The organism is Vibrio sp. Vb1729 (assembly GCF_033338655.1).
Lineage (GTDB): Bacteria > Pseudomonadota > Gammaproteobacteria > Enterobacterales > Vibrionaceae > Vibrio > Vibrio alginolyticus.
Map to the genome: position 1 here is coordinate 230687 of NZ_JAWOTB010000022.1, position 57671 is coordinate 288357.

The following is a 57671-nucleotide window of genomic DNA, read 5'->3' on the forward strand; positions in this document are numbered from 1 at the left end:
TGGTACAGGTAGCCAGCGCCCCCTGCTGCTGCGACCACTGCTGTAGCCAATAGTAGTTTTTTCACGACCAACTCCGTTGTCATAGTTATGTGTTCCTAAACGAAATGTAACGCTTAGGTTTAAAGCCAATGAATAGTGCTTTATATCAACCGCTATCATAAACAAGTTATCGATGTAATGAATGTCGGTTTGATAAATTATCCAACATTTATAAGGCAAACCGTGAAGTAAGTTGAATTGCGTGCGGATGCTATTGGCAATATTCACAATCCAATTTCTCGGATAACCGCCTTAAAAATCATAATATTCAGTTAAATGAAGCGATTTGGAGTAATTACGACCAAAATCAGCAGAATATTAAATCTTTATTGAGTCTTTTATCTAATATCTGAAAACGCCTCACGACCTGACACTTCTTTCCAATTTGCCTCTGGCGGTCCCTACTCGTTTTCCTTACATTCCTACTAACTCAGTGACGAGACGTATACCAAATACGAGCAATAGAAGACGATGAAAGACCAGTTGACGATCTCTATATCAACTATCAATGGCTCAAGACATTGGTACTTCAGTAAAAGGATGCAACGCAACATAAAAACGTTTTTCGTTTTTTTTGTTGTTGCTCTGGCCGCGACCGTAATCTTAATTCATCACTTGTACACTCGCGTTGATAATGCAGCGTTAAAACAAGCTGAATTGACAGAGCATTCACGCACCATGGGTGAAGAGCTCAGCACACTGAAAACACTTAAATCAGAGCTAGAAAATGACCTTTCAGAACGGGAAGAACGGGTACAACTTGTTTCGGAACGTTTGGGTGAATTAGAGAAAGTGCTTGGGGTTGGAGAACATACCTCGACAAATAACTTGGATGCTAGGCTCGATGCAGCGGCGATAACCTCAAACGTTCGCATGGTGTTATTAAACCAAATACCAAGTGGCTCTCCAGTCGGCAACGTACGACTATCTTCCGGATTCGGTAAGCGTATCCATCCGGTGACAAAAGTTGCCAAGATGCATCGTGGGCTCGATTTTGCCGTAAATATCGGCACCAAAATTTATGCCCCTGCCGATGGGGTAGTGGAAGTCACCCGCCGCAGTAATAAAGGCTCTGGTAACTTCCTCAGGCTGCAACATTCTTTCGGTTTTTCGAGTTCTTATTCGCACTTGAAAGCGTTCAAAGTAAAAAGTGGTCAGTTCGTCAAAAAAGGGCAGCTGATTGCAATTTCCGGCAACAGTGGGCTCTCTTCTGGCCCTCACCTGCATTACGAGGTGCGATTTGTTGGGCGAGCACTGAATCCGAAACCATTTGTCGATTGGAGCCTTAATGATTTCGAAGACATTTTTACTAAGGAGCGAAGAATACGATGGGAATCTTTAATCAAAACAGTGGAACAACGAGTAGCTCAGCAGCTTCAACTCTCATCGCCAAAGGCTGTTCTCTTAGCGGAGAACTCAAAGTAGAAAACGATGTCCAGATTGATGGCATCGTCGATGGTCAAATTAACGTGGAAGGCACTCTCGTTGTCGCAGAAAGCGGGCGAGTAAACGGTGAAATTTACGCTAAACAGCTGATCATTAACGGCATGATGGACGGAAACTGTCACGCAGAACACATTCAAGTGCTTGCCAAGGGACGCGTAAGCGGTAGGATCTGGAGCAATAACCTCAGCATTGAACCTGGTGGCAAATTCTTTGGTGAAGCAGCCGAATTACCTGAAAAGGAAGTGGTAACGTTAAAGGGTAAGGCTCAAGACAGTGCGATCACAAAAGAAAACAACACCAACAATGAAAAGCGACTTGCGCGTAAATCAGCATAAAACGCTTTGATTAAAGTGCTTAAAAAAGACGGCTTTCACGCCGTCTTTTTTATTACTATTGCCACGATTTTCGTCAGAAACTACGTGATTATTCAGCCGGATTTAAAACCATCACCGAGCGTTTTGCTTGTGGACCAAAAGCTGATTTTGCATGCGCTTTCACTTCATCTAACGTCACACTCTTAGCCACTTTCTCAACGTCAAGCAACACATCGACGCCGTAATCATGCACCAAATAACGAGTATATGCCCATGATCTCTGTGCTGGGTTGTCATCCAATCCTTGCATCGCGACTGCCAGTTGTTTCGCGGCCGTATCCACTTCTTTTTGGGTAATATTTGACGCTAAACCATCAAACACTTTGCCCAGTTTACTCTCTAAAAGTGCCACGTCTTCGGGCTCGACTTGAGACTCCAAGAGCCAATCAGAGATGGGTTCGCGATCTTGTGTCATGGTGTAAATGCTCGGGCTGTAATCAAGGCTAGACTCTTCTCGCACAATATCCAAAACACGTGCATTACTAATACGTTGCAAAATATCTTCGATAACCGTGTCTCTTGCCGTACGTTGGTAATCGCTCGTATTAGTCAAACGCATTACATACAACGATGAAGGTTCATGCCCATCCGCAACCACAGTTCGCTCCGGTACTTCCGGGTTAAACGCAACGTGATAATCAATCGAACGACTCGGTTTCATTTCGATAGAGGCCACATACTTACGCAAAAGTGGTGTAATTTCTTCCGGCTCTACGTTTGCAACAATAACCATCTTAAAGCCATCATTGGTTTTGAAAAGTTGCTCATGCACCGCTAGTATCTGCTCGGAAGTCACTTGTTCAACATCATCACTGGACACTATACGATGACGACTCCCCGGCAAATAAGAATTGCCGTTTGCTTTTTGAATCAGTTTGCCCATCGGTGATTCAAAAAAAGCGCCGCTCTGCTGTTTAAACTCTTGCTTCGCTGCCGCCATCTGGCGCTCGTCGACTTTAATCTCCGTCGCTAGGTTGTATAGTCCATTCAAAGCATCAGTTAGGTGCGTATTTGGCGCCGTAATTTGCGCTCCGTGACTGGTCGCATCAAGCATCGCGCCAAGCGCAATGTTGTTTTTGCGTAAGTAGCTATCTAGCTCTGAACCAGAAAATGCCCCTAACCCACTGCGTATTGCCGTTGTTGCTGCGATTTCATAAGCGGCATACAACGTCGGATCAACAGCGGCTTTACCACCTTGGCTCGCATAGTAAATATACGCTCGACCACCCGCTTTAGTATCTTTTTGGAACCACACTTCGACACCGTTTGATAGCGTATAGACTTGAAAACCACCCGCTTCCTGACGCATGCTCGTGATGCTGCCTTCCTGGGTAGGCTTTAAGAATCCATCCACTTTGTCATACATCTCTAACGGTTTTTCGCCAGTTTGAAGATAGGCACTGTTTAGAGCGGCAAATACACCATTGAACTGTTCTGACGTTTCGCTTTTCCCCAAACCAATAAAAAAGCTTGGCTGCTGAGATAACAAAGCCGTCAATTGTGTGTTAATGCTCTCTAAATTCTCGTTGTTGATGAATTCTGCCAAACTCTGGGCATAATTCTCTTTTGATTGGCTGACACTGTCTTGTCCAATTTGAAAAACACGTGCTTCTGCGTAACTGTTTGGCTTACGCTGACTCCAATCTGAATCAATATTTGCAAGTTCACCTTGCCAATTTGACATAACGCTATCTAACTCGGATTGAGTCGCACCATAATCTCTCAACGACGCCAAGGTACGAATGAAAGTCTGGTGCATTTGTTCGCGGCGATCTGGTGCAAACGAAATCCCTGCCGACATCATACGCTGATAGTTAGAGTAATAGGGCTCTGCATAAGCGTATTGAAAAGGTTCAGCGGCATCACTGAGTACACGGATCAAACGCTGTTGAATGAGTTGTGTTGCGACTTCATCACGCCACACTTCATGTTGTTGCTCAATCGTCGTGCCGCCACTTAGACCACGCTCAATCACTAAATGAAGACTGGGTGATTCCATCGTGTTACTTGGCAAGATTCTGTTTTCGTTGTTCACTCGAATATCACGGCGCTTCTCTATTACCGTATCCGAGGTACTTTCCCAGTTCGAGAACTTGCTTTTGATAATCTTGGACAGTGAATCTACGTCGATATTACCAGTCACAATCAACTCGGCATTTTGTGGCTGGTACCACTTGTCGTAAAACGCCTTTAACTTACTCGAGGAAGCGTTTTGAATCGCTTCGCGAGTACCAATTGGGTCATGTTCACCATACATAGTGCCTTCAATCGAGGCTTGGTAAGCATGCATAGAAAAGGACTTATCATCTGGATTAGCACGTCGCCATTCCCCAAGAATCACCCCTTTTTCTTTCTCTACTTGCTCAGGAGCAAACTCAAGTCCGTTACCGATATCTCTCATCCACTTCAGGGCATCTTCTAGCTTCGTATTATTCGCAAGGTCAAGTTGGTAAGACGTTTGCTGATAACTGGTAAAAGCGTTGATATCAGCGCCAAAGCTACCACCAGATTGCTCAAAAAGTTTGACAACGTCGTTACCGGTAAAATGCTCACTACCATTAAACGCCATATGCTCAACAAAGTGAGCGTAACCCTTTTGAGAAGATGTTTCTTGGAATGAGCCGATATTCATCACCAAACGGACCGAGACTTCTTGGTCTTCTGTTGGATAGAGATGGTATTTCATACCGTTCGATAACTGGTCCACGTGCCAGTTGGCGTCAGGTTGAATCGGCGTCGACTGTTGTATCAGAGCACACCCTGACACTAATAACGCGGGGACTAACAATATACTGCGCATAACGATTGCCCATAACAATGATTAAGCTAATCAATATATATCCGGTGCTATAACCTTCACATTTTTAATGGATTATCAGACACGCAAATGTGATAAAGATCACCATTTATTGAAATCAATTCTCATTTACAAAAATCGACAAATCCTTACTTTACAAATACATAAATAATATCGTTCCAAATCCTTTTGCTTATTTGGTGTAAAACTCAAATTCGCGACATGGAGTCAGTATTTATTTTGAGCAATAAAATATAATTATTGAACAGATTCGAATCTGACTTTCTGCTGCATATTCAACAGCGCAGAGAGCACTGATGAGAATAAAAACACAACAACTATTATTCAAAGATCTATTATTCGCTTTATGTTCAAAAATCTATCATTAAAAAACAAACTGGCAATCTCTGCCAGTGCCGCCATCATTCTAGGGGGAGTGCTGGTAGAGGGGCTGTCTTTTCGAGATTCATTAAATAGGCTCGATGTCGAAGTCGCACAGCGACTAGAAAGCACTAGCGCATCTTACAATCAATACGTAAAGGACTGGCTACTCTCTAAAGAGCGCGCACTAACTTCACTCTCTTCTGATTCAGAGAAACGTTCTCTGGTTACGCATTTGAAACAAGTCCGAGACTCTGGCGCGTTCGATAACGTTTTCCTCGCTTACCCGGACGGGTCACAAGACAACGCTAATGGGGTGGTTTTGCCACCAGGTAATAACGATCCTCGTAAGTGGGGCTGGTACACCAATGCAATCGCCAACCCATCGAAAGTCTTTATGGATAACCCGACCGTCGCAGCTGCCACGGGTGCTAACGTCGTGTCGCTCGGTAAAGCCCTGCAATTGCATGGTCAAACCGTCGTTCTGGGTGCTGACGTAGAGATCGGTGATATCCTGAACAGTCTCAACCAAGTGATCCTACCGGGTGAAGGTTATATGTTTATTGCCAATGAACAGGGCAATATTTTCACTCATAACAACGGTAAACTGCTGAATCAACCGGTTAGCAAGCTGGGCCTCAACAACAACGACATTACGTCTGCCGCACGTTCAGGTACAGAGCGTCGCGTCTCTATTAACGGCACCGAATATGTGATTTACGCGCGCCACATAGAGGGTACCAAGCTCACAACAGTGACGGTGTTAGATCAAAACTCGTTGGTTGCCCCACTTTACGATGCTGTTTGGGATCAGATCATCGCAACCACCATCGTCGTCGTTATCTGCGTAGCTTTGTTTAATCTGCTATGTAACATCTTGTTCCGTCCGCTCTACAACGTTTCGAATGCGCTTGCACAAATCGCAAACGGTAGCGGCGACCTAACTCAACGCATCAAAGTAGAAAACCGTGACGAAGTTGGTGAGCTGGCTGAAAACTTCAACCAGTTCGTTGAAAGTTTGCAGCAACTTATTGGTCACATTCGTCACCAAGCGGAAGAGCTGAGCCAACAATCGGAGCTGAGCACGAATCGCGCGAATCAATCGGTTTCCGATCTGAACCATCAGCAACAAGAAATCACGATGGTGGCGACCGCTGTGACTGAAATGGCATCGGCAACGCAAGAGATTGCAGCACATGCAGAGCAGACGGCTAAAGCCGCTCAAGACTCTTCAGCGAGCACACAAAATGGTCATGAGTTAGTGATCAACTCCAAGTCATCCATCAACAATTTGTCTTCTGAAGTCAACCAAGCGAGCGTTGTCATCGGCGAGCTCAACCAGCACGCGCAAGACATCTCAACCGTACTATCAACGATTCGAGACATCGCAGAACAAACCAACTTACTGGCTCTGAATGCGGCGATTGAAGCGGCGCGTGCAGGTGAACAAGGTCGCGGTTTTGCCGTTGTTGCAGACGAGGTTCGCGTGCTATCACAACGCACACACACCTCAACCGAAGAGATTCGCTCGACGATCGAGACCTTGCAGCAAACCACACAACGCGCAGTGGCCATCATGGATACAAGCTCTCAGCTCGCGCAAGGTTCGGTGGAAGATGCAGATCGCGCAGCACTGGCTCTGGATGAAATCAACGCGGCCGTTGCGCTGATCAGCGATATGGCAACGCAAATCGCGACCGCCGCCGAAGAGCAAACGCACGTAACCAATGAAATCACGCAAAACGTCACGTCCATTAAAGATGTGACCGATCACTTGGTAGTTGGTGCCGAAGAATCGATGAATCAATCTGCTGAGCTGAAATCGCAAGCTGAGGATCTCAACTCGAAAGTAGCAACATTTAAACTGGCTTAAACGCCACATTAAGGACGCTCTTAAAAACAACAAACCCCGCTAGCGACTTTGTTACTAGCGGGGTTTGTTTTTATGGATCGACGTTTTTATTGCAGATAGCTTTCGAAAGACGTAAACCTACACCGCCACACACATCGGCGTGCCTGAGATTGGGTCGTTAAATACTCTCGCTTGTAAATCAAACACCGATGCCAACATACCTTCTGTCAGTACCTCTTGCGGTGTTCCCTGCGTGACTAACTGACCTTTTTCCAACACCACCAAATGATCGCAGTAACGGCACGCTTGGTTTAGATCGTGCAGCACTACGACCACTGTTTTGCCTTTGTCGTTCATCTGCCTCATGAGTTTCATCAGCTCAACTTGGTGAGAGAGATCCAAGTAAGTGGTTGGCTCATCAAGCATCACTACGTCGGTATCTTGCGCCATTACCATCGCAATCCACGCCCTTTGCCTTTGACCGCCAGACAGCGATTCAACTGGCTTGTCAGCAAACTCAATCACGCCAGTATCTTGCATTGCTTGCTCGACTAAGGTCTTGTCTTGTTGACTTAACCGGCCCCAATGAGAGAGATAAGGCGAGCGGCCATATTCGACCAGTTTTCTGACGGTAATACCTTCAGGACTGACAAGAATCTGCGGCAGCAAAGACAACGAACGCGCCAAGCGTTTATCACCGTAGTTGCTTAGAGGTTTGTCGTCATACAATACTTGGCCAGAAGCGGGTTTATTGATGCGTACCAAGGTTTTTAATAGTGTCGATTTACCGCAACCATTTGGGCCAACAAGCGCGGTAATTTTACCTTGAGGAATCGACAAAGAGAGATCGGGAATGATGGTCTGTTTGCCGTACGCGACGGATAAGTTCTGCGTTCGTAACATGCTTACCAACCTCTATAACGATACAAAAGAAAAATGAAATATGGTGCGCCAATAACAGATGTCAGCACTCCCACTGGTAGTTCAATTGGTGGCTGTAAGCCTCTCGCTAAACCATCGGCGCAAATCACCAACAAAGCGCCAAGGGTTGCAGCGGCTGGAATCAACAACTTGTGGTTGTGGCCAAACAGCAAACGCGCAAGATGCGGCGCAAGCAGGCCAACAAAGCTGATCGTGCCTGCCACAGACACACTGATACTCGCCAATAGCACGGCAGCAATCAACGCAATAATTTGGATCTGTCTTGGTTTCGTGCCAAGTGTAGTGGCGCTTTCTTCTCCCAGTCCCATAACATCTAGCCGCCAAGCCAGCCAAAACGCCAATGGTAGTAGCAGCAATAAAGCACTCCAAATAAACGGCACTTGTTGCCAGTTTCGTCCCCACAAACTGCCGGTTAGCCATACCATCGCCGTGTTGATTTCAATAGGGTGCACAATCAGAAGAAAATCGATACCGCTGGCTAAAAATGCGCTGACAGCAACACCAATCAGCGCCAAACGTGCTGGTGTTGGTTTCGACCAGTAAGCCAGCACAGCAATAAAGCCAGCAGCAAGCAAGCCTCCCGACATGGCGACCATCGGCAACATTGCCACTGGCGCATTCGGATACAGCACCAAACAAGCGGTAGCCGCCAGTCCTGCTCCGGCGCTTATCCCCATTAAATCTGGTGAGGCAAGTGGATTACGGATGACGCCTTGAACTAAAACGCCTGACAGCCCCAACCCAGCGCCCACGCCAATGGCGAGCAACATTCTCGGTAATCGATATTGGTGAATCACAAAGTCCGAGTCAGAGAAAGAAAACAGCAATGCAAAAACCTGTTGAGCCGACATGTTCGCCGCGCCAACAAACAGCGTGAGAGAAGACGCAATCAGCAACAATCCAACTAATGCAAACAGTTTGGTTTGATTCATCATGATGATTTCCTCATTGCAATCGCGATAAAGCAAGGTGTGCCCAACAGCGCGGTAATCACGCCCACTGGCGTTTCAGCCGGAAAAGCAATCGCTCGTGATAAAGCATCTGACCACGTCACCAATGCCGCGCCACACAAGGCGGAAACCGGAATGAGAATGTGATAGTTGTGACCAACAATTGGGCGTACCAAGTGCGGCACTAACAACCCGACAAAGCCAATTGGCCCAGCAATCGCTACGCTAGTTCCTGCCAACAGCACAACCGCTAAACCACTGATAAATCGCGTAAGACGAATGTTACCACCTAGCCCAACAGCAACTTCGTCCCCCAACGCGAGTAAATTTAAGTTTCGCGCTAAGCCCATGGCGAGCACCAAACCTAAAGTCGCAAAAGGCCACAGTTGCTGCCACTGTTCAGAATCTACCGCGGAGAGTGAACCCGTTAACCAATGCAACACGCTGTAAGCCATGTCATCCGCCAAAATTACCGACGCACGAGTTAACCCTATCAGCAGTGCACTGATGGCAATGCCCGCTAGCACTAAACGCAATGGGTGAGAACGCGCGGAAAAAAAACCGCCCAACAACATGACCGCACCACCACTTAGTAGCGCGCCGAGTACTGCGTTGATGATTGAGTTCAATTGACTAAAGAATGGTACGCCGATGGACGCCAAGGCCATAAAACAAGCCGCACCAGCATTAATGCCGAGAATGGATGGCGACGCCAAAGGGTTACGAGTTAATCCTTGCATCAGCACTCCGGATACCGCAAGCGAAGCGCCAATTAATAACCCAGCATAGGCACGAGGCGCACGCAGCGTCGCGAGGATTTGATGCAGCATATTGCCCTCATCAAACGCAAACCAATAGCTTGTCAGATCATTAACGCTCAAAGAAAAGTTGGACCAGCCAATCATTGAGGCTGCATAGCCTGAGAGCGTACACAACGCCATAGCACAGACAAACAAGCTCGCTTTCCAATGCGATTTGCTAACCGAAGACGCGCTTTCCGAGCTTATCGCCGCACTCATGAGCGCTCCAATAACGCTTCAAGATTGCGGGCAATTTCTTCCGCAGCCAACATGCCGCGATTTAACGACCACAGTTCAGGAGAAACCTCAACAAGTTGCTGTTTTTTCGCAGCAGTTAGCAACTTAAACAATGGATTTTTGCGCCACTCATCCACAATATTTGGTTGAGAGTAAAGTCCAACTAACAACCAATCAGGGTTGGTTTTTAGTAAAAGTTCGAAACTGGTTGGGATATACGCTTTTTGCTCAGATGGAGCCAGCGGGCTTTGGATGCCCAGCATACTCAAAACGCCCCCAGCGTAAGAAACCGGGCTATGCAACCACATCCCTTTGTCAGAAACCACACCAAACTGAATGGTTTCCTGTGTTGCAAAATGCTGTTTGAACTCCGCCATTGTCTGTTTGTGCTGCTCAATTCGTTGTGTCATTTTCGCTTGTTTGCCAATTGCCACGCCGATTTTGTGTGCGGATTCGAGATTTTCTTGATATGTCTCACCACGGCTTTTTAACAGCAAAGTTGGCGCAATTCGCTGCAAATCTTGATAAATCGCGCGATGACGTTCTGCATCAGCAATGATCAAATCCGGCTTGAGCACCGCAATCGCCTCTAAACTCGGTTGCGAGCGCATGCCGACCGATTGCCAAGGACCAACCTTGGCACGAACAGCAGGAATGACTCGTGTGGCATCGTTGTCATCGGCGACGCCTACAGGTGAGACATCGACTGCCGCTAATGCATCGACAAACGAAAATTCTAAAACCACAATACGTTGAGGTATCGCTTCTAGCTCAAAAGTGCCTTGCTCATCTTGCACGCTGCGCGCCTGAGAAAATGCGCTAAATGACATCAAAGCTGAGCTCAACAGCATCAGCAAAACTGTTGAAAAGTGTTTGATCGTAAATTGTTTTTTATTTTTCATCTTGCTTTTTTCCAGTGCTAAGAGTTTTCCATTACCTAAGATCGGCAAAGTCGCCAAGGTAAATTGGCGACTTTTCTTTTCAAACTCGGTGAACGAAACGCTTAAAACTGATAGTTCAGATCCAGTGTGTAAGAGCGTCCCGGAGCTGGGTACCGACCAACTGGGCTTGTATCAATCCCGCGGAAGTAATACTCCTCGTCAAACAAGTTGTTCACCGCAACATTCATGCGTAACTTGCCTTTGTCGTCTTTGTATAAATCCGTCCCCAAGTTGAAGTTCCACACCATGTAAGATGGTACTTTACCCGTTGCGCCAGTTGCATCTTCGGCACTGGTGTTGGCGTTATCGGTATACGAATCACTAAAGTAGAAGCCCGATAGCGTGGTGTCCATGCCGTAAAATGCGTAGGTTGCATCCCAACCAAGCTGATGCTTAGAGGTGTAAGGCAGTTGATTACCTTTATTCGCGCCTTCTTCTTCAAGCGTAGCGTCTAGATAGTTGTAGCTTGCGCCTAAACTCAGTGCAGGTAGTGCTTCAGGCACGTAACGAGCAGAAAGCTCTATGCCTTGGTGAAGTGTTTTTCCGATGTTATCGAAGGTCTGCGTTGAGCTTTGCCATTGCAATTGATCTTCAAAGTCGATGCGATAAAGTGCAGCGTTAAAGCTGGTCGCATCTTGGGTGTAACGCGCGCCGACTTCGTAGTTCCAAGCCAGTTCGCTACCTTCTTCACCCAAACCTCGGATGTAGGCAATTTGTGGCGCACGAAGTGATTTTTGCGCGTTCGCATACGTCACCCACTGGTCAGTTAAGTTGTATGCCACCGTCAAACCTGGCAACCATTCCGTCACGGTGTTGTCTGCCGTTTGTTTTTTACCACGATCGGTAAACGTCATTCGAACCGACTCAACACGCAACCCAGGCGTTACCTTCAATGTATCATTGAACAAACCAATTTCGTTGCTAACGTATCCAGCAAACGCGTCCGTATCTAGATGCCAATCACGCGGAACGCTGGTTGCACCACCGGCGATTGGAGTCTGAGTGAGTTTGTAGTCAATGTCTTCATTAACATAACGGGTACCCACGATCCAGTTTTGAGTAACGGATTTACCTTCGCCAAAGTACATCGCCATTTTTGGCTCTATACCATACACGGTAAATTCACGTGGAGAGGTACGAACGTCCGTCGCTGGCAGAGCCGGATCCGCCCAATGGCCACCCGCGCTGTTAAAGCCCCACTTGAAAAGACGCTCTGACTTATGGCCAAACGTTAGCACTTCTAGCTCGGCACTGTCGGCAAATGGCAAATCGTGGATGTACTTAACACTCCAGCGCGTCGACTTACCTTCATAATCATCGTAAGGACGTTTCGATTGGTGACGATCTTGCTCGTAATCTTGTGGCGAAAGTGCGCCCGGCATTTGCGTTTCAGCATCGTAACGTTGCAGGAATGCTTGAATCTCTTGAGTGTCACTCAGTAGCCACTGTGCTTTGGCTTGGAAGTTCTTCACGTCCGTATCGGAATGTTCACGGAAGCTTTCACCTTTTAGGAAGTTACCTTCCAACTGTAGTGCAAATGTGTCGCTTAACCAGCCGCCCGTGCGTAGGTAAAAATCATTCAGCGGCGCATCACCGCCATCAAAAACGGTAAGGCGGTTACTGATTTCAGTTTGCCACGTGTGTGGAATCGGTTTGGTCACTAAGTTGATCACACCACCGACGTTGTTTGGGCCGTACTGTACTGCGGCACCACCGCGTACAATGTCAATACGATCAAGCATCGACAGTGTTGCTGGGAAGATAGACTGACCAGTGTGACCATATGGCGCAAGTGTTAGCGGTACACCATCCATCAAGAACTGAGCATGACCACTACGGCTTGCTTTCAAACCACGTACGGAAATGTTAGGCAATACGCCCGTTCCGCTTTCATCCTGAACTTTAATACCCGGCACGCGCTGTAGCGCGTTATCAATCGAGCCTGCGGCGGTTTTCTCGATTTGATCGCGGGTAATGACGGTACGAGCACCTGGGTACTCTTTGACGTCTTCAATTTCAGATTTACCAATCACGCTACCAGTGACAACGACGGTTTCCATCGTGGTAGTTTGTTCTTTTTTAGCAGGAGCAGCAACCGCGCTCATGGATGTGGCAGAAGCGATTGCAATCGCAAGCACACTGTAAGTGGTAGACAAACCAGCACGTACACGCACTTTACCATCCAAATTCTGGTAAGACATTAAGATCTCCTTTGCGAGAAATTGAGCCTCGGGCAGAATACATCCCGTAGGCTCTAGGGGCTAAACATCCTCAATATGAGGCAAAAATCGGCTAACAGGCGCTAACTACGCACAAAAAGCCTAGAACTGATATCCGTAGCTGAGCATGAACTCGGCTGGTGCGCCGTAGCCAATCTGGTTTAAGCCAGACGTGCCGTTTGTTGCGCCAAGAATGTATTTCTCATCCAAAATGTTGTAAGCGTTCGCTTGGATTTTGTGACGACCAGTGGTGTACGCCGCCATCAAATCCACCGTTGTGTAATCGCCAAGTGCGACGGCTTCGTCGTTACCTGCGTAACGGTCGCCCACGTACTTCACACCACCGCCTAAACGCCAGTTGTCATCCAATTGGTAAGTGCTCCAAAGAGAGAACAAGTGGTCTGATACATCGTTAGGCTTTTTGCCTGTGGCTTTGTCTTCCGCATCTAAGTAGCTGTAACCAACAGAGATGTCCCACTGTTTGGTGATTTGGCCGCGAGCCTCTAATTCAATGCCTTGGTGACGCACTTCAATTTTATCGATCACATCGCCGTCCACGTTAGTTTGTGGTTGCTCTTGATCAATCTGGAACAGTGCCGCATTCAACATTAATGCGTTATCCAAAAGGTACGCTTTCGCACCCACCTCTTTTAAGTCGGTGTGGAAGAATTCCGCCAATTTTGGATTGATGTAGATACCAGCGTACGGTAACTGCCAAGAGCGCGCTAAACTGGCGTATACGGATGTGTCGGAATTGATGCGGTATACCAAACCAGCACGGTAGCTGACTTTGTCATCATCCAACTTTTCCTTATCTGAGCCCGCTTTTTGTTGTTCGAGCTCCATCGAGTCGTAACGCACGTTACCGATCAAAGAAAGGTCGCCCCACGTATAGACGTCTTGCACATACAAACCTGTCGTGGTGGTGGTATTGTCACGAAATGGCTTAAAGCCCGGATCAGGCGTTGGACCAACGACTGGGTCGTATATATTTTGCGGAGGAAGCGTTTTGTCACTTGCCAACGTTAGGTCGATATCGATCTGGTTGAAATCTGCACCCACCATCAATTGATTGTCCCTGGTTTCCCAAACCAACTCAGATTGTAAAGTGGTCGTAGTACGTGGATCGTAACCAAAGTTGTTGACGGTTTGAGACACTTCATTACCCGTCACTTTGCCCTGACGCGTGCCTTTTTGCTCAAGTTCGATATGGTTGAACGCCGCTCGGTTGTTCCATACCCATTGATCATTCAGACGCCATTCGTAATCCACCGCAATACGGAGACTGTCTGACTCCTGATAGTCGTTTGTGCCGCCAAAGTAAGTGCTTACTGGCAAATCAACTGGCTTGCCATTTTTTGATGGCACACCACGATACGGCACTAGTTCTTGATGGGCGTATTCCACGTCAATATCAATGGTGTGACCGTCCGCTGGTAACACACGAATGGTCGGTGCAATGAAGAAATCGTTTGAATCAACATGATCAACGTACGAGTCGGCTTGACGGTATTCCAAGTTAATACGCCCGTTGACCTTATCTGTAAACGCCATTGAGCTGTCGACCTGACCAACATACTGGTTGTTGCTGCCTACACTACCGTTTACGTGAGTAAAATTCTCACCGTTAGCGCGTTTCGTCACCAAGTTGATGATGCCCCCAGCCGAACCGCGGCCATACAAAGCACCCGCAGCGCCTTTCACAATTTCAACGCGTTCAACGTTCGCTAAGCTGCGGTAAGACTGCAACGTACCGTCATCTCGCAAGCCATCACGGTACATATCGTTGAGTGAATCAAAACCACGGATCATGAACTGATCGCGGCTGCCTTCGCCCAAGGTGTTATTGACCCCGGCTACCCCATCTAGCGCATCCACTAAACGCACCGCGCCTCGGTCTTGCATTTCTGTTTTCGTTACTACGGATACCGCTTGTGGCACATCAAGCCATTCCACATCGGTTTTGGTGCCTGATTGAGGCATGTGTTCAGCATAACCTTCGTACTGATGACCGAAGACTTGAATCGTTTCAGTTGCTGATGAGGTTGAGTTCGTCTCTTCTGAAGCCACTGCGCTTGGTGCTACTAATGAAGAACCAATCGCGACCGCCAAGGGGGTCAGGGTCAATAATTTATTCATTCCATAATTCCGTTTAGTTGTTATAAAGCCAACGGATGGAAATAAGAACAAATATTATTTCTATTTGCAATATTAATTTTATGCTCTATATTTATTTACCCTAAAAACACAACTAACAACAAAAAAAACCAAATATCATAACAATAAATACTAAAACTTCTGCCCTCCGTCTCGAGAGAGGCACATTGGAAGACGACCGTGAGCGACTTTATCAACGTTAGAAGAAAATGTTAGAAAATTAGGAAAGCTCATGAAATCTACGATGATTATCGTAAGTCATGTCGTTAACGATGCAGTCACTCACGGCTTTGTGCCTGCAGCTAAAGCGATGGACCTTCACGTCGTTCTTATCACCGACCACAAGCTAAGCCATTTAGAGCTGGCGAGTCGTGATAGTCACTTTAATCCGGATACCATTCTAGAATGTGATGTCTTCAACCCATTAGAACTCATCGAAACCATCACGGAGCATGAATTAAAGCCAGACGCTATTTTCAGCAATAGTGATCACTTACAAACTTCCACCGCCATCTGCGCGCAATTTTTTGGCCTCCCATCCAAAGATTGGTCTGTCACGTTAAAGGCCAAAAACAAACACTTAACTCGACAGGTGTTAAATGAAAAATCCTTACCCAACACACAAAGCTGTTTGCTGCATCGCCATTCGAATGTGGCATTAGGCATGGCCTTCCCTGTCGTAGCAAAACCCAAAGAAGGCGTGGCAAGTTTAGATGTACAGCGCTGTGACTCCCAAAGCGAGCTCGATGCTTACTCCGAGGCGTTTTGGCAAAAGCACCCAAACACCGCCATTCTGGTGGAGCAGTTTCTTCAAGGACCGTTGGTTACGCTCGAAACTTTAGGAGACGGTAACCAACTTATCGCCGTGGGCGGTTTTGATGTGTCGCTCTCTGAGCCGCCTTACTTTATCGAAACCGCCGCAGACTGGAACGGACCAAACGGCATTGCTCACCGAGAAGCTTGCTTGGCTCAACTTAAAGCGTTCGGCGTTGGTTTTGGAGTTTGCCACAGCGAATTTATCATTACGGAAAATGGCCCGGTTCTGGTGGAAATTAACTACCGCAGTATTGGAGATGGCCGCGAATTCTTGCTCAACAATCTCGCTCACTTCGGTTGGTTTAGCACAATTTTGGGTCTGCATTTGGGCCGAAGATTGGCCGGCGATTACCAAATTCATGGGTCAGCGCACGTGCACTATGTGGTTGCGGAGCACAGTGGTGTGATTGATGGAGATTCAACCTCCTTCATCCAACACGATGACGATATCATCACTCAGCAACAGGTACTAAAAACCGCTGGAGAACACTTCCAACAGAGTTATTCCAATAAGGATTATCTCGCCCGAATTTCGATTGTCTCACCATCAGGGCGAAACCTCGACCAAGCGCTGCAGAACGCGCTTAGCAATTTCGATCTCGCTCCGACTCGTGAGGTGGCAGCATGAATGACAACGCTTTGTATCTAACGCAACGATTGATCGACACTTGCTTACGGGAAGACATGTTTGGCATTTTGTCGAAAGCCAAGTTCAGTAGCGACGCGCCAAAAGGGGGAATTGTTCCTCAAGGCGAGCAAGTCTGGCTGATATTTGCCAACTCTGATTTCACGTTGTATTTACCCGTTGCGCCAACGTATTACATGCAGCACTGGCGCTACGGTCACGCCAATGACGAAGCACCACAAGGTTGGTGGGTGGAGAAAAATGGCCAAGTCGAACATCAACAACATTACAAAGAGTGGATTGCACTACTAACGACACTGGCGCATGAGAGCTCTCACGAGTTGCTGGCGGGATACCTTCAAGAACTGGAATGTGCAGAGAAACACAAAGCGCTGTGTGACCAAGCGTTTCATCATCACGCAGACCACATTTCTCAACCAATATCCGAGCTTGGTTCCTGGCATAAAAAGCTGCTGCTAGCCGACCAGATCGCTTCTTACCTTGACCATCCGTACTATCCAACTGCGCGTGCGAAGTTTGGTCTGAGCGATGAAGACCTTGCTAAGTACGCGCCCGAGTTCGCACAAAGCTTTGCTCTGCATTGGATTGCGATTGAAAAATCACTGGTGACATTAACCAGCGAACAACCTGATTGCTGGCCGACCATGGAGCAAGTTGGGCTTCCTGCTGATTTTGCACTGAGCCACGTTCTGTTCCCTGCACATCCGCTCACCCTGCGATCTTTAGAAGCCTTACCCGAAGGCATGATAGAAGCGCCTTTAACGTATCTAGACGTGACGCCGACGCTTTCCGTTCGTACTGTGGTCGTCAACGAGGCACCGCACATTCACATCAAGGTTCCGCTGATCATGCGATCGCTAGGCACAAAAAATATTCGCTTAATCAAGCCTTCAACACTGTATGACGGCCACTGGTTTGAACGCCTACTCAGCCACCTTGAACAAACGGACGCCGACTTAAACAGTCGCTTGTTCCATTGCAACGAAAAACACGGTGGACACGTCGGCGAGGATAAAACCTTCGCGTACATCGTACGTGAGTACCCACTTACTCATTGCGAAGACAAAGCGTTAGTTCCGGTTGCAGCACTGGCAAGCCCAATGCCTGACGACCGCTTGTTCTTAGAACATTTGGCAGAACATTACTATCAACAAGATACGCTGGCGTGGTTCCAAGATTACGTCGATCTATTATGCCAAGTGCACCTCACCTTGTGGCTTCGTTATGGCATTGCATTGGAGTCCAACCAGCAAAACGCCATCGTTGCATTTGATCAACAGGGCAAAATGACGCTCGCGATGAAAGACAACGACGCGGCGCGAATTTGGCCAGAGCGCTTCCGCTTTGCAACAGACCATGCTGCCGAAAAACACGGCGCAAAAACAATTCCAGTGGATTGCGATGAACTGCTCGACCAACGCATCAAAGTCGACAATGAATTGGCGCTCGGTCAGATGTTTACCACCATCACATTACAATTGGATATCGCAGCGATTGTAGAAGCAATGGCTACAAAGGGCATTGCCTCTTCAGCATCGCTTTACGCCATCGTGGCCAAAAGCATTGCTGAGCAACTCAACCGATTGGAAGGCGAAGGGTTAGAAACAAAACTGGCACGCGAGTTACTGCAAGAGGCGCCTGATTTGTACGCCAAGTACTTGTTGAGCTCTGGCAGTTTGCTCTCGAAAGAAGCCTCCGGCGCGAGTGACATCAATAAGTTCTATGGTTTGTCGGCCCCGAACTTCTTGCTGCTTTCTAGCGAAGAAGCGCAGCGCGCCTACTTAGAAGCCATCAAAAAAAGCGTACGTTAAACGATTATGACCAAACTCATCTACAGTGTGTTGTTGTGCCACTTTATCGCTGCGTTTGCCGCGTTAGGTATGCCGCTATTTCTACCCGTCGTGTTGCCAACATTAGGCGCAAGCATTGATGCGGACTGGGCAGGGGTATTGTTTATCCTACCTACGTTTTGTACTGCGTTGGCGGCGCGATTTTGGGGCAACTTTGCCGATCGCTACGGTCGCCGCCGCTCACTCTTGCGTGCGCAACTTGGCCTTGCAGCAGGTTTTGCGCTGTGCGGCTTGGCAGACAACCTCGCCATGTTTGTGTTTGGTCTTATTGTTCAAGGAACCTTTGGCGGCACCATGGCCGCCTCGAACAGCTACTTATCTAGTCAAATTAAAGAAGCCAAAACACTCGGCAAGTCACTCAATAAAACCCAACTATCTGCTCGCTTGGCGCTGATCGTTGCGCCCATTGGGCTCGGCTGGAGCTTGTCCGAAACCAACCCACTCAACGCGTACCTGTGGTTATGCGTTTTGCCTTTAATTGCTATGGGCATCACGCTAACACTGCCTGCGGATAAACCCGCCGAACGAAACCTCGAAAAGCCAAACTCAGAATCTCAGCAAGAAAAACCGGTTGCACAGAAAAACGCAATGCATGCCATTCGCTGGATCTTCTTTGCTCAGTTCGGGTTTGCGTTTTCCATGGTGGTGACCTTTCCTTATTTCTCGCCGTTTGTGCAGCAATATGGCATCACTAACCACGCATGGATCGGTTTTTTGTACGCACTGCCGCATGGTGTCTATCTGTTGCTGGCAGGCAAAATCCACGTGTTGTCAGATGGGCTGAGTCGCCATCAACCGCTGCGCACGTTGTGGCTCGGGTTTGCATTGCTTGCCGTGAGCTCTGCTTTGCATTTGATTGCGTCCGAAACCGCACTCATTGCTGCGAGAATTATCTTCGGCATCGCGATGGTGTGTTGTTATCACGGATTGCATCAGCATCTTGCGAGCAATCTGGATCGCAAACTCAGTGGCAAAGTATTTTCTCGCTTTGATGCCATGTCCAAATGGGGTGGCGTGGCAGCGGGATTTTGCGCTTCTTTCATTTCTAGCTTGGGGCTACTTGAGGTTCCTTTCCTACTTTCTGCGATAGTCAGCGTAATCACCTTGATCGCGCTGGTTCTCCACTCAAAATTTGGAAATCAACATGTTACAAACTCAATCCTCTCAGACTAGCGAGTTGCGCGCGCATGAGGTGCAGCTCAACCGTGAGAAAGCCCAACTCAACACGATAATGGGTGTTCTTAATTGTTACTTACGTGAATTTGCGCTACCGAATCAACAAGTGGAATGGCACTACCAATCGACATCGCTACCCCAAACGTTAAAACGCAACTATCCCGCTAAACAGCGGATAGCCGTTCATCTTTCTCAACAAAATGGCGTGTTGGTTTTGCCGATTCACTACGCGAGCAAACTGGGCAAAATCAAATTGGCAGAACTGCCGTGGGCGAAAATGCCGGGATCTGGTTGGGCGAAATTGGATGCCACGCAAACTCTTACGCTTTTGCTTAACTATCTCAAGCAGGTGTTGGCGATCCCATTTAACCATGAGCTGATCGAACAACTGGAAAATAGCGTGCTGGTTACCGAGCAGTTTCTCAACGTCGCGCCCAAATCGCATCACAACGAATTTATCGCTTCGGAACAATCTCTGATTTGGGGGCATACTTTCCATCCGACCCCGAAAAGTCGTTCGGGCGTCACCATGGATGATCTCTTGGCGTTTTCTCCAGAAGTCGGCGCGCAAGTCCCGCTGTACTGGTTTGAAGTGGATACGTCCTTACTTGATGTGCTGAGTTCTGACGGAGAAGCTAACCCTGCGCAGCGCATGCTACAACAGCTCGCGCCACAACACACCGCCAGCAATGAGAAGACCCTCTACCCTTGCCATCCTTGGGAAAGCTACACCATTTTGAGCAACCCAAGCGTGAAGCGTGCCATTGAGCAAGGCAAGATCACACCACTGGGTTTAGGTGGTGAAAAGATGCAGCCGACCTCTTCAGTTCGTACCCTCTACCACCCAGATATGGACTGGTTTGCGAAATTCTCCATCAACGTACGATTAACCAATTGCGTGCGCAAAAACGCGTGGTACGAACTCGACAGCGCCGTGCAGCTCACGTCGATTCTCAAACCGATTCGAGAAAACGAACAGCTGCACAACCCCGTATTTAAAGTGATGACAGAGCCTTACGCCACCACGTTGAATCTAGAAAGTGTCGCTGAGCACAACTGGGACGACAACACCAAAGCACGCGAATCGTTTGGGATTTTGTATCGCGAAAATTTCTCGCTGAGCGAAGTCGACATCTTGAAACCAACCCTCGCTGGCGCTCTGTTTGCTTACGATAATAACGGCAACAGTCGCATTGCTCAACGCCTTAAAAACAAAGCGCGTACTACGCAAAATCGCTATTCCGACATCGCGACACTTTGGTTTGAACGCTATTTGCATTGCCTGATCCCGGGCGTATTTAATTACTACTTCAAACACGGGGTGGCGTTTGAGCCGCATTTGCAAAACACCCTGATTGGCTTTGAGCAAGAGATGCCGTGTTGTGTTTGGATTCGTGATTTGGAAGGCACTAAATTACTGCCGGAGTTCTGGCCAGCAGAAACATTAACTGACTTGTCTGAACGCGCACGACAATCGGTTTACTACAGTCGCGAACAAGGCTGGAATCGCATCGGATACTGCACCTTTATCAACAACATCAGCGAAGCGATTTTCTTCATCGCAGAAGGTGATGAGCCACTAGAGCAAACGCTGTGGAATGCGGTGCAAAGTGCCATTGTGCATTGGCAATCAGTGAATGGAAAACAACCGGAACTAGAAACGTTGCTAAATGGCGGTCACTTCCCAAGCAAAAATAATTTCACCACGCGTTTGATGCAAAAAGCCGATAAGGAGTCGGGCTATACCCAAGTCGCCGCGCCTTGGCAGCAACACGAAAAAGGATCGCAACATGTCTAATTCACTCTCTCTACCGACACACGTTTGCCAACAAGTTCACACGCTCGCACGGCAGCAAAGTCAACCCTTGTGCGCGTACGTGTATGACCTAAGCGCCTTAGAAGAACACATCAAACAACTGCGTCACGTTTTGCCGAAAAATGTCGAGCTATTTTACGCAGCTAAAGCCAATCCATCGGGCCCGATTCTCAAAACGCTCGCGCCGTATGTCGATGGTTTTGAAGCGGCATCTGGCGGGGAGTTGGCACACCTCCACCAGCAACAACTCGATAAACCATTGATCTTCGGTGGCCCAGGAAAAATGCCAAGTGAATTGCAACAAGCGATTGAACTTGATGTCGATGCGATTCACGTCGAAAGCCTCACTGAGCTGCAACGCATTGGTGCGCTAACCGAGCGCCTCAACCGCCCTGCTTCGATCTTTTTGCGTATGAACATCGATATTGGCGACATCACGCTCAGCAAGTTGGCAATGGGCGGCAAGCCGACTCCGTTTGGCTTGGACGAGTCCGAACTGAGCAATGCTTTGATGTTGCTGCGCGATTTCCCGCAAGTGTCACTCAAAGGCTTCCATTTTCACTTGATGTCGCATCAGCTTGATGTTGAACGCCACTTAGCGTTAATGCAGCGCTATTTCCAAGTCGTGAAGGCGTGGCAGCAGGAGTTCGAACTCGGTGAGCTGATGATCAACTTGGGCGGCGGCATGGGCATCAACTACCAAAACCCTGAGCAACACTTTCCGTGGATGGAGTTTTGCGACAAGTTGGAATTCCTCATCGCTAAAGAGCAAGTTCAAGATTGGACACTGCGTTTTGAATGCGGACGGTTCATCACAGCGGCATGCGGTTATTACGTGATGGAAGTGCTGGATATTAAGCAAAATCTTGGCGAAAACTTTGTCATCGCGCGCGGAGGAACCCACCATTTCCGCACGCCAGCAGCGCAGAGCCATGATCATCCATTCGTCATCCTGAAAAGCGAGCAACACCATGAGATTTCTCACCCAATTCAGCATGCACAAGCGACCTTTGTCGGCCAGCTTTGTACGCCCAAAGATGTGCTGGCACGCAATCAACACGTCGCCCACGTCGATATTGGTGATTATGTTGTGTTTACCTTAGCGGGCGCGTATGCGTGGAACATCTCCCATCAAAACTTCTTGATGCATGAACCGCCGATCTTCTACTATTTTTAAACGGCATACTTCGCTTCATTCAAGCCCCAATCATTGGGGCTTTTTTATTCCATCTCAGCACAAATTCATTGCCATTAACCGCTTTGCGAAATAGCAATAATGCGTTTTATCAGCTCGTCGGGTTCCATCTTGGGATTGCGGTAAAAACGGAAGATTTCCGAGTTTATCGCTTGCTGAGCAACCGGATTGACCGCCATCGAATCAATCATACTCGGCACAGCGAGGTTGTGTTTAACGCCGTAATGAAAATCTTGATATGACTGGACCTGACACGGATTAAAATCGCTGATGTCGATATCGGTGCGTACCGGAATCGAGCCTTTTACCTTATTGAACTTGGCTTGAAACTCGACGTCTGCCAGCGCGCTTGCGGTTTGCTGAGCAGCCTCGGCAGAAAACGACTTGCTCGACATAAACACCAAGCTGTCCATGTTGTAGAGGAATACACCATCGCTGTCAGGCGTTGGGTAACAACCGACCTCTTGCGGAACCGAGACTTGATTGGCGAGCAGCTCACCCAAAATCCAATCTCCGCCGATTTGAAACAGCGCTTGACCGTCGGCTAGCGCTTGGGTCGCCGTATCCCACTTACTGTCGGGTAATTGGTTGTCTATCAACAAGCTCAGGCGGCGAAATTGCGTCAGCGCTTGGCGCAGGGTGTCGCTGTCGATGCTGTCTCGCTCAAGTTTAACCATTGCATTGGTGTAGAACTCAACGCCGCCGGTGGAGATCACTAAGTTCTCGAAAAGTTGGGCGACTTGCCACGGCTGCTCACCGACCGCGATCGGCACGAAGCCATTTTGCTTAGCAAGCTCCATGGCGGCGAACATCTCTTGCCAGTTTTTCGGCGCGGACAGATTCAGTTGTTTAAGCAGCTTGTGGTTGACCCACAGCCAGTTTAAGCGGTGCAGTGTGAGTGGCAGGGCGATGTAGCCGTTTTGTGTTTTATTGATTTCGATAGACAGCGGGTAGAGCACCTCGTCCCAGCGCTGCTCATCCGCTACCGCGTTGACGTTGTGCAAAATACCGATGGCATCCCACGCCTTAATACTTGGCCCTTCGATTTGCGCGAAGCTCGGTGGGTTGCCCGCCAGCGCGCGTGCTTGCAGTACCGTCATCGCGCTGTCGCCACCACCGCCTAACACCGGACTTTGCAGCAGCTCTATATCGTGCCGTTTTAGCTGAGCTTTAAGTGTTTGCAGCGCTTGCTGCTCGCCGTCAGAAGTCCACCAATGTAAAAACTCTACCCCTTGTGGAGACTCAGCGTGAGCGACGCAAGGGGCGAGCAACAGTGGGAACAAGAATGCCAGTTTGTTCATAGTCAGTCTCTCGGGAAAGTCAGTGTGGCGCAGAGGCCGCCAAACTGAGAATGGCTCAGCAACAAGTTGCCGCCATGAGCCTTTGCAATACTCTGTGAAATGGTTAACCCCAGCCCACTGCCTTCTTTATCGTTGCTAGCGCGGAAGTATGGCTGGCAGAGCTTTTCAAGTAATAAATCGTCAACGCCGTCACCGTGATCTTCAATTTCAATCTGGATCGACTCTGGGCTTTCACTCAGCGTAATGTCCGCTTGATGGCCGTATTTGAGCGCGTTATCGACCAGATTCTGAATGCAGCGCTTAATCGCTAACGGTTTACCAGCAAAGTGGGTGCGGATTTCACCGTGGATGCGAATTGTGTCCGGCGCATCGGCGATATTGGCGGAAATGTGCTGAATCAGTTGGGTGAAATTGATCGGCTCGATTTCCTCGTGGATATCGGTCTCTTTAATGCATTGCAATGCGCCTTTGACCATCAAATCTAGGTCGTTACTCAGGCGGATAAAGCGTTCTCGGTCGGCGTCGTCATCCAGCATTTCCGCCCGTAGTTTTAGGCAAGCAATCGGCGTTTTCAGATCGTGTGAAATGGCACTGAACAGCATCTCGCGGTCTTTAATGTGGCTGTCGATGCGTCGGTTCATTTTGTTAAACGCACGTACCGCCGCTTTCAGTTCGTTACTGCCGCGCTCAGAGACTTCGGGCACGTCTAATCGGCTCGACATCAGGGTTGCGGCTTTTGCCAGCTCTCGAATGGGTTGAATTTCTTTACGAACGATAAACCAGGTACACAGCAACAGCATTAGCGCGGACAGTAATAGCGTGAGCCATTGGCGCAGCTCAAAATAGTTAGTCTCTAGGTTGATGTAAGGCGCGGGTAGCACCGCCGCGAGATAAAACCATTCGTTCTGTGCGACTTCGACCTGCATCACCAGAATAGGCGGATTGAGGTCACCAAACGAAAGCGAATAATGCGCCCACAATAACGGCAGTTCGTCGATAGGTAGCTCGTTGTTGAACACTTTGAGTTTGTCGCGCTGGGTGAACTCCACCTCGATATTAGGAATGCCGCTCAGCTCGCTTTCTAATACCTCGCGAACTTGGTTGATGACCAACGTTTTGCGCTCGCTCTCTGGCAGTGGGTCGACGTCAATCTGGTGATTGTTGAGTGAGACGAAAAAGCGCGTACCACCCATGTTGCGTAGTTGATTGAGCACCAAGTGGCGATATTCCGAAGGGAGGGTTTGAAAGAAGGCGATGGTAGAAGAAGCACTCAGTGCTAAGCTTTTGACTGTGGTGGTCAGGCCTTCTTTGTCGCGTTCGCTGGCGTGTTGATACCAGATAATCCCGGATAATACCTGCGCCAGAATGATCACCAGCAACAGGAACACACTGGTACGAACGACCAGTGATCCCGTCCAGCGTTTAATTCTCATAATGTACATCCGTGGTCAGCATGTAGCCTTTGTTGCGCACCGTTAGGATCAGCGAACGGTCTTTATCTTCAAGGTGATGACGCAAGCGGCTGATCTGCACGTCAATGCCGCGTTCAAACGGGTCGGCATCGCGTCCCCAGATCTCGCGCGCAATGTCATCGCGAGACAATATTGATTGCGCGTGGTTGACGAACAAACCGAGCAGCGACAAATCCGCGCCACTCAGTTGCTTAACCTCGCGGCTAGCAACGTGGGTCAGTTGCCGGGTTACGGTATCTAATAACCAATCGTCAAAACGCACTTTACGCGTCAGTTTGCTATTGGCGGTCGATTGGCTGCGTCTCAGAATCGTTTTGATGCGCGCGAGCAGTTCGCGCGGACTGAATGACTTGGTGATGTAGTCGTCGGCGCCCATTTCTAGCCCTGCGACTCGGTCGGCTTCTTCAGTGACGGCGGTCAGCATGATGATCGGGATATCGGAGTTTTTGCGCAGTTTCTGGCACAGGGTAAAACCGTCTTCACCGGGCATCATAATATCGAGGATGATCAAATCAGGATGGTGATCGTTGAGCAGTTGCCACATCACGCCGCCGTTTTCTGCGCAAAGCACTTCAAACCCTGCGCGACCAAGGTAATCTGACAATGCTTCGCGAAGGTCGAGGTTGTCATCGACGACCAGTATCTGCTTGTTTTCCATCCTACTTTCCCTGTGTCCGTCCCTGTGCCTGCCCCTGAGTTTGGCGCTGGCCAATATGATGCATTCTTAAACGCACATTCACAATCGAGCCGATTGCAATTTTCACTTCTCGGTGTAAGAGATTTGTAAGCGGCCACTTACAAACTGATTGCCTTTTGTAACCTTAGGCGCCGCCTTGCTCGCTATGATCATCCTGACCTTACGTGAAACAACATGACCTGAAGGAATCAGGTCCTACAACACTGGCATTCGTCAGGAGGAAACCATGTTTGCAAGTATATTTGGACAACTACAAAAAATAGGGCGGTCGTTGATGCTGCCTGTGGCGGTGTTACCGGTGGCTGGCTTGATGCTGGGTATTGGTAACGCGGGGTTTGCGTTTATTCCAGACACGGTCAACAAAGTGATGCTCGCCGCCGGTGAAGGCATGTTCGGCAACATGCAGTTGATGTTTGCGGTCGGTGTGGCGCTCGGGTTGTCAAAAGGCAATGACGGTGCCGCTGCGCTCGCAGGCTTAGTTGGCCTAATTATTATGAACGCATCGCTCGGTATTGTGACAGGTCTGCGCGGCTTAGAAACTGATGCTACCATCATGGGCGTTGAGACGCTGCAAACCGGGGTGTTTGGCGGCATCTTTATCGGTGCGGTCGCGGCAATCATGTACAACCGCTTCTACAATATCAAACTGCCGGAGTATTTGGGCTTCTTCGCGGGTAAGCGATTTGTGCCCATTGTCACCGGTTTATCGGCGATCGTCGTTGGTGCGATTCTCGCGTTTGCATGGCCACCTGTCGGACAACTTCTTGATGCATTCTCTCATTGGGCAGCGTACCAAAACCCTGTACTTGCGTGGGCGGTTTACGGCGCGGGCGAACGTTCATTACTCCCTGTTGGTTTGCACCACATCTGGAATGCGCCGTTCTTCTTCGAAGTTGGCAGCTATGTAGACCCAGAAACCGGCAAAGAGTTTACTGGTGAGCTCACTCGCTTCTTCGCGGGCGATAAAACCGCAGGTTATCTGTCTGGTGGCTTTATGTACTCCATGTGGGCGCTCCCAGCAGCGGCACTGGCGATTTACCACTGCGCGTCTCCAGAGCGCAAGAAAATCGTCGGCGGTTTGATGATGTCTGCGGCGTTGACCTCGTGGTTAACTGGTATCACTGAGCCAATCGAATTTACTTTCCTATTCGTCGCGCCAGTGCTGTACGTGATCCATATTTTCCTTACCGGTATTGCGTTTGCGATCACCGCGTTTTTGGAAATCAAACACAGTACGGACTTTGCGCACGGCGCGATCCAGTTCTTCCTTTACTACCCAATGTCGACCAACGCGTGGATGTTCATCATCATCGGTCCAATCTGGGCGACGCTGTACTACGGTTTGTTCCGCTTCCTAATTGTGAAGTTGGATCTAAAAACGCCGGGTCGCGAAACCGACACTGCAGAAGTGAAGATTGCCGGACAGCCTGATGAAATCGCGGTGGATGTAGTAGCGGCATTGGGCGGCAAAGCCAATATCAAGTCAGTCGATGCGTGTATCACTCGTCTGCGCGTATCGGTGAAAAACATTGCTAACGTTGATGTTGCTAAGCTAAAAGCACTTGGCGCGCGAGATGTATTAGTGATTGGCGACAGTTTACAAGCGATTTTCGGTACGCAGTCTGACTCAATTAAGTCAGAAGTGCACAACGTACTCGCCACCTCCTGATCTTACCTCCCCCAATATAGGTAAGATTTGCCAACCTCCTTGTGAGGTTGGCTTTTTCGTTTTCGGAGTAAAAAAAGCGAAGCAAATAACCAGCCCTACTTCGCCGCCGCGTTGGTTAAATTGCCCAGCACGCCGCTGATTTTGTTCAATACCTCGTCGCAGCCTTCAATATGATGGCGCTGTTTTAAATACATCGGATCGTTGTAAGCTAACCACGTTTTGCCTTCAGCATCTTCATACACCAACACTTTTTGGGGTAAATCGAGCGCCACTTCCTGCGCACAGATCATCAGTGGTGTGCCCACTTTAGGGTTTCCAAACACGATAACTTCAGTTGGTCGCAACGTCATATCGACTTTCGTGGCATTCTCTTGGTGGTTAATGCGCGCAAAGACGTTCAACCCTTTTTCTTGCGCGATAGCGACAAATTTATCCGCCGTATCTTTTGCTGAATGCGTGCTCGCAACGGTTACCACGCCCTCACCAGCCAACGCACTCAATGACGTCAACGCCACTACCAACCCGATGATTACTTTTTTCATTTGTCGTCCCTTCCTCTCTCTGAGTCGAAAACTAAATATAGAAAAACCAAGTGTAGGAAAACTATAGAAGTCAAATTCCGCTCTCGCGAATTGCACTCTACCCACTCAAGAGTCGACCGTGTAACACGGATTAATTGATTCAGATTAATAAAGTATTAACTAGCCGAGCATCAAAAGCGTGAAATACGTAACATTTGCCGCCTATTTTAGTAAGAAAGAGAAAAGTAGTGACACGCGATCAATTTGAGTTATTAGCACCCGGTGGTGATTTAGATTCCATCAAAGCCGCCATTGCCGCTGGCGCCGATGCAATTTACTGTGGGCTCGACCGCTTCAATGCTCGTAACCGAGCGACCAACCTCACCTTAGATAACTTAAATGGCGTGTTAACGTTGGCCCATCAGCACAGCTGTAAGATTTTCCTAACGTTGAATGTGCTGATTTTAGAAAGTGAAATTCCAGCGATTGTTCGCTTGCTCAGCCAACTGAACACCACCAAAATCGATGGCGTGATCGTACAAGATCTCGGTCTGGCCTACATTCTCAAACATCACTTTCCCGATTTGGATGTGCACGCTTCAACGCAACTGAACACGCATAACGAAGGCCAAATCCTCTTTCTCAACCAGCTCACCGCAAGCCGAGTAAACTTATCTCGCGAACTTAACATCAGTGAGATAAAACATCTGGCGCAATTTGGTCGCGAGCACAACGTAATGATGGAAGTGTTTGTCCACGGCTCATACTGCATCGGATTCTCCGGAATTTGCTACATCAGTTCAGCTCGCAATGGCGCATCAGGTAACCGTGGACGCTGTAGCCAACCTTGTCGCGAACAGTACGAAACGACCAAAACAGGCAACAACTACCCATTCAATATGAAAGACAACTCCGCCTTTGGGGACTTGAAAGCGCTTGCCGATGCTGGCGTGTATTCCTTAAAAGTGGAAGGACGAATCAAGAAATCGCACTACGTCTATACCGTGGTCGACAATTGGCGTCAGCAAATCGATCGCTTGTGCGAAGGTTTGGAACTCTCTGAAGACACCACAGAGTTATACACGGTGTTCAACCGTGATTTCTCCAACGCATTTTTGCAAGGCGATTTCGGCAAGGCGATGTACATCGACAACCCGCGCGACCACGCTGTAAAGCATTTTTCGAAGGTTTATCAATGCCAGTCTGCTGATGATGTACAAGCGGTGAAAAAGAAACTCTACGACGACAAAACCGCGATCATTGAGAAAGTGGCAGAGCAAACTAAGTCGTTCGATGTCACTTCGACACAAGTATCCGGCAGCAGCTTGAAAGGATCGATTGATGTGCCAACTCTGCCAACATTACCTCAACCAGAACCTCGCCAAGGTGCGCCAAAATTATCGGTTCTGATCTCGTCAGCACAAGAAGCCATGCTGTGCGAATACCGCGACATTGATGTTTACTATCAACTGCCAATGGGATTGTCTGGTGAACTGAACGCGATGATTGAGTTGTTCCAAGCCAATCCAATGCTCAAACCTTGGTTCCCAGCCATTTTGATTGGCGAAGACTATCACGCCGTGCGCGTATTTTTGGAAACCATCCAACCTGAGTTGTTGATCACCAACAACTCAGGCGTCGGCATGATCGCAAAAGAGCTCGGCTTAGGCTGGGTGGCAGGCCCGCAACTGAACACGGTGAACTCATACGCGTTTAAATGCCTCCAAGACGAGTTCGCGGTAAGTGGCTCGTTTGTTTCTAACGAGCTGAATATGAAGCAGATGCGTCACATAAAGCGTCCGAAAAACATGCGCAGCTTCTACAGCATTTATCATCCAAATACCCTACTCACGAGCCGCCAATGTTTGTTCCAACAAACCGAAGGTTGCCGCAAAATTAAGGTTAACAAAGGCTGTTTGAAGCGTTGTGACAAGCGCACATCGATCATCAACCTAAAAGACAACCCGTATGTGGTGCAAAAACAAAAAGGTAGCCACAATTCAATCTACAGCGAGCACAACGTCTTAAACCTGCAAGTGATGCACGATCTGCCGCAATTGTTTACCGATGTGTTGATCGATCTGCGTGATATCCAGACCGAAACGAAAGTCTCAGCAAGCAAACCTGAGTTGATTGACGCGTTCTTAGCTCTACTTGAAGAGTACAGCGAACAAACCGTCCAAACGCTGAATGCCATGATTCAACCAACAGCCAACGCGCAGTATTTGAAGGGGTTGTAGGCGGTACTTGAAAGTTAAACAACGCATCCACTCTCAACATATCTTGAACACACACAGTGCACTGACTACAATAGCGCACTTTTTACGGAATTTAGGTCACAAACATGACAGATACAGCTAAACCAGCTCTACCAGATCGCCTAGCGGGTAACCCACGTAGCCCATTCTTCATCAAAGAATGCTTCGAGCACCAAATCGGTATTCGTATCAACGGCCAAGAGCGTACTGACGTAGAAGAATACTGCATCAGCGAAGGTTGGGTAAAAATTGCTTCTCCTAAAGCAAAAGACCGTTTCGGTAACCCAATGCTAATCAAGCTTAAAGGCGAAGTTGAAGCGTACTACGTGTAAGCTGACCACGCTTAATATCTTTGAAAGCTCGAGTCTGACTCGGGCTTTTTTAATGCCTGTCATATCCCTTCCTCATTTAATCTCTTCCCTCTTCTTTTCAGTACAAAGTAGGGTCTGTTTATCTTTCGAGATTAAGTTTTGTTCGAGGTAAAATCGTTTTAGGCGAGGCAAGGAGTGTGTAGCCTAGCATCCTAAGTAAATACTCCTTAACAAGGCATAGAACGATTTTAGCCGAACCCTTTGGGCAGCGTTTGTTGGTCATTTCTCCTGCGTTATCAGCTTTTTCATGTAGGCTAACTACACATCAAAGCTTCTGCCTTGCACAAATACCCAACAATTCGCTGCAAAAATCAGCTCGAAAGGTCAACAGACCTTAAACTCGATGTAAATCGCTGTTTTTATCTAATTGTTGTCTAAAGTTTCTAGAGAACTAACTGCAATAGTGATTGCCAAAAGAAACGACACCTTTTGAATACAGGGAGAGGAAATGGAAAGCCCACTTGTCACACTCAAACACGCCAGCAAAAGCTTTGTTGATGGCAAAGAGACACATCGCGTGTTGGAAGGCGTCGACTTCACGTTGAACACAGGAGCGAGTGTTGCGCTGACGGGCGCAAGTGGCAGCGGCAAAAGTACTTTGCTCAATGTCATCGCTGGCTTTGAGCCGCTTTCCGATGGTGAGTTGTGGTTAGATGGCGATAACACGGCGGCTTGGAAAGACCCACAATGGAGCCGATTTCGACACCAAAAACTCGGTGTTATCTTCCAGCAATTCAATCTATTAACGCCGCTCAACGTGCAGCAAAACATCGCCTTCCCTCTGCATTTGAATCAAAAGAAATGGAACGACTGGTGCGATTATTTGGTCGAGACTCTAGGCATCAGCCAACTTCTCGACAGACATGTTTCTGCCCTTTCCGGCGGTCAACAGCAACGAGTCGCTATCGCACGTGCATTGGCACACAAACCTAAGCTTCTACTCGCCGATGAACCCACAGGTAACCTTGACCAAAAAGCAGGGTTAGAAGTGATGAAACTGCTCAGTGAAATCACCACCCAAGGCAATACCGCCGTGCTCTTGGTGACCCACAGCCATGAATGCGCTGAATTTATGAAAGCACGGCTGCGATTGGATAACAGTCAGCTACAGAACAGCCATCAAGTAAACAAACATGAGCTTCACCATGAAGCAAACTAAGCCATCAAACACCAGATTCACTCATACTCGACTCGCCCTGAATCTGTTTGCAGCGCACTATCGGCAGGCGCCACTGCAAGCCGCCGCGATTCTGATCGGTATCGTGTTGGCTGTGACCTTATTCGTTGCGGTGCAAGCCATCAACCTCAATGCCAAACGAAGTTATGCGGAATCTACCGAGCAGCTTAGCGCACAAGCTCAGAACTTAATTATTCCACCAGCAGGGCAAAACTATCTGCCCGAGTCTCTTTATTTCACCCTTAGACAAAACGGGCTCAGTGCAGCACTACCTGTAATCGAAGGGCGAGTGAGAGACGAACAAGGGCGTCGCTGGTCAGTGCAAGGTAGTGAGTTGATTGCCGCAATTTCCTCACGTTCGCGCTATTCGTCAGAAAACCAACAAAACGTGTCTTTGTTCGACAGTGCTTTACCTTTACCTGAGCTTTTGGCCGGTAAGCCGATCGTGATGATGAGCCAATCTCAACATCAAAACTTAGGGGAAGTAGAAACCCTAACTCTGGATGACATTCCAACCCAAGTGGTGGTGCTACCAGACGAATGGCAGTTAGGTAGCCGAATGTTGATGGACATTGGCTTTGCCCAGCAACTGCTCAATAAACAAGGGCAGCTCAGTTACATTGCAGTTTTCCATTCGGGTGATAAAGGGGATAAAGACACGCAGGCAAATTGGCAGAAGCTGATTAGCGATCAAGGGCAATGGATTTCCAATAACCAAAGTACAGACCTTGGTTCGCTGACCGACAGCTTTCACCTCAACCTCACCGCAATGAGCTTACTTGCCTTTTTAGTCGGGCTGTTCATTGCCTACAACGGCGTAAAATACAGCTTGCTGAAACGCAATCGGCTGTTAGTGCAGATTCAACAGGCGGGCGTTGCGCCGAGCATTGTGTTCTCTGCGCTGTTAGTTGAACTCACGATTCTGGTTACCATCGGTGCTTCCCTCGGTTTTGTGTTGGGCATACAGCTCAGCCATTGGCTGCACCCGACCGTAGCACTGACTTTAGAACAACTTTACGGCGCAACACTGCTGCCCGGCACTTGGCAGTGGCAATGGTGGGCGCAAGCATTGCTGCTCACGTTAGCCGCCACCCTATTGGCATGTTGGCAGCACTTTAAACAGCGAGTGCGCCAACCGCTTTCCTCTCATGGCGGATTTTATCAAGCACCTGAAGCCTCTAACGAAAACCAATTGTTTTTGATAGGTGCTGCGTTAACGATTCTTGCGCTTGCGGGTTTATGGCTGAGTGAGCACCACCGATTTACCATGGCGTGGCTCGGCGTGCTTGTGGTGTCGATTCCTTTGTATCTACCCAAAACAATCAGCGTATTAGCCAATTGGTGTGAAAAACGCACCAGTTCCGGTTTGATGCAGTATCTGTTTGCTGAGCTGCGCGAGCTGATTTCTCCGCTTTCTCTCGCCATGATGGCACTGCTACTCGCCGTTACTGCCAATATGGGGATGAACACCTTAGTGGGCAGCTTTGAATCCACCCTTAAACAGTGGTTAGAACAAAGGCTGCACGCCGATATTTACGTCAGCCCTGCGCAAGGAGAAATCGCTGATGTAGAGCGCGCATTAGGGCAGTTCGATAAGGTTGAGACCGTCTACAAGCAATACTACGTCGACGATAACCTGCAAGGCTTACCGATTTTGCTTGGCACCAAAGACAAAGACACCTTAGAACAAACCATGGTATTCAAATCGCACTTGGAAAACTTCTGGTCACGCTTTTATCAAGGTAAGTTAGTCGCGATCAGTGAACCTACTGCGGTCAAACTGGGTTTATCACTGGGTAGCGAGCTCACGCTTGATGCTGTTCCAGATAAGAACCTGCTTGTGGGTGCGGTATTCCACGATTACGGCTCACCCAACGGTGAAGTCTTATTAGCACCCAAATTATGGCAAGAGAGTGGCTTTACCGACCTGCCAACAAGCCTTGGTATTAAAGTCTCGGGTGACCCACAAATCGTCTACGAGCAACTGCGCGAGCAATTGAATCTGCACCCAAATCAGCTCTACGATCAGGCGCAAATCAAATCCATCGCGTTGGATATTTTCTCGCAGACCTTCGCCATTACCCGCGCACTCAACGGTGTGACTTTAATGGTCGCGGTGATTGGCTTGTTCAGTGCTTGTTTCATGTTACTCGACGCGCGTAAAGCCGCTATTGCAAGGCTGTATGCACTTGGCGTCAGCCGTCGTAAATTAATGACCATGGTGGTCGGACAGATCGTCGCTTTAGTCAGTTTTACGCTGGTTATTGCCCTACCTTTAGGAGCCATGGTGGGATATGTGCTGACAGATATTGTCACCTTGCGCGCTTTTGGTTGGAGCTTAAATTATCTGTGGAATTGGAGTGATGCGCTGAGCATTGCGGCAATCACCATCTTGGTGGCAGTGATCGCAACCTTGATTCCGCTGTGGCGATTGGTCAGTAAGCCTGTCGTATCCAGTTTGCAAAGCGAGGTGTTGTGATGGTTCGATTGGCAAGCAAGCTTACTCTACTCATAAGCAGCTTATTCCTATTCGGTTGTGAAGATGCCCAACAAAAAAATATGGGCACGCAAAATATGGGCACGTTGCTGGGCAGTGGAGATACACAAAGCGAGAGCAACTTATTCACACCCGTAGAAAAAGGGATTGAACTCACCTTCCCTGCAGACCATCAAGCACACCCAAACTTTCGTCATGAATGGTGGTACTTAACCGCTAACTTAATTGATGAAGATGGCACTCCACTTGGCGTCCAGTGGACACAGTTTCGCTTTGCTGCTGCGCCGCCAACGGGCGAAGATGACGTGAAGAAAACCGAATGGCAAGCTCAACAAATCTACATGGCGCACAGCGCAGTGACGACCGCAGACAAACACTACGCCGATGAAAAATGGTCGCGCGATCAAGCCTCTCTCGCTGGCGTCGACACTTCACCATTTCGGGTTTATCTCGATGATTGGCAGTGGACTTCTTCAACCACCGATCTCTTCCCTGCCACATTGAATGCAAACTCCGAACAGTTTGGCTATTCGCTCACTCTTACCAGCAGCGCACCGTATCAAAAACAAGGAGAGCAAGGGTACAGCACCAAAAGCGCCGATGGTCAGGTGGCTTCGTATTACTACAGCCAACCGTTTATTGATGTCTCCGGTGAAGTCACGATCGACAGCAAAACCCATCAAGTGTCGGGCAAAGGCTGGATAGACCGAGAGTGGAGCTCGCAATTCTTACTCGACTCACAACAAGGCTGGGACTGGTTTGCCCTAAGATTGAGTGACGACACCAGCTTGGTGGTGTTCCAGTTGCGGGATTCCAAAACCGGTCAAGCCAGTTACTCCAGCGCAAGGCTGATGCAGCAAGATGGGGCTGGCATCGCCATTTCTCAAAAAGACATTCAGTTAAAGGCGACCAAGCAAACAGAAATCCAAGGGCGAAAGTATCCAACCCAGTGGCGAGTGTCGATTACGAACCAGCAAATTGAGCTTACGGTTTCTGCACTCAACCCGAACGCAAAAATGCCCCTTTCTGTGCCTTATTGGGAAGGCCCGGTGCGTATTGATGGCTCTCATTCTGGGACGGGTTACATGGAGCTAACAGGGTATTGAAATATTGCGCGGGAGCCCCAATTATTCTGCTAGAACAAATACTGGCAACCAAGTCATACACTGATTGAAAGGAAATATGATGAACCCAATTATCGCCTTGCTGAAAGAGAACAACATCAGCGATGAACAGATCAACGAAATCTTCCAGACTCTGACGCAAAACCCGCTCGCAGCAATGGCAACCATCAGCCAACTAGGTTTGCCACAAGACAAGCTACAAATGCTGATGGCGCAAGTGATGCAAAACCCTGCGCTAATCAAAGAAGCCGTAGACGAGTTGGGATTGGATTTCTCAAAGGTTGAAGAAGCAAAAGAGAAGCTTCAAAGCCAAAACCAAGGCAACTAAGTCTTAGCCATTTAGCGCTGAATATAGAAAAGGCCGTTAACCCGAGCATGTGGGTTAACGGCCTTTTTTGTTGGCTACGTTGTTGTTAGCTACTTTTTTGTCAGCTAATTATTAGCGATTTAAAGACGCGAATTGTTCTGCGGTCATACCGTAGTAAAGCTTGTCGTCAAAGCCTTGCTCTAGTTTGTAGTAGTCTTTCTGACGGCCTTCTTGAGTAAAACCATTTTTCTCTAACGTCTTGTAAGAACCAACATTAGAAGCGTAGCAATCGGCACTGACTTTATGGGCGTTTAGCTCAGTAAAGCCAATCTCGGTCATCATTTGGCAAGCGCGAGTCGCAACGCCTTTGCCCCATGCGTAAGTAGGTAATTGATAACCTACTTCGTAGTTGCCAGTTAAGAACATCACTGCGGTCACCGCACACATTCCCATGTACTGACTTTGCTGGTCACGAATCACGAACGTTGGGCTATCTGGCCAGACACTGTCTCTAATCGCTTGTGCTGTATTTTCAATAATAGGGCCAAAGAAACCTTCATACAGGCTGTTGTCAGCAGGTGCGAAGAACAGATACTGATTGACCTTATCGTCGTTCAACATCTCGAAAATATCTTGTAGATCAGAGCCTTGAATCAGTTGGATCGTCAAAGATTCATTAAATGGGATGGCTTCGCCTTGTTTTAGTTTTTGATATGACATGTGTTACCTCGTTATCTGCTGAAAATAGTAGCCCAGCGAATAAGAGAAAAATTGGATTTTTGCGACAACTTTCAGGCTGAGTAGCAATGTACCACGACTCAAAATCGCCATAGATATCGATGGTTAAGTCGCGCTTTTTCAAGTACTTGCTCGGCGTTTTTCTTAGCTGCTGTTTGAGGGTACGAATCAAATGCGATTGGTCACTGAAGCCAAATTGCTGTGAGAAGCTCGCCCAATCAATCGCCTCTTGTTGCTTGTAGAGGGTCAAAATCATCTGCTCCAGACGTGCCATTTGTTGATACTGCTTAACACTCAACCCCACCACTTGCTTGAAACTGCGCTCAAGTGTTCTGCGAGAACAAGCGCACTGTTTGGCTATCTCATCAATATCCATCGCTAGCTCAGGTGAGCGTAATGCTTGAGCGTCCATCACGGATACCGCTTTTTGTGACGCCAAAAACGGTTTGGTACGGCAAGGTTCGATATCTAACGCATCTAGATGTTGTTTGATGTAGTTCAGCAAACATTGCGGTGAATCTTGCAACTCTAACTGCCATAGACCTTGTTGAAAGCGCTCATCAAACGCCGCGCTGAGCCAATCAAACCATTCGCATTGGTTAATTGCGCTAACTTGAGATACATCACTAAAAAGTGACTCAATGGCATACAAACCCTCTGGGCGAAAGGTGATACCAATACGCTTGATGGGAGCCGTATCTTCCAACAGCAGCAAGTGTTCGTTAGCCGTTAATAAATGGCAGCCTTTGCCAGTAAGCTTTGTGTCTCCCGTGTCGTAGCTGTAGCCTTGCTCTGGTGGCGTAAAGAGTAAATGAGCACGCGGGTTTGGAATAAGGTGCGGCTTGGGGTCAATGACTTCACCCTCTGGCACTTCCAAGTACCAAACTTGATGAATGAGCCATTCGTACTCTGGCAGAGTGTGTTTCCAAGCTATCATGATTGTCCTAGCGGTTAGTAAAGATAATAAGCGCAACGTTTTTGCTTAAACATCTGTTAGTTGAGTGTGACTGATTGACGCGCATCTCGCCACGCATTTCTCACCCTGCTCCCTTGCAAGCTTGTTGGATTGCGGTAGGCTTTGAGCAGAGAAAACAAGCTGAACAGAACAAGGAAATACCCCGATGCGCGTCGACTACCACCAACGACTGGTTCCTGTGATTCGTTATTTAGAACAACACTTTAATGAGCCACTCAACCTGCCAGAAGTGGCCGCGCTGGGGAACCTTTCCCCTTATCACTTTCATCGCACCTTCAAAGCCGTGCAAGGCGAAACACTGGCCGACTTCATTCGACGTTTACGTTTAGAAGCCGCCGCCGATGACTTATTCAAATCCAAGCAACCAGTATTGAACATTGCCCTAGAGTACGGATTTTCTAGCTCACAGAGCTTAGCCAAAGCCTTCAAACAACATTATGGCGTTACACCTACGGCCTTTCGTGACTGCGAAAACTATCAGCAATTTTCTGAATTAGCACGAAACAGCAAGATTGGACACACGTTGCGCAAGAATGGAAACGAAGTAACACCAAGCGATTCATATACTGGCTCTGAACTCACCAAATGGAGCACGACAATGGAAACGCAAAACTTTGAAAAAGCTAAACTGGCTTACATTCGCGTAAACGGCCCTTACGGCCAAGGCTATGAAGAGCCATCAGGTCGCCTGTATCAATGGGCAGGAATGAAAGGTTTGGCAGGCAATACCTGCATCTTCATCTACCATGACAATCCAGAAATCACGCCAGACGAGAAGTGTCGCACTGATATCTGCTTGATGGTGCCAGAAGATACCGAAGTTCCCAAAGGCATTGAGCTGCAAGACTTCCCCGGCGGTCAATATGCGGTGATGCGCCAGCACATTACTGACCCAAGCCAATACTCAAAAGCGTGGGATGATGTCATGAGCAAAGTGATTGAATCCGGTATTGAGAACGACGACCGTCCTTGCTTCGAGCTTTACCACAGCTTCGACCCACAAACGCACCATGCAGACGTTAGCTTCTGCACTGCCATCAAATAAACCAAAAGCCTGCATCGTTGCAGGCTTTTTCATTTCTTACTCTGGTTGCTTAAATTCGTTCTTCCAAACGCTGTTTATCTTTTAATCCAATTACTTAGAACACGAACGAATACCTCAGTATTTTCGTGATCCTACTTCGCGTTTTGGCCACGCGCATTCATTCGCTCGGCTGAGTTGGGATTCATTTCACAGATTATTCATGAAGCGAACCTAGACTGAAAAAATTCTATCGACCCCGTTCGACCTACAACGCTAGGCACAATAAAAACTAGGTACTACAGCACCTCTAGGACATTCCATGAAGAAGAACTTACTTGCCATTGCTCTTGGTAGCGTGATTGCGCTGACTGCTGCCCCATACTCTATCGCGGCTAACGATGCTGCCGTCCAATCTTCCGCCGATTACTCACAAATCGTCACCAAACGTCAGATTGTCGACCAACTGCTGAATGACGCGGTACAAGCATTCAAATCCCCTGCGCGTATCTCGCATGCGGGTTTTACCGCCAAAATGCCGAGCAACATGGAGATTGTTACCGACCGCTTACTAGAAGCCTACAAACTTGAGCCATATCGTACTGACCTGCTGATTTCTGCAGCAAACGCGCAGATCTACAACAAGAATGCAGACCGCGCGATTGAACTGTTCGAACAAGCCCTTTCGGTCGCACCAGACGATGTGGATTTGCACGCTTACTTAGCGGTATGGCAACTCTTTGAGGGCAACCAAGCGGAATCAGCGAAACACATGGCGACGCTCACGAAGCTCAATGCAGGTAAAGCGGCAGACATCCAACGCATCTTCGACACCGTAGACCGCGTACTTGCAACGCCACTAAAAGAGAAAGCCGACAAAGGCAAACTGGATGACAAAGGCGCAATCGTCACATTGGGATACGCGCTGAACCCTGATGGTTCTATGCACCAGATCTTGGTTGAGCGTTTGGAAACCACGCTAGCCATGGCGAAGGCAAACCCAGACGCGTTGATCGTATTGACGGGCGGCGTACCGAAGAACCACAAAACCGAAGGCAAATTAATGGCAGATTGGCTGATTGAAAAAGGCATCAGCAAAGATCGCATCATTGAAGAAAACTACGCCACCAGCACGGTAGGTAACGCCCTATTCAGCAGCTACGCGTTGGCGCGTCATAACATCAAACACGCAACCATCATCAGCTCAGCGAGCCACGTACGTCGTGGTCAAACCTTGTTTGAAATCGCAAGCTGGCAAACTGGCCCACAAGGCATCACTTTTGACACCGTAAGCTACCCAGACAAGCCACTGAAAGACTTAGCCAAAGCCAGCGATAGCGAGCTGCTTGGTATCTACCGCGATGCACTGCGTACTTACGGCATGTGGAGCTACCGATCTTACCCGCTAGAGTCGCGTTAAGTATTCTCGACTCATACCAATCAAAAAAAGCCTGCGTGCTTGCAGGCTTTCTTGTCTTTGTGCAGTGATAAGAACCGCTTAAATTGCTTCGCCGTTTACCGTTACTGCCACATCAATGTTGCCACGAACTGCGTTTGAATATGGGCAAACTTGGTGTGCAATGCGCGTTAGCTCTAGCGCTTGTTCTTTTGGCATGTCTAGCTCTACCGCTAGACTCACTGTTAGTGCAAAGCCACCGTTATCGTTAGGACCGATACCCACTTCCGCTGTCACGGGTGCGCTTTTCAGGTTTACTTTACCTTCACGCGCTACGTGCAAAATCGCGTTAGAAAAACACGCTGAATAACCCGCTGCGAAAAGCTGTTCTGGGTTAGTTGCTGCGCCTGTGCCGCCCATTTCCTTCGGGTATGACAGCTCTAGATCGAGAAGACCGTCATCTGTTTTTACTTGACCATTACGACCAGCCAAAGCGGTAGCTTGAGTTTTGTATAGAGTAGTCATGCGAGTGTCCTTCTTAATTTAAGTTGCGCACAATTTAATTGTTTGCAATCTTATATCGAAGTGAAGATAGTTTGCAACTATATTGTGCACAATTTATTTTATAACTCTCTTTCTCTGTAAGCAGGTAGGCAACACCAATGAGCCAGTGTTACACCGACAACACCATGACCGACGACGATAAACTCTTACTCGAAAACCAAGTTTGCTTCCCGCTCTACAGCGCAGCAAATGCGGTGATCCGAGCTTACCGACCGTTGTTGGATGAGCTTGATCTGACCTATTCGCAATACTTAGTGATGATGGTGCTGTGGGAAAAAGACGGTGCCAGTGTGAAAGAATTGGGGTCACAACTGCATTTGGACTCAGGCACACTCACACCGCTGCTTAAACGCTTAGAAGCAAAAGGCTATGTAGAGCGCGGCCGAAGTGAAACTGATGAACGCGTTCGTGTACTCAATCTAACCGAGCAAGGTCGTGCCCTTAAAGAGCAAGCTAAGTCAGTGCCAAACGCCATGATGTGTAAAATCACCTTAGAGCTAGATGAAATGATCATGCTGAAGAAGTTGTGTGGCAAAGTGCTCGACAATCTGAGCTAACAAAATAAAGCATCCGCTTCCCCACTTCCTATTAGAAAGAGCCTGCCGAGATGCAGGCTCTTTCGATCTTAGCTAGAAGATCTACTCAAAGTAATCATCGGTATTCTCTATTGCTACTCTGCCTTCATCTTCAATAAAACCTATCAAAGCAAACCCACTTACATCAGATTTCCCTATCAAGTGAAATAGGAAATGGCTATCAATAGGATAGCTACAAGCGATTTTCCTTAAACACACTCCGATGAGAATATACTTTCCGAAAGCAACAACAGCTCAGCTTAAAACATTCAAAGGAAAGTAAATTATGATTAATACTCAAATCAAACCATTTGCAGCTACAGCGTACAAAAACGGCGAATTCGTTGAAGTAACAGAACAAGACGTTCTAGGTAAATGGGCAGTATTCTTCTTCTACCCAGCAGACTTTACGTTTGTATGTCCAACAGAACTGGGCGACCTAGCAGACCACTACGAAGAGCTTCAAAAACGTGGCGTAGAAGTTTACTCAGTATCAACTGACACACACTTCACTCATAAAGCATGGCACGACAGCTCAGACACAATCGGTAAGATTCAGTACTACATGCTTGGCGACCAAACAGGCAACATCACAAACAACTTCGGTGTGATGCGTGAAGGTCAAGGTCTTGCAGACCGTGCAACGTTCCTAATCGACCCAGAAGGTACTATCCAAGCAATGGAAATCACTGCTGAAGGTATCGGTCGTGACGCAGAAGACCTACTACGCAAAGTGAAAGCAGCTCAATACGTAGCAGCGCACCCAGGCGAAGTTTGCCCAGCTAAATGGAAAGAAGGTGAAGAGACACTAGCTCCATCACTAGACCTAGTTGGCAAAATCTAAGCCACTGAAATTTAAGTTCTAATCAGTTCCCGATTTCCTTTTTCTGATTAGAACTGAATTAGAGAGCACTTCAGGTTAGATACCTTGACGACCTTCTGCCTGATTTGCTCTCTCCCCCTCAGGTTTTATCTACAGTAACCACTTTTTATTACCTATCTGAATAAGTAGGTGTGCAGTAATTGCGTAGAAAAAATCGTTTAGAACCAGGCATAGATTTTCGATAGCTAGTTACTCTAACTACAAAATCTATAACGCAGTTATCAACGATTTTAGCTAGCAAGAATGAACAAATACTTGTTTTGATTGGTAACTATTTAATTAAGGTAGTAACAACTATGTTAGACCAAGCGATCCAACAACAACTCAAACAATATCTGGCTAATGTAAAAGAAGAAGTTCGTTTAGTGGTTAGTCTAGATGAAAGCAAAGCATCGAATGACATTTTGTCTCTAGCGAACCAAATCGCAGAGATGAGCGACCTAATCACTGTTGAACGTGACGACAACGCAAGCGCACGTAAACCAGTGATGGCGGTAACTAACCCAGCTAAAGGCACAGCACTACGCTTTGCAGGCTTGCCAATGGGTCACGAATTTACCTCTCTAGTATTGGCACTGCTTCACTCTGGCGGTCACCCAATCAAACTAGAACCAGAAGTGATTGAGCAAATCGCAGCACTAGACAAAGATCTAGACGTAGAAATCTTCATTTCACTGTCGTGTCAAAACTGTCCGGACGTGGTTCAAGCGTTCAACATGATGGCGGCGATCAACCCGAAAGTAAAAGCAACCATGATCGACGGTGGTTTGTTCCAAGATGAAGTGAAACAACGCGACATCATGGCCGTACCAAGCGTATTCGTGAACGGTGAGCTATTCGGTCAAGGCCGTATGTCTCTGACTGAAATCCTAAACAAAGTGGATGACGGAGCAAGCGAGAAAGCCGCAAAAGCACTGAGCGAAAAAGACCCATACGACGTGCTTGTTGTCGGCGGTGGTCCTGGTGGTAGCGCAGCTGCACTATACGCTGCTCGTAAAGGTATTCGTACTGGCGTTGTTGCTAAGCGTTTTGGTGGTCAGGTTATGGACACCATGGCAATCGAGAACTTCATTTCGGTAAAACGTACTGAAGGTCCAAAACTAGCAACTGACTTAGCAGAACACCTAAAAGAATACGACGTAGACGTCGTGACTGAGCAACAAGCTGAGAAGCTAATGGGCGCAGCACACACAGAAGATGGTTTGATTCACATCCAACTTGAAAGCGGCGCAACGCTGAAGAGTAAGAGTGTTATCCTAAGCCCTGGCGCACGCTGGCGTGAAATGAACGTTCCGGGTGAGCAAGAGTACCGCAACAAAGGTGTCGCGTACTGCCCACACTGTGACGGCCCACTGTTCAAAGGCAAGAAAACTGCGGTTATCGGTGGTGGTAACTCAGGCATCGAAGCTGCTATCGACCTTGCTGGTATCGTAGAACACGTAACGGTTCTTGAATTCGCAGACGTACTTCGTGCAGACCAAGTGCTTATCGACAAAGCGAACTCACTACCAAACGTAGACATCATCACGATGGCGCAAACAACAGAAGTAGTGGGCGACGGTACTCGCGTAACAAGCTTGAAGTACAAAGACCGCAACACAGATGAAATCAAAGAGATTGAATTATCAGGTATCTTTGTTCAAATCGGTCTAGTACCAAACACAGAATGGCTAAAAGATTCAGAAGTAGCCCTATCTGAGCGCGGCGAGATTGAAGTCGGTAGCCGTGGCGATACTAGCTTAGAAGGTGTGTTCGCAGCGGGTGACGCAACAACCGTTCCTTACAAGCAGATCATCATTGCGATGGGTGAAGGTGCAAAAGCAAGCTTAGGCGCATTTGACTACCTAATCCGTAAGCAAGGTTAATCTCCAATTTCTTGAGCACAAAGCGCATGGTGCTGTGTTTTCTTCCCCGGAAAACCAATCGGGGCACCGTGACAGCGATGAGTAACAAGAAATAAAATCAAAAAAACCTAGAAGCCCAAAGACTTTGCCAGCAGGTATTAACTGCTGGCTTTTTTGGTTTGGGGAGAGGTGTAAGCAAATCCCTCAGCGCTCCGAGTTCAAACTGGAGGGAATGGCTCTACAATCACGGATAATTCAGTTCACTCCACCAGCATCACAACGCGATGCGAATAGATTCTGAATACTCGCTTAGGCTCCTTCAGAATGACGCTGTCCGTTTAGCGTTCTCTTCCCGTCATTCCCGCGAACCTAGGTGAGACTGGGAATCTACTCACCAAAAACTCGATCGAAAATGATTAGCAAGAACACGAACAAACAAAAGGTGAAAGAAGGTTGCAAACACCTAACCCAACATTCAGCCTCAAACCAACGACCCCACCTAACCTCCCCCTTATATCAAACTCTTAAGATCTCATCATTCCGAGCGCAAGGTGGCAAGTTTTACAGTCACAGATAATTCAATTCACTCCACCGGCATCAAAACGCGCTGCAAATAGATTCTGAATACTCGCTTAGGCTCCTTCAGAATGACGCTGCTCGTTTAGCTCTCTTTCCGTCATTCCCGCGAACCTAGGTGAGACTGGGAATCTACCTACCTAAAGCTCGAACGAAAGACATTCACACACATACACGTGACGCATCAACGGTTGGAGGGTTCATGAACATGATCCTCCTCTCAACCTCAAACCACCAATCCCATCTAACCTTCGCTTATATCAAACTCTTAAGATCTCAGCATTCCGAGTGCAGGTGGCAAGTTTTACAGTCACAGATAATTCAATTCACTCCACCGGCATCAAAACGCGCTGCAAATAGATTCTAAATACTCGCTTAGGCTCTTTCAGAATGACGCTCTTCGTTTAGCACTCTCTTTCCGTCATTCCCGCGAACCTAGGTGAGACTGGGAATCTACTCACCACAAACTCGATCGAAAATGCTTAGCAAGAACACGAACAAACAAAAGGTGAAACAAGGTTGCAAGCCCCTAACCCAGCTCTCAGATTCAAAGCACCAAACCCACCGAATCTCTCAATGTATCCAGATCCAAAGATATCAACCCTAAAAAATTTTAAAAAAGCCCTTCACCTCAACTTAACTTGAGGTATTAGCATATTCATCGTTGGCTAGAAAATGACAAAAAGGAGCACATCATGATCCAACTAGAACATATTAACTTAGTCGTGAAAGATATCCCTGAAATGCTGAAGTTTTACCAAACTGCATTTCCACATTGGTACGTGCGTGATGAAGGTAAAGGCGAATGGAGTGGCAAACCAAGAAACTGGCTACATTTTGGCGACGAGTATCAATACATAGCCATGAGTGACCATGGCGAAGGAGAAAACCGCGAGTTGAGCGGGCACCAAGTTGGGCTAGCGCATTTTGCTTATGTGACCAACAACGTCGATGCAATCATCAAAAGACTAACCGATGCAGGTTATCCGATTGCCCAACCTGGTGCTGATGAACCATACCGCAAAAATGTGTATTTTGTTGACCCTGCCGGTTTTGAGATTGAATTTGTTGAATACCTGGCGGATGACCCAAAACTTCGTAACCTAACAAGCTAAAAGAGATGTAAATAATAAAACGCCAGCAGATAGTGACTGCTGGCGTTTTATTTTATCTATCAGGCTTCTTTATCGCATTAGCGCTGTTTGGCAAAAACCTGAGTCCAGTAATATCCGTAGCGTGCAGAGTGATTTTCGACAAGCGACGCGCCCATCTGATCAAAATCCGCACTCATGATATTAAGGCAGTGACCTTCACTCGATAACCAAGCATTCACGACGGCGTTAATGGTGCTTTGCCCTACGGCGACATTCTCACCAATGGCGCTCCAAGCATAACCCGTTGCGTTAACTCGATCTGACATTTTGCTGCCATCAGAGCCTGTGTGGCTCATGAAATCGCTGTTCGCCATATCGCTTGAATGTCGATAAGCGGCGCTTTCCAAATCGTAGCTCCAAGTCAGGGCCCCAACAGGTGGCATGGTGGTTGCGCCACACTGTTGTGTAGTAGAGCGAGCGCTGTTGACCGCTGCAAGCATCTGCTCGGCAAATGTGCCTTGTGACGATGTGGAACCTGTGTTTTGTGAGCCGCTTTCTGCTGGGGCTGACGACTCCCCATCGCCGCCACATGCGCTGAGAAGTAGGGCCAAAGCAGGCACTAAGATCTTAGTTGGCATTGTCTTTCCTTTATGAGTGACGAAGAGCAAACTGCGCTTTTCGATAATAACGCCCAATAAACTAACAAAAACCAATAAAAGCGTCATATAGCTTAGGGGGTTTTAACCAAAGACTCACATGAAGTTTTCAATCGCCTTGGTTCGGTCGATAAATCGGCAACGTTTCAGCCCAAGTATGGAATGGCGTTTCATCCATATCCTGTATTGCTTGAGTGATAAAATCGATGAACACCCTAACTCGTGCAGGCACATAATCCCGGTTGGCATAGAGAAGATACACGCCATTTCCTGCTTGGCGCATGCTCGGAAATATCGGCACTAAACGCCCCGCTTTAAGCCAGTCTCTCGCGATAAAATGAGGGATCTGAGTTAATCCTAAGCCTTCTGCGCAAAGCTCTGCCATGGATTCACCGTCATTTACAATGTAGTTTCTTTCGGGGTCATATTCACTCGCACCGTCTGGTTCTGGCATCCGAATCGGCAACAGTTTCCCCGTTTGTTTAAAACGAAAACGAACCCAAGAATGGTCATTGAATACATCCGGGCCACTCGGAACACCATGGCGCGCTAAGTAATCCTGACTGGCACAAATGATAAAATCGATAGGGCTCAGCTGACGCACAATCAATTGACTATCGTGAACGACACCAGAGCGAATCGACACATCAATACCTTGCTCAATAATATCAACGTAGGCGTCATCGTAATGAATATCGATAGTGATGTTAGGGTAGCGGCGACAAAACTCTTTTAATAAAGGACGAATATAGAGGCGACCGTACGAGACTGGCACATTAATCTTAAGCTGCCCTGAAAGCGCATCATTGTGACTTTTTAATGAATCCTCACATGCCGCCAGCTCCTCCAGTACAAACCTAGCAGTATTTGCGTACCTACGACCAGCTTCTGTCAGGCGGCTCTGTCGCGTAGAACGTTGAAAAAGCTGTATACCCAAATCGCTTTCAAGACGATGTATGGCTTTACTCACGGTCGAAGGGTCAGTGCCATACACTTTGGCAGCCGCAGCAAAACTACCGCCATCTAAAGTGGCAATAAAAAATCGTAGGGACCGTATCTTATCCATATAACCAATGAACTCTATTCATGAATTTTATTCACTTTAGTAAAGACAAAGTGGCTCTTCAATCACTAATTAGCCTAAATATAATGAACCTCAATAACTTGATGCTCTGTTAACGAGGAAAAAACCATGGGTAAAAACGGATTGAAGAATGCACTACAACTATTGATAGCGACACTAGTCCTATTCTTTGGGATGCTTCAAACAGCACATGCCGCAGATAAACGAATTGGTATTCTGGTTTACGATGGCGTACTGACCTCTGATGTTACTGCTCCTTTAGAGGTTTTTGGCGTCGCAAGTCGTCTCACTTGGTTTAGTGATTATGACGTGCTCACCATTTCCGTCTCAGATCAGAAAACCATCACCACTGAAGAAGGATTAAAAATTGGTGTGGATGCTTGGATTGGTGATCTGCCGGAACTCGACGTATTGGTTTTAACATCCAGCTATGACATGGATGCACTAATCGAAAATAAAGATCTCATTCACTTTATTAAAACTACCTCAAAGGCGGCAGATTGGATGGCAAGTAATTGCTCTGGCGCGTATTTGTTAGCCGAAGCTGGCCTTTTAAACGGCAAAAAAGCAACAACTTGGGCCGGAGGTGAAAACGGCTTTCAAAGAGATTACCCAGCAGTCAAAGTACAAGTCGACCAGAATTTTGTCATTGATGATGGCGTTATCACTTCGAACGGTAGCCTAGTTAGCTATCAAGCTGCTCTTAAGCTACTTCACCTTATGACTTCAGAGTCTAAAGCTCAGGAAGTCGCAGATGCCATCCAGTACTCACGCTTTTCCAACCAACCATTTTAAGCGTGTAAGAAAGAAATCAGAGTCACCCTTCGATATTTGGAAGGTTAACTCTTCGAATTTGTCTTCCTAATCGAACAACCCTTTTTATCACTGTAAAAGCGATAAAAAGGGTTGTCGTTCATCTGGCAGACACAACGTGCTCTCCAAACTTTTTATCTTAATGCTATGGAAAAACATAAACGTTACGAAGCACTGACGAAAGATCGATACCAAGAGATTTACCGTCTCGCGTATTGGTTATGCAAAGATCACCACCTTGCTCAAGATTTAGCGCAAGAAACCTTTCTGAAAGCGTGGCGATTCTTTGATAAATTAAATGACCCCAACGCCGCGAAGTCTTGGCTCATTACTATTTTGCGTCGTGAGAATGCTCGGCGCTTTGATAGAAAACAGTACGATTTTGTCGACATTGATGAGTGTGCAATACAGACAAAAACCTACCCTGGCAGTGACTACGACATGGCCCAAGATTGGCTTCAAAAACAAATGATGATTCTCGAACCCAAATACCGAGAGCCGTTGCTCTTGAGCTTAGTGGCTGGGTTGAATCATGATGAAATTGCCCAAGCCTTGAGGCTCAACCACAACACAGTGGCGACTCGATTATTCAGAGCGCGTAATCAGATCATCGCACAGAAGGAGAGTCATTAAGACACAAAAAGTAGTCAATCATGTAAACTAACTGGCTATGCTCCGGTCTATTTCATAAGTCGTTACACAACTCGACGCTTTAACGCTTTACATCAAGCGCGACTAGATGAACACTTCTTGTCAAAGTACAATAACAGCCGACATAGAGTAGAGTCAGTAAAACATTATGAGTAACACGACGGCGAAAAAGCCGAATCCCTTATTTGAAATCCTTTTCAACGTATTTATCCCTTCCTTCATTTTGATGAAGTTTAGTGGCGATGAGCATCTAGGGACAGCAATGGCGCTGGTTGTCGCTTTGCTATTTCCTATCATTTATGGCGGTATGGACCTTGTCCGTAACAAGAAATTTAACTTTATTTCTGCTCTGGGCTTTATCAGTGTTCTACTAACTGGTGGCATCGGCTTGTTAGAGCTTGATACACGCTGGTTAGCACTAAAAGAAGCCCTGATTCCTGGCCTGATCGGTTTAGCGGTTTTGGGTTCAACGTTTACCCGCTACCCGCTGATGCAGAAGTTAGTACTGAATGACACTGTGTTGAACCTCGCGTTGATTAACCAACGTTTAAAAGAAAATGGTAAAACCGATGCGTTCGAACGTTGCCTTATGTCTTCTAACTACCTGTTTGCAAGTACTTTTGCGTTCTCATCTGCAATGAACTACTTCCTTGCGACTTGGATTGTGACTAGCCCTTCTGGTACTGCTGCCTTTAACGAAGAGTTAGGAAAAATGACGCTGTACAGTTACCCAATGATTGCCATCCCAAGTATGTTGATGATGTTCGGTATTTTTTATTACATTTGGCGTCAAGTACGTGCGATGACATCGCTCGAAACAGAGCAAATCTTCCATCTAAAATAGCCCAATCATTACAAGTAAACCCATAAAAAAGGGAGGATTTTATCCTCCCTTTTCTCAACAGGCTCACTGTAATTCACAGCGTCAAAATGATTTTTCCTGACACTGCTGACGAGCGTCGCTCAACCATTTCAATCGCTGTTTGAAAGTCCTCTAACGGCAGATCATATGCAACGTTTAACTTTATGTCGCTGCTAATAAAGTGTTCTAACATTTCAGCAAACACCGTCTTTCTCCCGCCTTTACCTACCGATTCTTCCCAATACCGCAAAAAGAATGTACTAAAGTCGATGTTGTTGGCCTTCATCGATTCAAAAAACTCAGGCGTATAAGGCGTTAACGACAATGTTCCGTAGTTGATGTATTGGCCGTTTTCTTTCAAGGTACGAATGAGATCCGTGCCAGCCTCACCACCTATCGCGTCCAGAGCGACCGTTGGTTGTGGCAGTTGGCGCGTTTGCAGCTGCGCTTGTAGTTCTTTCTTCGCGTCCAACACTGGAATCGTATCGTACGGATACTCGTCTCGCTTTGAGGTCACAGCAATCAGTGCAAAACCCAGTGAATGGGCGAGCTGGGCAAATATCTTACCGATCGCTGACCCAGCTGCATTGATGATCACCACATCGTCTTTGTTCAACTTAGCTACTTTAGTGGTGATCACCCACGCGGTTAACGCGTTGATGTACAACTGACAGGCATAACCGTTCTCCAAACTCTCAGGTAGTGGAAAAAGATTCTCAGGCGAGGCATCTATATAGTATTGCCAAGTACCACTCATCGCCACCAACACCTTTTGCCCAACTTGAAGGTCAGTTTGACCAACTGCACTGACTTCCACCACACGCCCAACCGCTTCAAATCCCGGCACGCGAGGTGGTACGTGAACGCGGCGGTATTGCCCAACACCATGAATGGAAAGCAAGTCACTTGGGTTAATATTGGTGGCTTCCAGTCGCACCCGAACCTTGCCCTGAGCAAGCGGTTTGAGGGGCTCTTTTTCCAGCGACAGCGACGTTTTGGGTTGACCAAAACAGAATTGATTCACTCGAGTATTTATCGTTGGTGCCATTGCTATTCATACCATGTAATTGAAATTCAAGAAGGAAGTTTCGTAACTTCTACTCAAAAGCATTAAGTGAAGTCGAAACTCTGTACTTCTACCTGCGCGATGCGCCGTTCACTCTAAACTGTTGTGGCGTCATATCAAAATAGGCTTTAAATGCTTTGATGTAGGATGAGTCGTTTTGATAACCCACTAGGTCTGCAATGGCTTGGATTGACAACGATTCATCTAACAAAGAAAGCGAGTAAATTAGCCGAATTTGTTGCCGCCAAAGTAGAAATGAAGTGTTGAATTCCTTGGCGAACAGCCGTGATAAAGTACGCTCAGACGCCCCAATTTTCTCCCCCCACTCTTTTAGCGAACAGCTCAACGCTGGCTCGTCAGTCAGTCGCTCGAAAATCAGTTTTAGTCGTCTGTCTTGTGGCAGCAATAACTGAAATGTCTGCACGTTGCGTTTCAAAATTTGATCATGCAGCACCGCCAGTAAATGCAACACTTCTTCGTGGCTTGTCTCACCTTCACACAGTCTGCGGATCTCTTGTAAAAGCTCATTTAAAAACGACGTTAAAGCAATGGTTCTCACTTGTGGCTCGTACGTCGCACCAAACTCAGGGTTGAGGTAAATACCAACAAATATCGTATTGCTTAGAGCAATCGACTCGTGTTGAACACCCGCAGGAACAAATAACGCAGAGGTGTGCGGAACCAAATGCTGATAATGCTCCGTTTGTGTTTGCAATAACCCTTTGATAGGAAAGATGATTTGATGCCAAGTGTGTTGATGCAGCGCATCAATGTAACCTTTTGGCATGTCGATGGTTTTCACTAAAACAGGAGAATGGGGATTCGCGGCCATCATCTCATTGGAGGTGACGACGCCTGACTTCGAATCAATTTGGCGAGTTAGCATTGTTAGTTGTCTTTTCATCCCTACACCGACACAAGTTTACTAGGCTATCATGCTCCGCATCGCGAATGAAGGTAAACACTTTATCTCTCATTCAAATAATAAGGAGGTTATATGAAGAAAATCGGCGTCGTAAAAGCTGTGCTAGCAGGGAAAACCGTCCCTTATGCTCATGGAGCGCAAAGCGCAATCAACAAACAAGTGCTACCTGAGCGCCAGCACGCAACAGAGCTTGGTTTTACCAGTGATGAGCAAGGTGATCCGCGCTTTCATGGTGGCATTCAAAAAGCGCTTCATATTTACCCAAGCGAGCACTACCCAATCTGGCAACAAGAATTAGGCAAAAGACCAATTTTCCAATCCGCCGGCGGCTTTGGCGAAAACATCAGCTCCGAAGGCGTCACCGAATCCACGATTTGCTTGAAAGATAAAATTCGCATCGGCTCAACACTACTGGAAGTGTCGCAAGGTCGCATGCCTTGTTGGAAACTTAACGTACGTTTTGACCAACACGGCATGGCGAGAAGACTGCAAGATACGCTTCGAACAGGCTGGTATTTCCGAGTGTTGGAAGAAGGCGATATCGGTGCAGGTGACGAGATTATTCTGTGCGAAAGACCTTATCCAGAATGGCCACTGGCTCGCATCATGGGCGCGGTTTTCACTGGCTGTTTAGATAGAAAAGAACTCACTAAGCTGTCTGAGCTGCCGTTAGTCGAGTCTTGGGGCAAGTTGGTCGAGCGCCGCCTAGAAACTGGCGAAGTTGAAGATTGGGAAATGCGCTTGGTTGGCCCAACTGTGGGTTAACACCCCAAAGTAAAATTTAAGCCACGCTCTGAACCGACTATGCCGTCAGAGCGTGTTTTTTTGGTTTACTTCGCACTCGGGGCTGGGCGTTTCGACTTACCTTGGAACTGCTTAATGCTCTTCTTAGCATTAGTTCGGCGGTTGGCTTTTTTATCGCGTGGCGCGCGTTTGCTCTCGCCAGTTGATGGCTTATCCGTTACTGGAAAACCTGCCAGATCTTGCACTGGTAATGCACGTTGAGTCAGGTGACGAATCGCGCTTAGTGCGTCCATTTCACCATGACAAACCAATGACATCGCGACACCTTGTTCGCCTGCGCGAGCGGTACGTCCTACTCGGTGAACATAGGTTTCTGCATGCATTGGCAGTTCAAAGTTGATCACTACAGGCAATTGCTCAATGTGAATGCCGCGCGCTAGTAGATCGGTGGCAATCAACACCTGAATTTGCCCAGATTTAAACTGCGCCAGTGCTTCTTCTCGCTCATCTTGACTCTTATTGCCATGCAGCGCATTGGTTGAGATGCCCGCTTTATTCAGCTTCTTCGCTAAGCCATCGGCGTTCTCTTTCGCACCAATAAATACTAATGCCTGAGTCCACGCGTTTTTTTGAATCAGTTCAATCAATGCCTTGGTTTTACTGCCTTTGTTAACGAGGTACAGCGTTTCAGCAATATCTTGGTTGGTGCTGTTTTCTTGATGCGCTGCAACTTGCTTTGGTGCCGGCATAAGCAGCTTCGCTTTACCCTTCAACTCATCTGAAAACGTTGCCGAGAACATCGCGGTTTGACGCTGGTTTGAAATCAGCCCCGCAATATTTTGTACGTCAGGCCAAAAGCCCATATCCAACAGACGATCCGCTTCATCCAACACTAGGTAATGGATATTGCTTAAGTCTAAACCGTTGTTTGCCAGATCAACCAAACGACCTGTCGTCGCGACAAGGATATGAGGATTTGTCGCTAGCGCCTGCTGTTGTTGCTCTTTATCAACGCCGCCACACAAACACACTGCGTTGAGTTCAAGAACTTGACCAACTTGGTTAATTGCTTCACTCACTTGCATTGCCAGCTCACGAGTTGGCACAAGAATCAGCGCTTTTTGCTCTGGATTGACACCCAGCTTTTCCAACAAAGGCAAACCATAAGCAAGGGTTTTGCCGCTGCCTGTATTTGCCAAAGCCAATAGATCTTGACCAGCCAACAGCTCAGGAATGGCCAACGCTTGAATATCGGTCGGTTTCTTGAAGTCTTTTGGCAGAGCGTGAATCAGCTCAGAACTCAATGAGAGAGTAGAAAATGGCATTAACGAAAACCTTGTACTTTGGGTTGAAGAAGCAATAAAAATAATGAAGATGCGGTAAAACGCAGGCGCGGACTTTACCACAATCTGCTAGGTGAACCATCCTATTTTAGGCGCTTAAACCAAGCGTAGCCTACGCAAATCGTCAGAAAACTAAAAAGCGCAAAAAAGCCGTTAGTCTGTACTGCCACAGAGCTAACGGCTAAAAACCCTTGAAGAGAACGCTTCATCAGCCTTTCACTGCGGCTGAAAAGAAATGTGCAGTTTATTAAAGCACAGCTTTACGATTCGGTAAGAACACTTCACCCAACATGCAACGAACCGAACCACCACCAATAGATTCTATGGTAGAAACGTCGAATGGCAGCAATTTACCGTGCGTCGCCAATTGGTTTCTTTGTGCTGGTGAGAATGCATCGTACGCCGATTGCGACATCGCAATCACCTTGTCGCCGTTGATCGTTTCTAGTTGCAGAATGTTACCGCAGAACTGGTTCATCTGATCAAGCGAAATTGAGATGACTTGCTTGTCTTTGGCGAGTGACTTCATTACAAAACGACGCTCAAATTCTGGGATCACTTCGTCACAAATCACGCAAAACTGTTCGCCAACCGCCATCATCACATTGGTGTGATAAATCGGCGCACCAGACGGCAAACGAGTTTGGAAAGAAATCACTCGTTCATAGCCAATACGATCGGCGTAATCTTCTAAAACCAGACGATCACAACGTTGTGAGAGTGCGGCGTAGACCGTTTTATTTAGGTGGTCAAACACCATCACACCCGTGCTTTCTAAATACGCTTGCTCGTCAAGATATTCAGTTAGACTGCTGCGTCGATGAACTTCTCGCCCTGCTTGCGCTAGTGCTGCCACAAGTGCATCGGGACGTACTTCTTTTTGACGGTTTTCACAGGCCATTGGAAAGGTGTACAACGTGCCATCTGGCGTAGTGCTAAACCAATTGTTTGGAAATACCGCGTCTGGCGTTGCAACATCTGAAGTTGGATAATCAAACTCAACAACTTGAACGCCCTCTTGACGCAGCGTTGCAACCATACTCGCGAACTCGGCCATTACTCGACGTGAGACTTCTTCTTGGCTGAGTGACACTTTATGTTGGAACTCATTATCTTGTGCGGTTTCTTCATTAAAACGAAACTCTTTCGGTGGCACCATCACTACGCAGTTTGCGGTTTGGCGCTGAGCACTTTGCGTGCTTTCTTCTTTCCCATTAGCAAATTGGGTCACTGATTCGTGTAATAGCATCCAATACATTCCTTATCACTAGAATGAGGAGATTGTAAATTTATTGTTAACTTCAGTTTTGCTGTTTTGACAATTAATTTAATTGCACAAAAGTAATTTTTGCTGCATTAAGTTCATTTTTCCTTAAATTTTATTGTCACTTTGCAGGTTTAAGCTTTTATGGCACCACGATGAACATGATAAGAATTCATCATAAGAATCAGAACCATAGACAATCACACTCATAACCAACTAGTTACATTTAAGACACAATCGGTTAGACTATTTTTTCGCCCCTCTCGTCAATCGGTCTGCTTTATCGAGGAGCAGGCAAAAAACTCTCATACACGCGGTTTCGTCCAAAGCAGCGTGAATCGATGGATTTAGCCACCCCAAATGGCACTGTTTTAACTTTAGGATGAGTTATGTTTAAACGATTTGAAGGCTTTACAGAGCCGTTCCCCAAATCTACACCGGATCAGCCTCCTTCAGGGATGTTCGCTTTTCTGCGTTATTACACTCGTGGTTATGAAAAGCCTTTGATCATCATGTCTTTGATGGCCACAATTGTGGCTGTTGTTGAGGTAATGTTGTTTGGCGCCATGGGACAATTGGTTGATTGGTTGTCTACCAGCAATCCAGAAACGTTCTTACAAGACAACAAATCGGATTTGATTTTCTACGGAGCCTTATTGCTGGTTGTCATGCCTATATTGGTGATCTTGTACTCGTTGCTCGTTCATCAAACGTTATTGGGCAACTACCCAATGTCTATCCGCTGGCTTGCACACCGGTATTTGCTCAATCAAAGCTTGAACTTCTATCAAGATGATTTTGCAGGTCGAGTCGCAACGAAAGTCATGCAAACCTCATTAGCTGTGCGCGAAACCGTGATGAAAGCTATGGATGTGTTTGTTTACGTTACGGTTTACTTCACCAGCATGATCATTATGTTAGCGACGGCAGACTGGCGTTTGATGATCCCAATGATTGTCTGGCTACTCGCTTACATCGCTATCCAAATCTATTTTGTCCCTAAGCTCAAAGACGTCGCTTCAGCACAGGCCGATGCACGTTCGACAATGACAGGGCGCATCGTCGACAGTTATACCAATATTCAAACCGTCAAACTGTTTTCTCATAGCCAGCGCGAAACCCAATATGCCGAGCAAGGCATGAAAGGATTTTTGAATACGGTCTATCGTCAAATGCGCCTAGTGACCGGCTTCGACGTCGCTGTAGAGATCTCAAACTATATTTTGGTATTTTCCGTTGCTGCTTTATCGATTTACCTGTGGTTGGATAGTGCCATCAGCGTTGGCGCGATTGCGATAGCTGTTAGCCTTGCATTACGCGTAAATGGTATGTCGATGTGGATCATGTGGGAAGTTGGCGCCCTCTTTGAAAATATGGGAACCGTAGTCGATGGAATGAAAACGCTCTCTAAGCCTATTGATATTAAAGATAAACCAGGCGCAAAAGACTTATTAGTCACTGAAGGTGGCATTCACTTTGATAACGTCAGCTTCCATTACGGTGAGAATAAAGGCGTGATTAGCCATCTCGATCTCAACATCAAACCAGGAGAGAAAGTAGGCTTGGTTGGGCGCTCCGGCGCCGGAAAATCGACTTTGGTGAACTTGTTACTTCGTTTCCACGATGTCGAAGACGGCAGCATTAAGATCGATGGACAGAACATCTCAGAAGTCACACAAGACTCTTTGCGTTCAAAGATCGGTATGGTGACCCAAGATACTTCTCTGCTACACCGTTCAATTCGAGACAACATTTTGTATGGCAATCCAGATGCGACAGAAGAAGATTTGCTGAAAGCCACTAAGCAAGCGCATGCCCATGAGTTTATTGAAACTCTGACCGACCCATTTGGTAATGTCGGATACGATGCGCAAGTTGGTGAACGTGGTGTGAAACTGTCTGGCGGCCAACGTCAGCGTATCGCAATATCTCGTGTGCTACTCAAAGATGCACCATTGCTGGTATTGGATGAAGCAACATCGGCTCTGGATTCAGAAGTCGAAGCAGCGATTCAGGAAAGCTTAAATGAATTAATGCAAGGGAAAACGGTTATTGCTATCGCTCACCGATTATCGACCATCGCACAAATGGATCGCCTCATCGTGCTAGATAAAGGCAGCATCGTTGAACAAGGTTCTCATCAAGAACTCATTGCGAATAACGGCATTTACGCCCAGCTTTGGGCGCATCAAACTGGCGGATTTATCGCTGAAGAACTAGACAATCAACACGCTTCTTAACGAGTGATAAGCTCAATAAAAACGGCGCTTTAAGCGCCGTTTTTTATTTTAATCCATGGCTAGACGCTCATATAGCCATTGTGGTTTCTCATATATGAAACACTCTCCATGATAAAGCTCACACTTTTTCTGCTAATATACCGCCTCGTTGCGTATCCATTGCAATGAACACAATACAGAGTATTGAGCCGTCTTCATTTGTCATTTCACTTTTTGAGAAACAGCTATACTCAATAGATGGCTTAGTTATTATATTAACAATAAGGTAATTAGCTTATGTGTAAATGTGGTTCAATGCAGATCGTACAACTCAAACCAAGTTGGGCTG

Annotated in this window: 46 protein-coding genes and 1 pseudogene (1 of these 47 cut by a window edge); 26 read left to right on the forward strand and 21 right to left on the reverse strand. The window is 47.3% G+C overall.

All coding sequences use genetic code 11. The annotated features are described in order from the left end of the window. Positions 1–83 carry the start of a hypothetical protein gene (locus tag R7E29_RS12300; protein ID WP_017634495.1) on the reverse strand. 1672 nt of this gene lie to the left of the window's left edge, so only the first 83 of its 1755 coding nucleotides appear in the window; it begins with the start codon at positions 81–83; its stop codon lies off the left edge, out of view. A 427-nt stretch (positions 84–510) separates the two neighbouring features. On the opposite strand from R7E29_RS12300, the gene R7E29_RS12305 reads away from it, so the two are divergent. Together R7E29_RS12305 and R7E29_RS12310 are read left to right on the forward strand one after the other, a co-directional pair. After that, positions 511–1464, forward strand: a complete 954-nt coding sequence (locus R7E29_RS12305) for a M23 family metallopeptidase (protein ID WP_005374721.1) — start codon at positions 511–513, stop codon at positions 1462–1464. Beyond that, positions 1368–1820 (forward strand): polymer-forming cytoskeletal protein, encoded by a 453-nt coding sequence (locus R7E29_RS12310; protein WP_080773744.1) that lies wholly within the window; start codon positions 1368–1370, stop codon positions 1818–1820. The genes R7E29_RS12305 and R7E29_RS12310 overlap by 97 nt, the downstream gene beginning before the upstream one ends. A gap of 88 nt (positions 1821–1908) precedes the next feature. On the opposite strand, the gene R7E29_RS12315 is transcribed toward R7E29_RS12310, so the two are convergent. Then, positions 1909–4659, reverse strand: coding sequence for a M16 family metallopeptidase (locus R7E29_RS12315; protein WP_054576559.1), 2751 nt, complete (start codon positions 4657–4659; stop codon positions 1909–1911). A 364-nt stretch (positions 4660–5023) separates the two neighbouring features. Here R7E29_RS12315 and R7E29_RS12320 point away from each other — a divergent pair, with 364 nt between their 5' ends. Continuing rightward, complete coding sequence (locus R7E29_RS12320; RefSeq protein WP_054576558.1) at positions 5024–6910, forward strand: methyl-accepting chemotaxis protein; 1887 nt, start codon at positions 5024–5026, stop codon at positions 6908–6910. Between the two features lie 117 nt (positions 6911–7027). Here the strand turns inward: R7E29_RS12320 and fecE are convergent, their stop codons facing one another. From fecE to R7E29_RS12350, 6 genes are all read right to left on the reverse strand, one after another. Continuing rightward, positions 7028–7792, reverse strand: coding sequence for a Fe(3+) dicitrate ABC transporter ATP-binding protein FecE (gene fecE, locus R7E29_RS12325; RefSeq protein WP_005383457.1), 765 nt, complete (start codon positions 7790–7792; stop codon positions 7028–7030). Between the two features lie 2 nt (positions 7793–7794). After that, entirely contained in the window at positions 7795–8766 is a 972-nt protein-coding gene (locus R7E29_RS12330) for a FecCD family ABC transporter permease (protein ID WP_054576557.1), read from the reverse strand. After that, a complete protein-coding gene (locus R7E29_RS12335; RefSeq protein ID WP_250654690.1) occupies positions 8763–9722 on the reverse strand; it encodes a FecCD family ABC transporter permease in 960 nt (319 codons plus the stop codon). The genes R7E29_RS12330 and R7E29_RS12335 overlap by 4 nt, the downstream gene beginning before the upstream one ends. A 74-nt stretch (positions 9723–9796) precedes the next feature. Next, entirely contained in the window at positions 9797–10720 is a 924-nt protein-coding gene (locus R7E29_RS12340) for a Fe(3+) dicitrate ABC transporter substrate-binding protein FecB (RefSeq protein ID WP_025768676.1), read from the reverse strand. 101 nt (positions 10721–10821) lie between these two features. Beyond that, the gene (gene pvuA / locus R7E29_RS12345) at positions 10822–12960 is read right to left on the reverse strand and encodes a TonB-dependent siderophore vibrioferrin receptor PvuA (RefSeq protein WP_054576556.1); all 2139 of its coding nucleotides are present in this window, start codon (positions 12958–12960) and stop codon (positions 10822–10824) included. A gap of 120 nt (positions 12961–13080) precedes the next feature. Beyond that, positions 13081–15117, reverse strand: a complete 2037-nt coding sequence (locus tag R7E29_RS12350; protein WP_318082663.1) for a TonB-dependent siderophore receptor — start codon at positions 15115–15117, stop codon at positions 13081–13083. A gap of 250 nt (positions 15118–15367) precedes the next feature. Here R7E29_RS12350 and R7E29_RS12355 point away from each other — a divergent pair, with 250 nt between their 5' ends. Genes R7E29_RS12355 through R7E29_RS12375 form a run of 5 tightly spaced genes read left to right on the forward strand, consistent with a single transcriptional unit; the run spans position 15368 to position 22616 of the window. After that, on the forward strand, positions 15368–16579 hold the full coding sequence (locus R7E29_RS12355) for an acetyl-CoA carboxylase biotin carboxylase subunit family protein (RefSeq protein WP_054576555.1): 1212 nt from the start codon (positions 15368–15370) through the stop codon (positions 16577–16579). Next, a complete protein-coding gene (locus R7E29_RS12360; protein ID WP_054576554.1) occupies positions 16576–18408 on the forward strand; it encodes an IucA/IucC family protein in 1833 nt (610 codons plus the stop codon). Before R7E29_RS12355 ends, R7E29_RS12360 begins: the two co-directional genes overlap by 4 nt. A 6-nt stretch (positions 18409–18414) precedes the next feature. Further along, positions 18415–19620, forward strand: coding sequence for an MFS transporter (locus R7E29_RS12365; protein WP_054576553.1), 1206 nt, complete (start codon positions 18415–18417; stop codon positions 19618–19620). Beyond that, on the forward strand, positions 19592–21421 hold the full coding sequence (locus R7E29_RS12370) for an IucA/IucC family protein (RefSeq protein WP_054576552.1): 1830 nt from the start codon (positions 19592–19594) through the stop codon (positions 21419–21421). The genes R7E29_RS12365 and R7E29_RS12370 overlap by 29 nt, the downstream gene beginning before the upstream one ends. Beyond that, positions 21414–22616 (forward strand): type III PLP-dependent enzyme, encoded by a 1203-nt coding sequence (locus R7E29_RS12375; protein WP_213904657.1) that lies wholly within the window; start codon positions 21414–21416, stop codon positions 22614–22616. Before R7E29_RS12370 ends, R7E29_RS12375 begins: the two co-directional genes overlap by 8 nt. A gap of 74 nt (positions 22617–22690) precedes the next feature. On the opposite strand, the gene R7E29_RS12380 is transcribed toward R7E29_RS12375, so the two are convergent. Genes R7E29_RS12380 through R7E29_RS12390 form a run of 3 tightly spaced genes read right to left on the reverse strand, consistent with a single transcriptional unit; the run spans position 22691 to position 26065 of the window. Then, positions 22691–23935, reverse strand: coding sequence for an ABC transporter substrate-binding protein (locus R7E29_RS12380; protein ID WP_213885250.1), 1245 nt, complete (start codon positions 23933–23935; stop codon positions 22691–22693). Between the two features lie 2 nt (positions 23936–23937). Then, positions 23938–25368 carry an ATP-binding protein gene (locus R7E29_RS12385; RefSeq protein WP_017634508.1) on the reverse strand — a complete coding sequence of 477 codons (1431 nt, stop codon included), beginning with the start codon at positions 25366–25368 and terminating at the stop codon, positions 23938–23940. Further along, positions 25358–26065 carry a response regulator gene (locus tag R7E29_RS12390; protein WP_005383484.1) on the reverse strand — a complete coding sequence of 236 codons (708 nt, stop codon included), beginning with the start codon at positions 26063–26065 and terminating at the stop codon, positions 25358–25360. The genes R7E29_RS12385 and R7E29_RS12390 overlap by 11 nt, the downstream gene beginning before the upstream one ends. A 265-nt stretch (positions 26066–26330) precedes the next feature. Here R7E29_RS12390 and ptsG point away from each other — a divergent pair, with 265 nt between their 5' ends. Next, positions 26331–27773: a glucose-specific PTS transporter subunit IIBC gene (gene ptsG / locus R7E29_RS12395; RefSeq protein ID WP_085569439.1), complete on the forward strand. Its 1443-nt coding sequence runs from the start codon at positions 26331–26333 to the stop codon at positions 27771–27773. Positions 27774–27868: 95 nt separating this feature from the next. Here the strand turns inward: ptsG and R7E29_RS12400 are convergent, their stop codons facing one another. Continuing rightward, complete coding sequence (locus tag R7E29_RS12400; RefSeq protein WP_005383492.1) at positions 27869–28315, reverse strand: DUF302 domain-containing protein; 447 nt, start codon at positions 28313–28315, stop codon at positions 27869–27871. A 227-nt stretch (positions 28316–28542) separates the two neighbouring features. On the opposite strand from R7E29_RS12400, the gene R7E29_RS12405 reads away from it, so the two are divergent. From R7E29_RS12405 to R7E29_RS12430, 6 genes are all read left to right on the forward strand, one after another. Beyond that, positions 28543–30534 carry a peptidase U32 family protein gene (locus tag R7E29_RS12405; protein ID WP_205391317.1) on the forward strand — a complete coding sequence of 664 codons (1992 nt, stop codon included), beginning with the start codon at positions 28543–28545 and terminating at the stop codon, positions 30532–30534. Between the two features lie 104 nt (positions 30535–30638). Beyond that, positions 30639–30884 carry a DUF3297 family protein gene (locus tag R7E29_RS12410; RefSeq protein WP_005374689.1) on the forward strand — a complete coding sequence of 82 codons (246 nt, stop codon included), beginning with the start codon at positions 30639–30641 and terminating at the stop codon, positions 30882–30884. A 487-nt stretch (positions 30885–31371) separates the two neighbouring features. After that, entirely contained in the window at positions 31372–32082 is a 711-nt protein-coding gene (locus R7E29_RS12415) for an ABC transporter ATP-binding protein (protein WP_054576548.1), read from the forward strand. Continuing rightward, complete coding sequence (locus R7E29_RS12420) at positions 32069–34579, forward strand: ABC transporter permease (protein ID WP_205391315.1); 2511 nt, start codon at positions 32069–32071, stop codon at positions 34577–34579. The genes R7E29_RS12415 and R7E29_RS12420 overlap by 14 nt, the downstream gene beginning before the upstream one ends. Then, positions 34579–35703, forward strand: a complete 1125-nt coding sequence (locus tag R7E29_RS12425) for a lipocalin-like domain-containing protein (protein WP_158155563.1) — start codon at positions 34579–34581, stop codon at positions 35701–35703. Before R7E29_RS12420 ends, R7E29_RS12425 begins: the two co-directional genes overlap by 1 nt. 79 nt (positions 35704–35782) lie before the next feature. Next, complete coding sequence (locus R7E29_RS12430) at positions 35783–36049, forward strand: DUF2999 family protein (RefSeq protein WP_004746427.1); 267 nt, start codon at positions 35783–35785, stop codon at positions 36047–36049. A gap of 111 nt (positions 36050–36160) precedes the next feature. Here the strand turns inward: R7E29_RS12430 and R7E29_RS12435 are convergent, their stop codons facing one another. Beyond that, positions 36161–36748 (reverse strand): GNAT family N-acetyltransferase, encoded by a 588-nt coding sequence (locus R7E29_RS12435; protein WP_064355004.1) that lies wholly within the window; start codon positions 36746–36748, stop codon positions 36161–36163. A gap of 94 nt (positions 36749–36842) precedes the next feature. After that, positions 36843–37703: pseudogene (locus R7E29_RS12440) on the reverse strand (helix-turn-helix domain-containing protein); the annotation flags it as partial. 184 nt (positions 37704–37887) lie between these two features. On the opposite strand from R7E29_RS12440, the gene R7E29_RS12445 reads away from it, so the two are divergent. After that, entirely contained in the window at positions 37888–38787 is a 900-nt protein-coding gene (locus tag R7E29_RS12445; protein ID WP_054576543.1) for a GyrI-like domain-containing protein, read from the forward strand. 298 nt (positions 38788–39085) lie between these two features. After that, complete coding sequence (locus tag R7E29_RS12450) at positions 39086–40183, forward strand: YdcF family protein (protein WP_054576542.1); 1098 nt, start codon at positions 39086–39088, stop codon at positions 40181–40183. Positions 40184–40261: 78 nt separating this feature from the next. Here the strand turns inward: R7E29_RS12450 and R7E29_RS12455 are convergent, their stop codons facing one another. Continuing rightward, positions 40262–40684, reverse strand: a complete 423-nt coding sequence (locus R7E29_RS12455; protein WP_042522254.1) for an organic hydroperoxide resistance protein — start codon at positions 40682–40684, stop codon at positions 40262–40264. A gap of 137 nt (positions 40685–40821) precedes the next feature. Here R7E29_RS12455 and R7E29_RS12460 point away from each other — a divergent pair, with 137 nt between their 5' ends. The 4 genes from R7E29_RS12460 (at position 40822) to R7E29_RS12475 (ending at position 45716) form a co-directional block, all read left to right on the forward strand. Further along, a complete protein-coding gene (locus tag R7E29_RS12460) occupies positions 40822–41280 on the forward strand; it encodes a MarR family winged helix-turn-helix transcriptional regulator (RefSeq protein WP_045484297.1) in 459 nt (152 codons plus the stop codon). A 304-nt stretch (positions 41281–41584) separates the two neighbouring features. After that, complete coding sequence (gene ahpC / locus R7E29_RS12465) at positions 41585–42142, forward strand: alkyl hydroperoxide reductase subunit C (RefSeq protein WP_005374632.1); 558 nt, start codon at positions 41585–41587, stop codon at positions 42140–42142. A 335-nt stretch (positions 42143–42477) separates the two neighbouring features. Continuing rightward, positions 42478–44046: an alkyl hydroperoxide reductase subunit F gene (ahpF, locus tag R7E29_RS12470; protein ID WP_005374617.1), complete on the forward strand. Its 1569-nt coding sequence runs from the start codon at positions 42478–42480 to the stop codon at positions 44044–44046. A 1250-nt stretch (positions 44047–45296) separates the two neighbouring features. Beyond that, on the forward strand, positions 45297–45716 hold the full coding sequence (locus tag R7E29_RS12475; RefSeq protein ID WP_005374615.1) for a VOC family protein: 420 nt from the start codon (positions 45297–45299) through the stop codon (positions 45714–45716). Between the two features lie 77 nt (positions 45717–45793). Here R7E29_RS12475 and R7E29_RS12480 read toward each other — a convergent pair whose 3' ends face one another. Beyond that, entirely contained in the window at positions 45794–46333 is a 540-nt protein-coding gene (locus R7E29_RS12480; protein WP_005398264.1) for a CAP domain-containing protein, read from the reverse strand. A gap of 127 nt (positions 46334–46460) precedes the next feature. Next, positions 46461–47417, reverse strand: a complete 957-nt coding sequence (locus R7E29_RS12485; protein ID WP_054576541.1) for a LysR family transcriptional regulator — start codon at positions 47415–47417, stop codon at positions 46461–46463. Positions 47418–47543: 126 nt separating this feature from the next. Between R7E29_RS12485 and R7E29_RS12490 the strand changes: the two genes are divergently transcribed. The 3 genes from R7E29_RS12490 (at position 47544) to R7E29_RS12500 (ending at position 49743) form a co-directional block, all read left to right on the forward strand. Continuing rightward, positions 47544–48230: a DJ-1/PfpI family protein gene (locus tag R7E29_RS12490; protein WP_005383525.1), complete on the forward strand. Its 687-nt coding sequence runs from the start codon at positions 47544–47546 to the stop codon at positions 48228–48230. A gap of 120 nt (positions 48231–48350) precedes the next feature. Then, positions 48351–48881, forward strand: coding sequence for a sigma-70 family RNA polymerase sigma factor (locus tag R7E29_RS12495; RefSeq protein WP_255209459.1), 531 nt, complete (start codon positions 48351–48353; stop codon positions 48879–48881). 166 nt (positions 48882–49047) lie between these two features. Further along, positions 49048–49743 (forward strand): VC0807 family protein, encoded by a 696-nt coding sequence (locus R7E29_RS12500; RefSeq protein ID WP_005383527.1) that lies wholly within the window; start codon positions 49048–49050, stop codon positions 49741–49743. A gap of 73 nt (positions 49744–49816) precedes the next feature. Here R7E29_RS12500 and R7E29_RS12505 read toward each other — a convergent pair whose 3' ends face one another. Together R7E29_RS12505 and R7E29_RS12510 are read right to left on the reverse strand one after the other, a co-directional pair. Then, positions 49817–50809: a zinc-dependent alcohol dehydrogenase family protein gene (locus tag R7E29_RS12505; protein WP_054576540.1), complete on the reverse strand. Its 993-nt coding sequence runs from the start codon at positions 50807–50809 to the stop codon at positions 49817–49819. Positions 50810–50897: 88 nt separating this feature from the next. Continuing rightward, complete coding sequence (locus R7E29_RS12510; protein ID WP_054576539.1) at positions 50898–51713, reverse strand: AraC family transcriptional regulator; 816 nt, start codon at positions 51711–51713, stop codon at positions 50898–50900. A 111-nt stretch (positions 51714–51824) separates the two neighbouring features. On the opposite strand from R7E29_RS12510, the gene R7E29_RS12515 reads away from it, so the two are divergent. Next, a complete protein-coding gene (locus tag R7E29_RS12515) occupies positions 51825–52517 on the forward strand; it encodes an MOSC domain-containing protein (protein ID WP_054576538.1) in 693 nt (230 codons plus the stop codon). Between the two features lie 65 nt (positions 52518–52582). Here R7E29_RS12515 and R7E29_RS12520 read toward each other — a convergent pair whose 3' ends face one another. Together R7E29_RS12520 and R7E29_RS12525 are read right to left on the reverse strand one after the other, a co-directional pair. Continuing rightward, positions 52583–53821, reverse strand: coding sequence for a DEAD/DEAH box helicase (locus R7E29_RS12520; RefSeq protein WP_054576537.1), 1239 nt, complete (start codon positions 53819–53821; stop codon positions 52583–52585). 265 nt (positions 53822–54086) lie between these two features. Next, positions 54087–55088 (reverse strand): arginine deiminase-related protein, encoded by a 1002-nt coding sequence (locus R7E29_RS12525; RefSeq protein ID WP_005374598.1) that lies wholly within the window; start codon positions 55086–55088, stop codon positions 54087–54089. A 404-nt stretch (positions 55089–55492) separates the two neighbouring features. Between R7E29_RS12525 and R7E29_RS12530 the strand changes: the two genes are divergently transcribed. Beyond that, positions 55493–57343, forward strand: coding sequence for an ABC transporter ATP-binding protein (locus R7E29_RS12530; protein WP_054576536.1), 1851 nt, complete (start codon positions 55493–55495; stop codon positions 57341–57343). Positions 57344–57671 lie beyond the last annotated feature (328 nt).

Bases quoted from the DNA above. Each gene is read 5' to 3' on its own strand.
- R7E29_RS12475 (WP_005374615.1), top strand. From the start codon at position 45,297: ATGATCCAACTAGAACATATTAACTTAGTCGTGAAAGATATCCCTGAA.
- R7E29_RS12410 (WP_005374689.1), top strand. From the start codon at position 30,639: ATGACAGATACAGCTAAACCAGCTCTACCAGATCGCCTAGCGGGTAAC.
- R7E29_RS12505 (WP_054576540.1), bottom strand. From the start codon at position 50,809: ATGGCACCAACGATAAATACTCGAGTGAATCAATTCTGTTTTGGTCAA.
- R7E29_RS12460 (WP_045484297.1), top strand. From the start codon at position 40,822: ATGAGCCAGTGTTACACCGACAACACCATGACCGACGACGATAAACTC.
- R7E29_RS12315 (WP_054576559.1), bottom strand. From the start codon at position 4,659: ATGCGCAGTATATTGTTAGTCCCCGCGTTATTAGTGTCAGGGTGTGCT.
- R7E29_RS12355 (WP_054576555.1), top strand. From the start codon at position 15,368: ATGAAATCTACGATGATTATCGTAAGTCATGTCGTTAACGATGCAGTC.
- R7E29_RS12525 (WP_005374598.1), bottom strand. From the start codon at position 55,088: ATGCTATTACACGAATCAGTGACCCAATTTGCTAATGGGAAAGAAGAA.
- R7E29_RS12380 (WP_213885250.1), bottom strand. From the start codon at position 23,935: ATGAACAAACTGGCATTCTTGTTCCCACTGTTGCTCGCCCCTTGCGTC.
- R7E29_RS12490 (WP_005383525.1), top strand. From the start codon at position 47,544: ATGGGTAAAAACGGATTGAAGAATGCACTACAACTATTGATAGCGACA.
- R7E29_RS12515 (WP_054576538.1), top strand. From the start codon at position 51,825: ATGAAGAAAATCGGCGTCGTAAAAGCTGTGCTAGCAGGGAAAACCGTC.
- R7E29_RS12350 (WP_318082663.1), bottom strand. From the start codon at position 15,117: ATGAATAAATTATTGACCCTGACCCCCTTGGCGGTCGCGATTGGTTCT.
- R7E29_RS12335 (WP_250654690.1), bottom strand. From the start codon at position 9,722: ATGGCGTTGTGTACGCTCTCAGGCTATGCAGCCTCAATGATTGGCTGG.
- R7E29_RS12340 (WP_025768676.1), bottom strand. From the start codon at position 10,720: ATGAAAAATAAAAAACAATTTACGATCAAACACTTTTCAACAGTTTTG.
- R7E29_RS12485 (WP_054576541.1), bottom strand. From the start codon at position 47,417: ATGGATAAGATACGGTCCCTACGATTTTTTATTGCCACTTTAGATGGC.
- R7E29_RS12435 (WP_064355004.1), bottom strand. From the start codon at position 36,748: ATGTCATATCAAAAACTAAAACAAGGCGAAGCCATCCCATTTAATGAA.
- R7E29_RS12510 (WP_054576539.1), bottom strand. From the start codon at position 51,713: ATGCTAACTCGCCAAATTGATTCGAAGTCAGGCGTCGTCACCTCCAAT.
- R7E29_RS12480 (WP_005398264.1), bottom strand. From the start codon at position 46,333: ATGCCAACTAAGATCTTAGTGCCTGCTTTGGCCCTACTTCTCAGCGCA.
- R7E29_RS12365 (WP_054576553.1), top strand. From the start codon at position 18,415: ATGACCAAACTCATCTACAGTGTGTTGTTGTGCCACTTTATCGCTGCG.
- R7E29_RS12330 (WP_054576557.1), bottom strand. From the start codon at position 8,766: ATGATGAATCAAACCAAACTGTTTGCATTAGTTGGATTGTTGCTGATT.
- R7E29_RS12530 (WP_054576536.1), top strand. From the start codon at position 55,493: ATGTTTAAACGATTTGAAGGCTTTACAGAGCCGTTCCCCAAATCTACA.
- R7E29_RS12445 (WP_054576543.1), top strand. From the start codon at position 37,888: ATGCGCGTCGACTACCACCAACGACTGGTTCCTGTGATTCGTTATTTA.
- R7E29_RS12450 (WP_054576542.1), top strand. From the start codon at position 39,086: ATGAAGAAGAACTTACTTGCCATTGCTCTTGGTAGCGTGATTGCGCTG.
- R7E29_RS12305 (WP_005374721.1), top strand. From the start codon at position 511: ATGAAAGACCAGTTGACGATCTCTATATCAACTATCAATGGCTCAAGA.
- R7E29_RS12370 (WP_054576552.1), top strand. From the start codon at position 19,592: ATGTTACAAACTCAATCCTCTCAGACTAGCGAGTTGCGCGCGCATGAG.
- R7E29_RS12375 (WP_213904657.1), top strand. From the start codon at position 21,414: ATGTCTAATTCACTCTCTCTACCGACACACGTTTGCCAACAAGTTCAC.
- R7E29_RS12455 (WP_042522254.1), bottom strand. From the start codon at position 40,684: ATGACTACTCTATACAAAACTCAAGCTACCGCTTTGGCTGGTCGTAAT.
- R7E29_RS12415 (WP_054576548.1), top strand. From the start codon at position 31,372: ATGGAAAGCCCACTTGTCACACTCAAACACGCCAGCAAAAGCTTTGTT.
- R7E29_RS12390 (WP_005383484.1), bottom strand. From the start codon at position 26,065: ATGGAAAACAAGCAGATACTGGTCGTCGATGACAACCTCGACCTTCGC.
- R7E29_RS12310 (WP_080773744.1), top strand. From the start codon at position 1,368: ATGGGAATCTTTAATCAAAACAGTGGAACAACGAGTAGCTCAGCAGCT.
- R7E29_RS12520 (WP_054576537.1), bottom strand. From the start codon at position 53,821: ATGCCATTTTCTACTCTCTCATTGAGTTCTGAGCTGATTCACGCTCTG.
- pvuA (WP_054576556.1), bottom strand. From the start codon at position 12,960: ATGTCTTACCAGAATTTGGATGGTAAAGTGCGTGTACGTGCTGGTTTG.
- fecE (WP_005383457.1), bottom strand. From the start codon at position 7,792: ATGTTACGAACGCAGAACTTATCCGTCGCGTACGGCAAACAGACCATC.
- R7E29_RS12430 (WP_004746427.1), top strand. From the start codon at position 35,783: ATGAACCCAATTATCGCCTTGCTGAAAGAGAACAACATCAGCGATGAA.
- ptsG (WP_085569439.1), top strand. From the start codon at position 26,331: ATGTTTGCAAGTATATTTGGACAACTACAAAAAATAGGGCGGTCGTTG.
- R7E29_RS12320 (WP_054576558.1), top strand. From the start codon at position 5,024: ATGTTCAAAAATCTATCATTAAAAAACAAACTGGCAATCTCTGCCAGT.
- R7E29_RS12385 (WP_017634508.1), bottom strand. From the start codon at position 25,368: ATGAGAATTAAACGCTGGACGGGATCACTGGTCGTTCGTACCAGTGTG.
- R7E29_RS12420 (WP_205391315.1), top strand. From the start codon at position 32,069: ATGAAGCAAACTAAGCCATCAAACACCAGATTCACTCATACTCGACTC.
- R7E29_RS12425 (WP_158155563.1), top strand. From the start codon at position 34,579: ATGGTTCGATTGGCAAGCAAGCTTACTCTACTCATAAGCAGCTTATTC.
- R7E29_RS12500 (WP_005383527.1), top strand. From the start codon at position 49,048: ATGAGTAACACGACGGCGAAAAAGCCGAATCCCTTATTTGAAATCCTT.
- R7E29_RS12400 (WP_005383492.1), bottom strand. From the start codon at position 28,315: ATGAAAAAAGTAATCATCGGGTTGGTAGTGGCGTTGACGTCATTGAGT.
- ahpC (WP_005374632.1), top strand. From the start codon at position 41,585: ATGATTAATACTCAAATCAAACCATTTGCAGCTACAGCGTACAAAAAC.
- ahpF (WP_005374617.1), top strand. From the start codon at position 42,478: ATGTTAGACCAAGCGATCCAACAACAACTCAAACAATATCTGGCTAAT.
- R7E29_RS12360 (WP_054576554.1), top strand. From the start codon at position 16,576: ATGAATGACAACGCTTTGTATCTAACGCAACGATTGATCGACACTTGC.